The sequence below is a fragment of the Gordonia sp. 852002-51296_SCH5728562-b genome (assembly GCF_001665475.1).
GTDB lineage: Bacteria > Actinomycetota > Actinomycetes > Mycobacteriales > Mycobacteriaceae > Gordonia > Gordonia sputi.
Genome location: NZ_LZMI01000034.1, coordinates 1 through 57,671 on the forward strand (window position 1 = coordinate 1; position 57,671 = coordinate 57,671).

At 65.5% G+C, this 57,671-nt stretch carries 50 protein-coding genes and 1 pseudogene (1 of these 51 running past the window's edge); 19 read left to right on the forward strand and 32 right to left on the reverse strand.

The window, feature by feature from the left end:
* The coding region (locus tag A5766_RS24930) for a hypothetical protein (RefSeq protein ID WP_231894571.1) at positions 1 to 238 on the forward strand (238 nt) is incomplete at its 5' end.
* 215 nt (positions 239 to 453) lie between these two features.
* Here the strand turns inward: A5766_RS24930 and tyrS are convergent.
* The 12 genes from tyrS to A5766_RS06310 all read right to left on the reverse strand — a co-directional run bounded on the left by tyrS (position 454) and on the right by A5766_RS06310 (position 14,824).
* On the reverse strand, positions 454 to 1,755 hold the full coding sequence (gene tyrS, locus A5766_RS06255; protein ID WP_064903870.1) for a tyrosine--tRNA ligase: 1,302 nt from the start codon (positions 1,753 to 1,755) through the stop codon (positions 454 to 456).
* Positions 1,756 to 1,810: 55 nt separating this feature from the next.
* Complete coding sequence (locus A5766_RS06260; protein WP_064863469.1) at positions 1,811 to 2,023, reverse strand: Trm112 family protein; 213 nt, start codon at positions 2,021 to 2,023, stop codon at positions 1,811 to 1,813.
* A gap of 115 nt (positions 2,024 to 2,138) precedes the next feature.
* On the reverse strand, positions 2,139 to 5,222 hold the full coding sequence (locus A5766_RS06265) for an AMP-binding protein (RefSeq protein WP_064863483.1): 3,084 nt from the start codon (positions 5,220 to 5,222) through the stop codon (positions 2,139 to 2,141).
* Between the two features lie 107 nt (positions 5,223 to 5,329).
* The gene (gene argH / locus A5766_RS06270; protein ID WP_064863470.1) at positions 5,330 to 6,787 is read right to left on the reverse strand and encodes an argininosuccinate lyase; all 1,458 of its coding nucleotides are present in this window, start codon (positions 6,785 to 6,787) and stop codon (positions 5,330 to 5,332) included.
* Positions 6,780 to 7,982, reverse strand: a complete 1,203-nt coding sequence (locus A5766_RS06275; protein ID WP_049698547.1) for an argininosuccinate synthase — start codon at positions 7,980 to 7,982, stop codon at positions 6,780 to 6,782. The genes argH and A5766_RS06275 overlap by 8 nt, the downstream gene beginning before the upstream one ends.
* Positions 7,983 to 8,131: 149 nt before the next feature.
* On the reverse strand, positions 8,132 to 8,662 hold the full coding sequence (locus tag A5766_RS06280; RefSeq protein WP_197501362.1) for an arginine repressor: 531 nt from the start codon (positions 8,660 to 8,662) through the stop codon (positions 8,132 to 8,134).
* Entirely contained in the window at positions 8,659 to 9,582 is a 924-nt protein-coding gene (gene argF, locus A5766_RS06285; RefSeq protein ID WP_064903872.1) for an ornithine carbamoyltransferase, read from the reverse strand. Before argF ends, A5766_RS06280 begins: the two co-directional genes overlap by 4 nt.
* Positions 9,579 to 10,766 carry an acetylornithine transaminase gene (locus A5766_RS06290; protein ID WP_064903874.1) on the reverse strand — a complete coding sequence of 396 codons (1,188 nt, stop codon included), beginning with the start codon at positions 10,764 to 10,766 and terminating at the stop codon, positions 9,579 to 9,581. The genes argF and A5766_RS06290 overlap by 4 nt, the downstream gene beginning before the upstream one ends.
* Entirely contained in the window at positions 10,763 to 11,761 is a 999-nt protein-coding gene (gene argB / locus A5766_RS06295) for an acetylglutamate kinase (RefSeq protein ID WP_156527385.1), read from the reverse strand. Before argB ends, A5766_RS06290 begins: the two co-directional genes overlap by 4 nt.
* On the reverse strand, positions 11,758 to 12,978 hold the full coding sequence (gene argJ / locus A5766_RS06300) for a bifunctional glutamate N-acetyltransferase/amino-acid acetyltransferase ArgJ (RefSeq protein ID WP_064903895.1): 1,221 nt from the start codon (positions 12,976 to 12,978) through the stop codon (positions 11,758 to 11,760). The genes argB and argJ overlap by 4 nt, the downstream gene beginning before the upstream one ends.
* A 71-nt stretch (positions 12,979 to 13,049) precedes the next feature.
* Positions 13,050 to 14,087 carry an N-acetyl-gamma-glutamyl-phosphate reductase gene (argC, locus tag A5766_RS06305; RefSeq protein WP_064903876.1) on the reverse strand — a complete coding sequence of 346 codons (1,038 nt, stop codon included), beginning with the start codon at positions 14,085 to 14,087 and terminating at the stop codon, positions 13,050 to 13,052.
* Between the two features lie 38 nt (positions 14,088 to 14,125).
* On the reverse strand, positions 14,126 to 14,824 hold the full coding sequence (locus A5766_RS06310; RefSeq protein ID WP_039856960.1) for a TetR/AcrR family transcriptional regulator: 699 nt from the start codon (positions 14,822 to 14,824) through the stop codon (positions 14,126 to 14,128).
* Positions 14,825 to 14,947: 123 nt separating this feature from the next.
* Between A5766_RS06310 and A5766_RS06315 the strand changes: the two genes are divergently transcribed.
* Complete coding sequence (locus tag A5766_RS06315; protein ID WP_005208901.1) at positions 14,948 to 15,625, forward strand: DUF4386 domain-containing protein; 678 nt, start codon at positions 14,948 to 14,950, stop codon at positions 15,623 to 15,625.
* A gap of 30 nt (positions 15,626 to 15,655) precedes the next feature.
* Here A5766_RS06315 and pheT read toward each other — a convergent pair whose 3' ends face one another.
* From pheT to A5766_RS06330, 3 genes are all read right to left on the reverse strand, one after another.
* The gene (gene pheT / locus A5766_RS06320; RefSeq protein ID WP_005208903.1) at positions 15,656 to 18,130 is read right to left on the reverse strand and encodes a phenylalanine--tRNA ligase subunit beta; all 2,475 of its coding nucleotides are present in this window, start codon (positions 18,128 to 18,130) and stop codon (positions 15,656 to 15,658) included.
* Between the two features lie 57 nt (positions 18,131 to 18,187).
* Positions 18,188 to 19,249: a phenylalanine--tRNA ligase subunit alpha gene (gene pheS / locus A5766_RS06325; protein WP_005208904.1), complete on the reverse strand. Its 1,062-nt coding sequence runs from the start codon at positions 19,247 to 19,249 to the stop codon at positions 18,188 to 18,190.
* A gap of 192 nt (positions 19,250 to 19,441) precedes the next feature.
* Entirely contained in the window at positions 19,442 to 20,788 is a 1,347-nt protein-coding gene (locus A5766_RS06330) for an acyltransferase family protein (RefSeq protein WP_064903878.1), read from the reverse strand.
* Between the two features lie 76 nt (positions 20,789 to 20,864).
* Here A5766_RS06330 and A5766_RS06335 point away from each other — a divergent pair, with 76 nt between their 5' ends.
* Complete coding sequence (locus tag A5766_RS06335; RefSeq protein WP_064903899.1) at positions 20,865 to 21,323, forward strand: SRPBCC family protein; 459 nt, start codon at positions 20,865 to 20,867, stop codon at positions 21,321 to 21,323.
* A 15-nt stretch (positions 21,324 to 21,338) separates the two neighbouring features.
* Here the strand turns inward: A5766_RS06335 and A5766_RS06340 are convergent, their stop codons facing one another.
* The 4 genes and pseudogenes from A5766_RS06340 to infC all read right to left on the reverse strand — a co-directional run bounded on the left by A5766_RS06340 (position 21,339) and on the right by infC (position 23,564).
* Positions 21,339 to 22,133, reverse strand: coding sequence for a TrmH family RNA methyltransferase (locus A5766_RS06340; protein WP_005208910.1), 795 nt, complete (start codon positions 22,131 to 22,133; stop codon positions 21,339 to 21,341).
* 55 nt (positions 22,134 to 22,188) lie between these two features.
* On the reverse strand, positions 22,189 to 22,569 hold the full coding sequence (gene rplT / locus A5766_RS06345; RefSeq protein WP_005178731.1) for a 50S ribosomal protein L20: 381 nt from the start codon (positions 22,567 to 22,569) through the stop codon (positions 22,189 to 22,191).
* Positions 22,570 to 22,609: 40 nt separating this feature from the next.
* On the reverse strand, positions 22,610 to 22,804 hold the full coding sequence (gene rpmI, locus A5766_RS06350) for a 50S ribosomal protein L35 (protein WP_005208912.1): 195 nt from the start codon (positions 22,802 to 22,804) through the stop codon (positions 22,610 to 22,612).
* A 105-nt stretch (positions 22,805 to 22,909) separates the two neighbouring features.
* Positions 22,910 to 23,564 (reverse strand): annotated as a pseudogene (gene infC, locus A5766_RS06355) (translation initiation factor IF-3).
* Positions 23,565 to 23,825: 261 nt separating this feature from the next.
* On the opposite strand from infC, the gene A5766_RS06360 reads away from it, so the two are divergent.
* The 3 genes from A5766_RS06360 (at position 23,826) to A5766_RS06370 (ending at position 25,216) form a co-directional block, all read left to right on the forward strand.
* On the forward strand, positions 23,826 to 24,266 hold the full coding sequence (locus A5766_RS06360) for a DUF1844 domain-containing protein (protein ID WP_005208917.1): 441 nt from the start codon (positions 23,826 to 23,828) through the stop codon (positions 24,264 to 24,266).
* A 157-nt stretch (positions 24,267 to 24,423) separates the two neighbouring features.
* Entirely contained in the window at positions 24,424 to 24,723 is a 300-nt protein-coding gene (locus tag A5766_RS06365; RefSeq protein WP_005208919.1) for a DUF1540 domain-containing protein, read from the forward strand.
* Between the two features lie 106 nt (positions 24,724 to 24,829).
* Entirely contained in the window at positions 24,830 to 25,216 is a 387-nt protein-coding gene (locus A5766_RS06370; protein ID WP_005208921.1) for a hypothetical protein, read from the forward strand.
* A 59-nt stretch (positions 25,217 to 25,275) separates the two neighbouring features.
* Here A5766_RS06370 and A5766_RS06375 read toward each other — a convergent pair whose 3' ends face one another.
* Positions 25,276 to 25,704 (reverse strand): Lrp/AsnC family transcriptional regulator, encoded by a 429-nt coding sequence (locus tag A5766_RS06375; protein WP_005208922.1) that lies wholly within the window; start codon positions 25,702 to 25,704, stop codon positions 25,276 to 25,278.
* Positions 25,705 to 25,772: 68 nt separating this feature from the next.
* Between A5766_RS06375 and A5766_RS23780 the strand changes: the two genes are divergently transcribed.
* On the forward strand, positions 25,773 to 25,955 hold the full coding sequence (locus A5766_RS23780; RefSeq protein WP_082965463.1) for a hypothetical protein: 183 nt from the start codon (positions 25,773 to 25,775) through the stop codon (positions 25,953 to 25,955).
* A gap of 45 nt (positions 25,956 to 26,000) precedes the next feature.
* Positions 26,001 to 26,432: a LysE family transporter gene (locus A5766_RS06380; protein WP_267625576.1), complete on the forward strand. Its 432-nt coding sequence runs from the start codon at positions 26,001 to 26,003 to the stop codon at positions 26,430 to 26,432.
* A gap of 47 nt (positions 26,433 to 26,479) precedes the next feature.
* Here A5766_RS06380 and uvrA read toward each other — a convergent pair whose 3' ends face one another.
* Positions 26,480 to 29,362, reverse strand: a complete 2,883-nt coding sequence (gene uvrA, locus A5766_RS06385) for an excinuclease ABC subunit UvrA (RefSeq protein WP_064903880.1) — start codon at positions 29,360 to 29,362, stop codon at positions 26,480 to 26,482.
* Between the two features lie 290 nt (positions 29,363 to 29,652).
* Between uvrA and A5766_RS06390 the strand changes: the two genes are divergently transcribed.
* From A5766_RS06390 to A5766_RS06405, 4 genes are all read left to right on the forward strand, one after another.
* Positions 29,653 to 30,339, forward strand: coding sequence for an MBL fold metallo-hydrolase (locus A5766_RS06390; protein WP_039856967.1), 687 nt, complete (start codon positions 29,653 to 29,655; stop codon positions 30,337 to 30,339).
* Positions 30,340 to 30,565: 226 nt separating this feature from the next.
* Positions 30,566 to 31,540 carry a DoxX family membrane protein gene (locus A5766_RS06395; protein ID WP_039856969.1) on the forward strand — a complete coding sequence of 325 codons (975 nt, stop codon included), beginning with the start codon at positions 30,566 to 30,568 and terminating at the stop codon, positions 31,538 to 31,540.
* Between the two features lie 56 nt (positions 31,541 to 31,596).
* Positions 31,597 to 32,373: a hypothetical protein gene (locus A5766_RS06400; RefSeq protein WP_005208934.1), complete on the forward strand. Its 777-nt coding sequence runs from the start codon at positions 31,597 to 31,599 to the stop codon at positions 32,371 to 32,373.
* A complete protein-coding gene (locus A5766_RS06405; RefSeq protein WP_005208936.1) occupies positions 32,370 to 34,715 on the forward strand; it encodes a HelD family protein in 2,346 nt (781 codons plus the stop codon). The genes A5766_RS06400 and A5766_RS06405 overlap by 4 nt, the downstream gene beginning before the upstream one ends.
* A 19-nt stretch (positions 34,716 to 34,734) precedes the next feature.
* Here the strand turns inward: A5766_RS06405 and helR are convergent, their stop codons facing one another.
* The 3 genes from helR to uvrB all read right to left on the reverse strand — a co-directional run bounded on the left by helR (position 34,735) and on the right by uvrB (position 39,976).
* Positions 34,735 to 36,936 (reverse strand): RNA polymerase recycling motor ATPase HelR, encoded by a 2,202-nt coding sequence (helR, locus tag A5766_RS06410; RefSeq protein ID WP_064903882.1) that lies wholly within the window; start codon positions 36,934 to 36,936, stop codon positions 34,735 to 34,737.
* 262 nt (positions 36,937 to 37,198) lie between these two features.
* A complete protein-coding gene (locus A5766_RS06415; protein ID WP_005208939.1) occupies positions 37,199 to 37,639 on the reverse strand; it encodes a universal stress protein in 441 nt (146 codons plus the stop codon).
* Between the two features lie 174 nt (positions 37,640 to 37,813).
* On the reverse strand, positions 37,814 to 39,976 hold the full coding sequence (uvrB, locus tag A5766_RS06420; RefSeq protein WP_005208941.1) for an excinuclease ABC subunit UvrB: 2,163 nt from the start codon (positions 39,974 to 39,976) through the stop codon (positions 37,814 to 37,816).
* A 79-nt stretch (positions 39,977 to 40,055) separates the two neighbouring features.
* Here uvrB and A5766_RS06425 point away from each other — a divergent pair, with 79 nt between their 5' ends.
* Positions 40,056 to 40,577: a DUF402 domain-containing protein gene (locus A5766_RS06425; protein WP_064903901.1), complete on the forward strand. Its 522-nt coding sequence runs from the start codon at positions 40,056 to 40,058 to the stop codon at positions 40,575 to 40,577.
* 7 nt (positions 40,578 to 40,584) lie between these two features.
* Here A5766_RS06425 and coaE read toward each other — a convergent pair whose 3' ends face one another.
* Positions 40,585 to 41,778 (reverse strand): dephospho-CoA kinase, encoded by a 1,194-nt coding sequence (gene coaE, locus A5766_RS06430; RefSeq protein WP_039856981.1) that lies wholly within the window; start codon positions 41,776 to 41,778, stop codon positions 40,585 to 40,587.
* A gap of 157 nt (positions 41,779 to 41,935) precedes the next feature.
* Positions 41,936 to 43,405 (reverse strand): 30S ribosomal protein S1, encoded by a 1,470-nt coding sequence (rpsA, locus tag A5766_RS06435; RefSeq protein WP_005208946.1) that lies wholly within the window; start codon positions 43,403 to 43,405, stop codon positions 41,936 to 41,938.
* Between the two features lie 306 nt (positions 43,406 to 43,711).
* Between rpsA and A5766_RS06440 the strand changes: the two genes are divergently transcribed.
* Both A5766_RS06440 and A5766_RS06445 read left to right on the forward strand, forming a co-directional pair.
* The gene (locus A5766_RS06440; protein ID WP_064903884.1) at positions 43,712 to 44,299 is read left to right on the forward strand and encodes a 2'-5' RNA ligase family protein; all 588 of its coding nucleotides are present in this window, start codon (positions 43,712 to 43,714) and stop codon (positions 44,297 to 44,299) included.
* Between the two features lie 52 nt (positions 44,300 to 44,351).
* Positions 44,352 to 45,191: a class I SAM-dependent methyltransferase gene (locus tag A5766_RS06445; RefSeq protein WP_064903886.1), complete on the forward strand. Its 840-nt coding sequence runs from the start codon at positions 44,352 to 44,354 to the stop codon at positions 45,189 to 45,191.
* Between the two features lie 60 nt (positions 45,192 to 45,251).
* On the opposite strand, the gene A5766_RS06450 is transcribed toward A5766_RS06445, so the two are convergent.
* The 3 genes from A5766_RS06450 to A5766_RS06460 are packed head-to-tail and all read right to left on the reverse strand — an operon-like array spanning position 45,252 to position 47,932.
* Entirely contained in the window at positions 45,252 to 46,037 is a 786-nt protein-coding gene (locus A5766_RS06450) for an amino acid ABC transporter ATP-binding protein (RefSeq protein ID WP_005208953.1), read from the reverse strand.
* The gene (locus A5766_RS06455) at positions 46,034 to 46,993 is read right to left on the reverse strand and encodes an amino acid ABC transporter permease (protein ID WP_064903888.1); all 960 of its coding nucleotides are present in this window, start codon (positions 46,991 to 46,993) and stop codon (positions 46,034 to 46,036) included. Before A5766_RS06455 ends, A5766_RS06450 begins: the two co-directional genes overlap by 4 nt.
* Positions 46,994 to 46,996: 3 nt before the next feature.
* Positions 46,997 to 47,932: an ABC transporter substrate-binding protein gene (locus tag A5766_RS06460; protein WP_005208716.1), complete on the reverse strand. Its 936-nt coding sequence runs from the start codon at positions 47,930 to 47,932 to the stop codon at positions 46,997 to 46,999.
* A 429-nt stretch (positions 47,933 to 48,361) separates the two neighbouring features.
* On the opposite strand from A5766_RS06460, the gene A5766_RS06465 reads away from it, so the two are divergent.
* A complete protein-coding gene (locus A5766_RS06465; protein ID WP_005208717.1) occupies positions 48,362 to 49,522 on the forward strand; it encodes a lipase family protein in 1,161 nt (386 codons plus the stop codon).
* Here A5766_RS06465 and A5766_RS06470 read toward each other — a convergent pair whose 3' ends face one another.
* Complete coding sequence (locus A5766_RS06470; RefSeq protein WP_005208718.1) at positions 49,523 to 50,623, reverse strand: isocitrate/isopropylmalate dehydrogenase family protein; 1,101 nt, start codon at positions 50,621 to 50,623, stop codon at positions 49,523 to 49,525.
* Positions 50,624 to 50,775: 152 nt separating this feature from the next.
* Here A5766_RS06470 and A5766_RS06475 point away from each other — a divergent pair, with 152 nt between their 5' ends.
* The 3 genes from A5766_RS06475 to A5766_RS06485 all read left to right on the forward strand — a co-directional run bounded on the left by A5766_RS06475 (position 50,776) and on the right by A5766_RS06485 (position 54,639).
* Positions 50,776 to 52,263 carry an APC family permease gene (locus A5766_RS06475; RefSeq protein ID WP_064863709.1) on the forward strand — a complete coding sequence of 496 codons (1,488 nt, stop codon included), beginning with the start codon at positions 50,776 to 50,778 and terminating at the stop codon, positions 52,261 to 52,263.
* Positions 52,223 to 53,953: an amidohydrolase gene (locus A5766_RS06480; RefSeq protein WP_231894572.1), complete on the forward strand. Its 1,731-nt coding sequence runs from the start codon at positions 52,223 to 52,225 to the stop codon at positions 53,951 to 53,953. Before A5766_RS06475 ends, A5766_RS06480 begins: the two co-directional genes overlap by 41 nt.
* A gap of 62 nt (positions 53,954 to 54,015) precedes the next feature.
* The gene (locus tag A5766_RS06485; RefSeq protein WP_005208730.1) at positions 54,016 to 54,639 is read left to right on the forward strand and encodes a TetR/AcrR family transcriptional regulator; all 624 of its coding nucleotides are present in this window, start codon (positions 54,016 to 54,018) and stop codon (positions 54,637 to 54,639) included.
* A gap of 25 nt (positions 54,640 to 54,664) precedes the next feature.
* Here A5766_RS06485 and polA read toward each other — a convergent pair whose 3' ends face one another.
* Both polA and A5766_RS06495 read right to left on the reverse strand, forming a co-directional pair.
* Entirely contained in the window at positions 54,665 to 57,478 is a 2,814-nt protein-coding gene (polA, locus tag A5766_RS06490) for a DNA polymerase I (RefSeq protein ID WP_039856922.1), read from the reverse strand.
* Positions 57,479 to 57,561: 83 nt separating this feature from the next.
* A protein-coding gene (locus A5766_RS06495) for a GNAT family N-acetyltransferase (protein WP_064903890.1) crosses the window boundary here: on the reverse strand, positions 57,562 to 57,671 show its final stretch. Its footprint extends 466 nt past the window's final position; only the last 110 of its 576 coding nucleotides appear in the window; the start codon falls outside the window, past its right edge; its stop codon occupies positions 57,562 to 57,564.

Genomic DNA, 57,671 nt, shown 5'->3' on the forward strand with positions numbered 1-57,671 from the left:
ATCTCAGCCAGAGAGACAAAAACCTGACCAAACAAAAACTAGCAACACCCAGACCCAAAGACCTGAGCGTCACAAAAATAAATCATCACATAATCCAAAAACTTGGACACACGATGCCAAAATATGGCATCAGACAATCTTGTCAATACACTATCGAGTTCTCAAAGAACACACACCTACCAGCGCCACCCCGCATGGCGAGGCGCTCTCTAGTAAGCTGGTGTTTGGATTTTGCTGACCCCGTCTCCGGAGCAACTCTTCCAAGCTACCAGATCCGATTCGCGTTCGCAACACTGTGTGTTGCGGGCTATTCGTTTCTGGCCGCATCGGTGTTCCAGGCTATCAGACCTGAGACACTGCAGTTTCCCCGATTCCGTGTCGGCCCCGGGGTCTTGCTCGCTGCGGTGCAACAAGAAAGTTACACACACGGGAACAGCGCGTCAAATCGCCTGGTCAGAGCGTTAAACGAGCGCCGGCAAAGCTCTTCTTACCGCGTCGGATGACCAGCCAACGGCCGTGAAGCAGGTCGGAAGTGCCTGGAGTCCACTCCGGATCGGTGATCTTGGCGTTGTTGACGTAGGCACCCCCTTCCCCGATCGCGCGCCGTGCAGCTTTATTGCTCTCAGAGAGCCCGCTGTCCACCAGAAGTCCGACGAGCGTCGGTGCGTCGGAGCTGTACTCGGCGATCGTCGTCTCGCCCAGTGCTGCGGCGAGCGTCGACTCATCGAGATCGGCCAGTTCGGCGCGACCGAACAATGCCTGGCTGGCGAGTTCCACGGCCTGGGTATTGGCTGCGCCGTGGATGAGTGTCGTCATCTCCGCTGCGAGGCGCTTCTGCGCCAACCGGAGATGCGGCGTCTCTTCGGTTGCGCGCTCCAGCTCGCCGATCTCCTCGCGCGTGAGGAACGTGAACCACTTCAGGTAGCGGACGACGTCGGCGTCGGACGTGTTCACGAAGTACTGGTACCAGGCGTAGGGACTGGTGAGTTCCGGGTCGAGCCAGAGGCTTCCGCCGCCGGTCGACTTACCAAACTTCTTGCCATCCGACGAGGTCACGAGCGGAACCGTCAGCGCGTGCACGGTGTTTCCGGTGATTCGGCGCGTGAGATCGACACCGCCGACGATGTTTCCCCACTGATCCGAGCCGCCGATCTGCAGGCTGCACCCGTGCCTGCGGTGCAGTTCGAGGTAGTCGTTGGACTGCAGCAGCAGATAGCTGAACTCGGTGTAGCTGATGCCATCGGACTCGAGGCGTCGTCGAACCGTCTCTCGAGCGAGCATCACGTTGACCGAGAAGTGCTTACCGAGGTCGCGAAGGAACTCGATGGCGCTGAGCCCTGCCGTCCACTCCATGTTGTTGACGAGGAGCGCGCTGTTCGGGCTGTCGTCGAATCGCAGGAAGCTGGCCAACTGGTCGCCGATGCGTCCCGTCCATCCGCCTACAGTGTCGACGGAGTTCATCGTCCGCTCACCGACGTCGCGCGGGTCGCCGATGAGTCCGGTGGCACCGCCGGCAAGAGCGATGGGCCGGTGACCTGCGAGCTGAAAGCGACGCAGCGTCAACAACGGCACCAGGTGTCCGGCGTGCAGGCTCGACGCCGTCGGGTCGAACCCGGCGTACACGGTGATCGGGCCCGCCTCGACCGCGGAGCGCAGTTCGTCGATGTCGGTTGACTGTGCGATCAACCCTCGCCACTGCAGATCGTCGAGAATGTGCGAACCGTCGATTCGGTCTTCAGAGGTCAGTGTGCTCACACATCGATCTTGTCATCCACCCCCGCGGGGTCGTCGCAGACCCGACCCCTGGTGATCAGGCAGATGTCAGGCGTTCGTGCTCGGCGTCGGCGACCGCCCGTGCTTCGGTGGCCAACATGACCGGGATGCCGTCGGCGTCGATCCGGTAAGCGACGCGAAGCCGCGGGTTGTAGAGCTCGTCGCCCGCGTCGAGCAGTGGCCCATGATCTTGCGGGCACACCAGCCGGTCACGAACGATCGGATCCAGTGACTGCGCGCGAGAACTCATCGACTTTGCTTCCTCTCTCAGCGGATATTCCCCAGCGACTGTTCGCACTGCCGCGGGGCATGCCAGCAAGCCTAGTGGCGCGCGCGAACGTGTCGGTCACCCAGTCGCCGCGACATCACCGTGTGCCGGTCGCCGTTTCCCCGACTCTCGTCCTCGTCGGTGTGGCCGTGGTGGCCGCCGCTTTCGCCGAGGTCGTGCGGCCGCGCGACGATGCTGACGAGGAGTCTGCGGAGGCCGGTAGCCAGTCCACTCGGCTCACCGCAGTCTTGGTGAACCGTCGGTACCTGCCCTCCGAGTCGCGGTACCAGACCTTTGACCCGGGTTTGGGAACGCCGCGGGCCGCCAGTTCGCGTGCCTGTGGCCGATACGACTCCGACACCGGAATCTCGTCGACGATCCAGACCAGATGGGGCCGGCGGTGCGCGGGCAGTGCGCCGAGCCCTAGTCGCAGTTGCGTGACGGTCAGTGAATCCACGTCGACGTCGGACCGCATGGTCAGCGCTGCCACGACGATCTGGCTTCCCGGATCGCCGAGCCGATAAGCGGCCACCTGGTCGACACCGGGTACGCGCGAAAGCAGTTGTTCGATCGGGGGAAGGTAGATGGGCCCTTCGACCGAATGCGCAACGGTGTCAACCGATCCCATGAACCACAAGTCGTCGTCGGAATCCCGGTAGAACAGGTGGCCGGACACCTCCCACCGGTCCTTGGGTGCGAAAACGTCACGCAAGACAGTCGCGGTGGTGTCGAAACGATGGCGCGATCGCGCCAGCAGCAGACCGACCTCGCCCTGCCCCGCACGATCTACGAAACCACTTTCGCCGACGACGAGACGTTCGGCGTCGACGTCGTACGCCGCGATCGCGACCTCGTTGGTCTCCGGAAGAGCGCGACCCATCGACCCGACCTTGTCGGCGGCGACGTTAGCGAGGATGGCCGACCCGTCGGCGGTCGCGAAGAACTCGAGAACGCGGGCGCGCGGAAACCGTTCACCGATCTCGTCCCACAGACCGGTGGGAAGTCCCGATCCCATGAACAACCGGATCGGATTGTGCTCGTTGACCTGAAAGTTCTTGTCGTGCAGTATCTCCCGCAACATCGACCAGGTATACGACACCACGGTGACGCCGTATCGATGAACCTCGGTGACAAAGTTCTCGGCGTCGACCCCCTCCGACAAGGCGATACGCGACCGGCCGACGGCTGTCGCCCCAAGCGTGGTCAGCAGTCCGGAGGCGTGGTGCAGCGGCGGGATGCAATAGACCGTGTCGCGGTCGGTGAGACCAGCCGCCGACGCCGCGCCGAACGCCGACATCGCAAACCGGTGATTGGTCACCGGCCACACGGCGAGTTTGCCGCGTGAGCGGGTGAAGAGGATGAACGCGAGATCGCCTGCGAGACCGGGATCCGGGCGGTACCACGCAGGCATCTGCACGACGTCGGGGTCGATCTGCTCCATGTCGATGATGGTGTGGCCGTCAGCGCCGTCGATCTCACGTGCCGACCCGCTTCCGCCACCGAGTACGAGCACCCGATCGCTGTGTGCGGTTGCGGTGTCGAGGTGAACGGGATCGCAGATGACGACGTTCGCGCCGGCCAGTCGCAGCATCTCCCCGACGTCGCCTTCACCGGCGAGGAGCACCGCAACCGCGCCCAATCGGGACAGTGCGGCAACGGCGACCAGCGCGCTCGGGCGCGTATCCATCAGGACGCCGATGTGCTCACCGGGGCGCACGCCGCACTGCACCAGTCCCGCCACCACGTTGTTGATGCGGGTGTCGACCTGAGAATGGGTGAGAACTCGATTCTCGAAGAGGAACACCTCGCGGTCGCTGCCCCAGTCGGTGTTCTCCGACATCAGCTTTCCCAGCGAGATCCGAGTGCCCGACTGGATCTGTCCGAGACGGAACAGTCGCGGCACCGTGCGGACGGATTCCTGTGCGACAGCCACCGATGTCCGCTGGACCGCGCCTGCCATTTCCCACAGCTCGCGGGACGCGCCGGCACCCGCATCGGCAACAGAACCGATGCCGTGGGTGATACGCGACAACAGTCCGACGCCGGTGCCTTTGCCGTCGATCGGTGCCTCCATCGGCTCCACGTGATCGGGCTCGGGCCCCAGGCCCTCCTGCCAATTGATCCATTCCGCAGTCGTCGGCCACGTACGAGTACCGGACGTACTTCCCACCACAAGTCCGAAATGGCCTACGGGCAACCGTGATTCGTACACGCGGGCTCGTGGCGCCGCACGGACGACACCTCGGATCGCGACCGGTTGCCCGATGTCGTCGACCTCCCCCACGAACCCCAGAACCGGAGCCGTGATCTCGGCGAGCGTCACCAGTTCTCCATTGATGACAAATCCGCCGGACACCATGCGATTGTGTGCGACGAACTGGCGCAGCAGTTCCGCGATGGCCGGCCCGGACCAGGCGACCCATCCTTCGGCTTCGAGGAAGCGTCGCTGGTCTTCGCGGGGCAGAAGCGCGTCGCGGTCGTGGAGTTGTCGGAGGAAGTCGAAGCGGCTGCGCGCGGTTTTCACCGGGTCGAGCATCTGGAAGCCGAGACGCGCGAGCCAACTCGGCACCCAGAGGTGGGGAAACACCTTGTCGGCCAGGACCTCGGCGCCCGGCGCAACCAGCGCTGCGGGGAGCCCGAGCGGTAACGCCGCAAGAACGTCGACGGGGCTACCGAAGGTGATCACGCTCGCCACGCCGCGGGATCGTCGATACGCGGCTGCCTGATAGGCGAACATGCCGCCCTGCGAGTAGCCGGCAACGTGAACGTCGCGGCCGGTGGACTCGATGATCCAGTCGACCGCCTCACTCACCGCGACCACGTGATCGGCGAGGTTGCGCTCCATCCCGCCCTCTTCGTGGTCGGGAGACCCGAAGTCGACGACCCATGGGGTGATGCCGTGGCGGTGCAACACCGAGACCGCGCCATTGTGTTCGGTCACGTCATAGACGTTGGCGGACACCATCATCGGGGGGATCAACACGATGTTGGGTCCGGTTGCGGGGGCATCCGGGAAATAGCGCCGCAACCGGAACATCCGTGTGGTCTCGACCACGGTGAACGGCGCGGGCTCGGTTCCGGTCTGCAGACCGCCGTACCGGAGCACCTCGAGCCCGTTCTGTGCCGTCGCGAGGACACGCTCGGCGAAGGCCTTCACGTCGGGAATGCCGCCGCCTGACATCAACCACGCTCCTCCCCACACACCGGATGGTGATCCAAGTCACTCTACCCAGCTCGGTCAACTCGCACCGTACACGGATCGACTTGGACCCCGCGCACTCGTCGGCCTCACTGTGACCGTGAACTCACCGACCACCGCGAGCGCAACGCGGGAAGCTCCCGATCGAGGACGTCGAGCTGTCGCTGCACCTGCGACGGAGCGGTTCCGCCGTAGGCGTCGCGCGACTCGATGGATCCGCGAACGGTCAGCACCTCGCGAACCTGTGGCGTGAGAGCCGGATCGATCGACGCGAACGTGGCGTCGTCGAGTTCGTCGAGTCCGACGCCACGGCTCTCTGCCTCACGCACGCACGCACCGGCGACCTCGTGCGCTACGCGGAACGGAACGCCTTGACGCACAAGCCATTCGGCGATGTCGGTGGCGAGGGTGAATCCCGCGGGAGCCAGTTCGGCCATCCGGTCCTCGTGGAACTCGAGTGTGCCGACCATGCCTGCGATCGCAGGCAACAGCAGTTCGAGCTGCGCGACGGCGTCGAACACCGGCTCTTTGTCTTCCTGCAGGTCGCGGTTGTAGGCGAGCGGCTGGGCCTTCAGGGTCGCCAGCAGGCCGGTGAGGTCACCGATCAATCTGCCGGCTTTGCCTCGTGTGAGTTCCGCGACGTCGGGGTTTTTCTTCTGCGGCATGATCGAGCTGCCCGTCGACCAGGCGTCGGCGAGCGTGACGTAACCGAATTCGGCGGTGCTCCACAGGATCACCTCTTCGGCGAGTCGCGACAGATCGACGGCGATCATCGCGAAGACGAACGATGCCTCGGCCGCGAAGTCTCGCGACGACGTCGCGTCGATCGAGTTCTCCGCGGCGGCCGAAAACCCCAGATCAGCGGCGATCGCCTCCGGATCGAGGCCGAGTGACGAACCAGCCAATGCACCGGACCCGTACGGGGACACCGCAGTTCGACGATCCGCGTCGGCAAGCCTGTCGACGTCGCGGATCAGCGGTTGCGCGTGCGCGAGCAGATGATGTGCGAGCAGCACCGGCTGGGCTGCCTGCAGATGTGTCTTGCCCGGCATGACGGCGTCGGGATGTGCGCGAGCCTGAGCCGTCAACGCCTCGACGACGTCGAGCACACCTGTTGCGATCGAGCGCATCGCCTCGCGCAGCCACATGCGGAAGAGCGTGGCGACCTGATCGTTGCGCGACCGTCCGGCGCGCAGCCTGCCACCGAGGTCGGCTCCGACGCGCTCGATGAGTCCGCGTTCGAGGGCGCCATGCACGTCCTCGTCGGACTCGGCGGCCACAAAGGTGCCGTCGGCGACGTCGCTCGCGAGCTGGTCGAGACCGGCGAGCATGGCGGTCAGATCGTCGTCGGACAGCAGGCCCGCGCGGTTAAGAACCCTGGCATGCGCCTTCGACGCCTGGATGTCGAACGGGGCGAGCACCCAGTCGAACTGCGTCGACTTGCTCAGCGCCGCCATCGCGTCGGCGGGTCCCGACGCGAAGCGACCCCCCCAGAGCGACCCCTTATTCGTTGTCCCCTGCTGGGCTGAGAGGCCCTGATCACTCACTGAGCAGGTCCCGCTTGGCCGCGATCTTCGACGACAGGCCGTGCAGCTCGACGAATCCACGTGCAGCGGACTGATCGAAGCTGTCGCCCTCGTCGTAGGTCGCGAGGTTGAAGTCATACAGCGACTCGCCGCTGCGGCGGCCGTTGACCGAGATGTGGCCACCGTGCAGCACGAGGCGGATCTCGCCGGAGACATGCTCCTGCGTGGAGTCGACGAAGGTGTCCAGCGAGCGCTTGAGAGGTGAGAACCAGAGGCCGTCGTACACCAGCTCGGCCCACTTCTGGTCGGTCCGACGCTTGAAGCGTCCGAGTTCGCGCTCGAGCGTGACGTGTTCGAGCTCTTCGTGGGCGGTGATCAGCACCATCGCGCCGGGGGCCTCGTAGATCTCGCGGCTCTTGATGCCGACGAGGCGATCTTCGACGACGTCGAGGCGGCCGACACCCTGTGCACCCGCGCGGCGGTTGAGTTCCTCGATCGCCTCGAGCACGCTGACCGGGCGACCGTCGATGGCGATCGGGCGACCCTTGTCGAACGTGATGATGACCTCGTCGGGCGAGTTCCAGTTGATCGTCGGATCCTCGGTGTAGCTGTAGACGTCCTTGGTAGGTGCATTCCACAGGTCTTCGAGGAAGCCGGTCTCGACAGCTCGACCCCACACGTTCTGGTCGATCGAGAACGGCGACTTCTTGGTCACGTTGATCGGGATGTCGTTCTCCTCGGCGAAGGAGATGGCCTTCTCGCGCGTCCACGCGTAGTCGCGGACGGGGGCGATGACCTCGAGATCTGGTGCCAGCGAAGCGAAACCGACCTCGAAGCGCACCTGGTCGTTGCCCTTACCCGTGCAGCCGTGCGCGACGACGGTGCCGCCGTGATCGCGTGCCGCGGTCACGAGATGCTTGGCGATCAGCGGGCGCGACAGTGCCGACACCAACGGGTACCGGTCCATGTACAGCGCATTCGACGTGATCGCGGGCAGGCAGTAGTCGTCTGCGAACTCGTCGCGTGCGTCGACGAGCACGGCTTCGACAGCACCGCAGTCGAGCGCGCGTTGACGGACGACCTCCATGTCCTCGCCGCCCTGTCCGAGGTCGAGCGCGACGGCGACGACCTCCTTACCGGTCTCCTTGCCGATCCAACTGATAGCGACCGAGGTGTCGAGGCCGCCGGAGTATGCAAGTACGACGCGTTCCGCCATGGTGGTGTGTGCTCCTATGTCGTGGTTCGACATCCATCATCGGATGTCGTGCCCGATGCGATCGGGCTGGGGTCTGTTTGTCGGTCCGGTACGGGCCTCTGTGTGTCCGGCTCCGGCTCAGGCGCTGCCGGGGCGTCGGTAAGGGGTTGTCACACGAGGCCCTCGATTCGTCGTGCGAGCTCGGCCCCGTCGATCGGCGCCCGTGCACACACGAAGATCGTGTCGTCACCCGCGATTGTGCCCACCACGTCGGGCAGGCTTGCTCGGTCGATGGCGCTGGCCAGGTAGTGCGCGGCGCCGGGCGGGGTGCGCAGAACGGCGAGGTTTCCGCTGGCGTCCGTCGACACCAGCAGTTCGCTGAGCAGTCGAGACAGTCGGGCGGTGCCGCCGAACACCCCGCGAACGGGCGCGCCGTCCTCGGGGACGACGTACACGCCGACGCCGCCGTCTGCGGCGCGCAACTTGACGGCGCCGAGTTCGTCGAGGTCGCGTGAGAGCGTTGCCTGCGTGGCGTCGACTCCCCTGCCGGCGAGCAATTGCTGCAACTCCGACTGCGACCGCACCTGATGGGAACCAAGCACTTCGACGATGAGCGCGTGTCGCCCTGCCCGTGTGCTCGCGAGCCTGGTGTCTGTGTGGTCGGCGATGCGCGCGGCGCCCGCATCAGCGTTGCTGCTCACTTCTGCCCCAACAGCCAGATGAGCAGCGCCTTCTGCGCATGCAACCTGTTCTCCGCCTCGTCGAAAACAGCACTTGCGGGGCCGTCGATCACCTCGTCGGTGATCTCATCGCCACGGTGAGCGGGCAGGCAGTGCAGGACGATCGCGTCCGGATCCGCAACGGCGAGGAGCTCGGAGTTGATCTGGTACGGCCGGAACGGCGCGCGACGATCCTTGCCGTCGTCCTCCTGCCCCATCGAGACCCACGTGTCGGTGACCAACACATCGGCCCCACGCGACGCCGCGACAGGATCGGATTCGACGCTGACCGATCCCCCGGTCAGCGCAGCCCGCTTCTCGGCGTCGGCGATCACGACCGGGTCGGGCTCGAAACCGTCAGGCGCACTGATCGTCACGTGCATTCCCGCGGTCGCGCCGCCGAGCGCCAACGAGTGCGCCATGTTGTTCGCGCCGTCGCCGAGGTAGGTCATCGTCAGCCCCGCGGTGCGACCCTTGCGTTCGACGATGGTCTGCAGGTCGGCGAGCACCTGACAGGGATGGAACAGATCCGACAGCGCGTTGACGATCGGAATCGACGCCGTCGAGGCCATCGCTTCGAGACGCTCCTGACCGAAGGTCCGCCACACGACGGCCTCCACGAACCGTGACAGCACCCGGCCGGTGTCCTCGAGCGATTCGTCGCGGCCGAGCTGAGTGGTGCGTCCGTCGACGACGACCGCGTGACCACCCATCTGCGCGATGCCCATCTCGAACGAGAATCTCGTCCTGGTGGAGTTCTTGTCGAAGATCACCCCGACTCCCCAAGGCCCCTCGAGCGGTCGGTAGGCGAACGGCTGACGCTTCACCTCGGCAGCAAGCGCAAGTACTTCGGCCTGCTCGTCGGGCGTGAGGTCGTCGTCGCGAAGAAAATGTCTGGTCACTGTGCGCTGCTCTCGTCGGTTGCGGCGTCGAGGATCTGCGGCAGTGCTGCGACGAAGTCGCCGGCCTGCTCCTCGGTGAGGATGAGGGGCGGCGCGAGCCGCAGGACGTCGGGAGCCGGCGCGTTGATGAGGAATCCGTTGTCGCGAGCGGTCGACTCGACCTTCGCCGACACCGGCGCGGTGAGCACGACGCCGAGCAACAGCCCCGACCCGCGCACGTGGGAGATCAGCGGATGGTCGAGTGCTTCGACACCGGTTGCGATCGATTTTCCCACGGCGGCAACATGATCGACGAGGTTGCTGTTGTCGAACTCATCGAGGACCGCGAGCGCCGCGGCAGCCGACACCGGGTTACCGCCGAATGTCGTGCCGTGCTGTCCGGGCGTGAACAGTTCCGCCGCGGGACCCGTGGCGATGGTCGCCCCGATGGGCAACCCGCCGCCGAGGCCCTTGGCGAGAGTCATGACGTCGGGCACGATCCCAGCGGCCTGGTGTGCGAAAAACGTTCCGGTACGACCGATTCCCGTCTGAACCTCGTCGAGGACGAGCAATGCGCCGTGCTCGGCGGTCAGCCTGCGCGCGTGCGCGAGGTAGTCCGCAGGCGGAACGATGACACCGGATTCTCCGAGGATCGGCTCGAGAATCACCGCCGCGGTCTCCGACGACACGGCGGCGGTCAGGGCCTCGACGTCGCCGAAGGGCACGAAGTCGACCCCTGCGGGCATCGGTTCGAACGGTGCGCGCTTGGCCGGTTGACCGGTCATGGCGAGCGCACCCATGGTGCGTCCGTGAAATGCCTTGTCCGCGGCGACGATCTGCGGCCTGCCGGTGAGTCTGGCCAGCTTGAATGCCGCCTCGTTGGCTTCGGTTCCGGAGTTGCAGAAGAACACCCGGCCGGGCTGCCCGAACTTGTCGAGAAGACGCTCGGCGAGTTCGACGACCCGCGGGTTGATGTACAGATTCGAGACGTGGCCCAGAGTGTGGAGTTGCTCGGTCACCGCTGCCACGATCGCGGGATGCGCGTGACCGAGCGCGTTCACCGCGATGCCGCCGAGTAGATCCAGGTAGCGGTTACCGTCGGCGTCCCACACGTAGGCTCCCTCGCCCTTCGTCAGGGCGATCGGCGGCGTGCCGTAGTTCTTCATGAGGGCGGATGACCACCGCTCCTGCCAGGGTGCGGTCATGAGTGAGACGCTCCGTCTGTGTCTAGCGTGGTGTGCGTGGTTACGGGAGAGAGGTTTTCGGGAGCGACGACGGTTGTCCCGGTGCTCGCCGCGGTCAGCAGTTCGGCCAAGACGGCGTGCGCCACACGGCCGTCGACGACGTGAGCTCGCCCAACCCCGCCTTCGACCGCACGCAGGCACGCCTCCATTTTGGGTACCATGCCCGCGTCGAGACTCGGAAGCAGTTGTGCCAGTGCGTCGGTCGAGATCTGCGACACGAGCGACGAGCGGTCGGGCCAGTCGGTGTAGAGACCCTCGACGTCGGTGAGCATCACCAGCCGGGAGGCGCCGAGGGCCTCGGCGAGGGCGCCCGCCGCGGTGTCGGCGTTGATGTTGTGGACGACGCCGTCGCGGTCGGGTGCGAGGGTCGAGACGACTGGAATTCGTCCCGCACCAACGAGATCGAGCACCGCGGACGTGTTGACCGAGGAGATGTCGCCGACGAGTCCGATGTCCGTGGCAACTCCGTCGACGAGGACCGTGCGCCGCGTCGCCGTGAACAGGTTGGCGTCCTCACCGGTGAGGCCGACGGCATAGGGTCCGTGCGTGTTGATCAACCCAACGAGCTCTCGACCGACCTGACCGAACAGCACCATCCGCGCCACGTCCATCACCTCGGGCGTGGTCACGCGGAACCCGCCACGGAACTCGCCCGTCAGGCCGAGACGTGCGAGCATCGCCGAGATCTGTGGTCCGCCACCGTGCACCACGATCGGGTGCATGCCGCAGGCGCGCAAGAAGACGATGTCGGCGGCGAAGGCGCGCTTGAGGTCGTCGTCGATCATCGCGTTGCCGCCGTACTTCACGACGACGGTTGCGCCGTGCATGGCCTGCAGCGCAGGCAACGACTCCGCCAGGATCGCGGCCTTCGCCGCGCCGCCGAGCGAACCGCCCCCGCCGAGCGAGCCATCCCCGCCGAGCGAGCCATCCCCGCTGATCGAGCTTGTCGAGATCATGACGAATACGCCGAGTTCTCTTCGACGTACGCGTGCGACAGGTCGGTGGTCCGGATGCTGCCGGTCTCAGCTCCGAGGCCGAGGTCGACGAGGACCGCGACGTCGGGACCCGACAGGTCGACGTCACGCGCTCCGTCGACACCGGTGCCGTTGACGCAGACCGCTTTGCCGTTGAATGACACCGTGATTCGGTCCGGGTCGATGGTGACCGGCGCGATCCCCGTCGCTGCGAGCACGCGCCCCCAATTGGGGTCCGACCCGAAAAGCGCCGTCTTGACCAGACTGTCGCGGGCGATGGTCCGCGCCACTGCGATGGCGTCGTCTTCGGCGGCAGCGCCGGTGACCGTGATGACGATGCGCTTGGTGACACCCTCGGCGTCGGCCATCAGCTGCGCCGCGAGGTCGTCGCACACCGACAGTACGGCGGCGTCGAGTTCGGTTTGCTCGACCGGGATCTGGCTGGCGCCGGAGCTGAGCAGCAGGACTGTGTCGTTGGTCGACGTCGAGCCGTCGATGTCGAGTCTGTCGAACGTCTTCGACGTCGCGCGCCGCAGCGCGAGGTCGAGTTGTTCTGCGCTGGCCCGCGCATCGGTGGTAAGCACGCACAGCATCGTCGCGAGCGAGGGTGCCATCATGCCTGCGCCCTTGGCCATTCCACCGATGTTCCACCCCTGTGGATGATGCAGCGCAACCTGTTTCGGCACGGTGTCGGTCGTCATGATCGCGTAGGCGGCGTCGGTTCCGCCAGAGAGTCCGCCGCCCATCTCCTGGACGATCTCGGTCACACCCGCGAGCACCTTGTCCATCGGGAGGCGATCACCGATGAGACCGGTGGAACAGACGGCGACCTCGACGGCCCCGGTCTCGGTTCCCCAGTTGCTCAGCGCTTCGGCAACAGCTTCTGCCGTCGCATGCGTGTCCTGGAAGCCCAGCGAACCGGTACAGGCGTTGGCGCCACCAGAATTGAGGACGACGGCGCGCAGCCTGCCGGTGGTGAGCACTTGCTTGCTCCACAGCACCGGCGCAGCCTTCACCTGATTGCGGGTGAAGACGCCTGCCGCCGAATAGTCGGGGCCCTCGTTGAAGACCAGTGAAAGGTCGGGGGCGCCGGAAGCCTTGATACCAGCGGCGATTCCCGCCGCGCGGAATCCGAGCGGAGCGGTCACACCCTGATTGCGCAGCAGGCGCGGGCCGGTCGCAGGCGCGCCACCGGTGATCCGATCGTCGTCGACCTGCGTCGTTGTGTTGCCTGCTGTCGAATTGCTTTCTGCCGCATTGCCACTCGAGCTCACGGTGCCACTCCCACGGCGCTCAGTCCTTCTGCTTCGTCCCAGTCCAACGCGAGGTTCATCGACTGGACGGCCGCGCCGCCGGTCCCCTTCGCGAGGTTGTCGATTGCACCGACCACCACGAGTGTTCCGACCCGCTCGTCGACGGTGACGGCGAGTTGCACTGCGTTGGAACCCATCACCGAGCCGGTCGCCGGAAGACTGCCCTCGGGAAGCAGATACACGAATTGCTCGTCGGCATACGCCTTTTCGTACACGGCGCGGACCTCGTCGGCCGACGCTGTGGTGCGCGCCGTGCACGTCGCGAGGATTCCGCGTGACATCGGAACGAGCACAGGCGTGAACGACACCGCGACCGGCTGGTCGGCGGCCTCCGAAAGCGCCTGCGAGATCTCCGGGGTGTGCCGATGCGACCCGCCGACGCCGTACGCACGTGCGGAACCGATCACCTCCGAGGCGAGTAGGACGACCTTGGGTGCCCGTCCCGCGCCCGACGTCCCGCTCACCGCGACGACCGTGACGTGTGGTTCCACGAGGCCGGCCGCAAGCGCGGGAAGCAGCGACAGGATCGAGACGGTCGGATAGCAACCGGGCACCGCGATCCGGCTCGCATTCCGCAGGACCTCACGGTTGCCGGGGATCTCGGGGAGTCCGTACGGCCAGGTACCCGCGTGATCGCCGCCGTAGTAGGCGACCCAGTCGTCGGAGTCACGGAGCCGGAAGTCGGCGCCGCAGTCGATGATCAGCGTCGTGGGAGGCAGAGCGTCGGCGATCTGTGCCGACGTTCCGTGTGGCAGGGCGAGGAACACGACGTCGTGACCAGCCAACACGTCGGGCGTCGTTTCCTGCAGTTCACGCTGCGCCAACGGCAACAGGTTGGGATGATGGGCACCGAGCAGCGATCCTGCGTTGCCGCCCGCCGTCAGGGCGCCGATCTCGAGGTCGCCTGATCGCAGACGCGGGTGTCCGCACAGGAGACGAAGCACTTCCCCACCCGCATAACCGCTCGCACCGGCGACAGCCACCTTGATCGTCATACACATCATTATGCATGGCGACGCAAATCAATACGGAACTAGGTCGGCGGGTGCACCGAAGTAGATTCCCAAACGGCGTCGTGTAGTCGTTCGACGGCCTCGAGAATCAGATCCACCGCGAACTCGAACTCGAAGTCGTCGTCGCAGCCAGCGGGCCCCGTACGGGCGCGAGCATCGAGGGCGATCGCCGTCACTGCGGGATATCGTTTCGCGAACTCGGCCTCCGCTGCCGCCCGGGCCGCCGGACCGAGGTCGGACGACGGCGCGGCACTACCGGTGAACACTTCCGCCGTGAAGCCCCAGATCCGTGACCCGACTACGTGCATGGCGTGGTGGGTCAGATCGACTGCGATGCCTCCGTCGATGAACTCCGCCGCCAGGGAATCCATGTACGCGAGCGCGCCCGGCGTCGGAGTGTGACGGGATTCGATCGCTGTGCGCATCCACGGGTGCGTCAGGTACACGCGCCGTGCGGCGAGTATTCGCGAGCGCACCGACCTGCGCCATCCCTGCGCAGAGGACGCGGGGTAGGAATCGACGACGACATCGATCATTCCGTCGACCAGGTCACTCTTGTTGGCCACATGCTTGTACAGCGCCATGGGCACCACGTCGAGCTCGGTCGCAAGCGCGCGCATGGTGACCGCGTCGAATCCCTCTGTATCGGCAAGGCGAACGGCACAGCCGAGCACTCGCCCTCGGTCGAGCGGAATTCGCTGGGCTGAGTCATCCGGCATACCCGAGACCCTAGCGAAGCCTTGACCAGGTGTACGTCGTACACCTACTCTCAGCGGTGTACGGCGTACACCGCTGAGACGGCACGCGTCACGGACACCAAGGCCACAGGCAGGAGACCCCGCATGGTCGAATCGAATGACCGAGCGCGAGCCCGATGGGCCGGCATCTGGTACCTCGTCACCTTCGCGACGTCGATTCCGGCTCTCGCTCTCGAGAAGCCCTTCCTCGACGGCGATCCCGCCGCATCGGTGGCCGCTGCCCAGTTCGGATGCGTGCTGGAGGTCATCCTCGCCGTGAGCTGCGTCGGCACCGCAATTGCGCTCTACCCCATCATTCGACGCCACAGCGATGCCCGCGCACGAGGCTTCATCGCGTCTCGCACCGTCGAAGCGACGCTCGTGGTGATGGGAGTGGTGGCGGTACTGGCACTCGTCACGGTCCGGGATGACCCCGGCACACCGTCAGGAGTCGACGCGGCGCTCGTCGCACTTCACGATGGCGCGTTCCTCCTCGGACCTGGCCTGCTACCGGCAGTCAATGCGCTCCTGCTGGCTCCGGTGCTGTACGCGAACCGACTGGTTCCGCGCGCCATTCCCGCCCTCGGGATCATCGGCGCGCCGCTTCTGCTCGCGTCGGCAACAGCGACGATCCTCGGCCTCGTGTCACAGGTATCGACGATCGGCGCGCTCGCCGCCGCCCCCATCGCACTCTGGGAACTCGCGCTGGGCATCTGGCTGACCGCGCGTGGCGTGCGAGAGCACAGCGAGGCGTCGGCCAGCACACCAGTCGCCGTCTCGTGACGGGCTACCGCAAGCTATCGACGGCACGAACTACCTAAGCCGCGCGCCGACGCCCTCGGTCGCGCGGGCCACGGCAGCCAGTTTGGCCGCGGTCGCCTCGTCTTCGGTGAGGGTCCGATCGCCCGCCCGGAACTTCAGCGCGAAGGTCAACGACTTGTTGCCCTCGCCGACCTGCGCACCGGTGAAGACGTCGAAGAGCTCGATGGAGTCGAGAAGCTCTCCGGCGCCCTCGCGCAGCAACGCCTCCACGTCTGCCGCGGGCACGCCATCCGACACGACGACGGCAACGTCCTGGAGGACCGCCGGGAAGACCGAAATATGCGGCGCCGGCAGTGTCGCGTCGAGCGGCAGCGCGTCGACGTCGATCTCGACGGCGCACATCCGCTTCGGCAGCCCTGCACGTTCCAGCACCGCGGGATGGAGCTCGCCGGCATGTCCGACGACCCGACCGTCGACGACGACGGCCGCACACCGACCCGGATGCCAGGGCGCGTAGGTGTCGGCCGCCAAGGTGACGTCGACCCCGGCGGCGACGCCGATCTCGCGGGCCGCTTCAAAGGCGTCGAGGTAGTCGCCGGGCCTTCCGGGACCCCACGGGCCCGCCGGATCACGCAGCCCGGTCAGCGCAACCGCGACGTGCAGTGGCTGAGCGGGTAGCGAGTCGTCGAGTTGGGCGATCTCCTCGGCGGTCGGGCGTCGGGTCACGTCGAGTTCGGCCACCGGGCGCATGCGGTCGGTGGCGAGAACGACCTGTCCGATCGTGTACAGCGACAGGTCGCGCTGGCCGCGAGCAATATTGCGGGCGACCATCTCGAACAGCCCCGGTAGGAGCGTCGTGTTCAGCTCCGGTCGGTCGGACTCCAGCGGGTTGAGCACCTTGACCGTGCGGCGTCGAACGTCACCGGCGGGCAGGTCCCAGGTGTCGAAGACGCCGGCGGGCATGAACGGGAACGGCAGTACCTCGACGTAACCGTCGAGCGCGAGCGTACGGCCGATGCTGCGGCGTCGACGCTGGGTTGGCGTCAGCCCGCGCCCGCCCGGAGCCGATGGGAGAACGGCCGGAATGTCTTCGAGTCCTTCGAGTCGCAAGACTTCTTCGACGAGGTCGGCGCGCTGGCGTAGATCCGGCCGCCACGACGGGGGCGTGACGGTCAGCGGGTCGGTGCCGGTGACCGTGCACCCGACCTCGACGAGCCGAGCTGCGGTGGTGCCGGCCGGATAGGTGACCCCGGCCGTGCGGTCGGGTTCGTCGGCCGCGATCGTGATGGGCGCGGTCGCCGAAACCGCGATCCGCTCCTCGGAGAGTGGCGACGCAATGGCACCACCCGCGAGTTCGACGATGAGGCCGGCTCCGCGGTCAGAGCCGGCGGCGGTGATCTCCGGGTCGACGACGCGCTCGAACCGCTTGCTCGCCTCCGACGTGAGCTTGTGACGCTTTCCGGTCCGGAAGACACGGACGGGATCGAAGGTCGCCGCCTCGAGCAGAACGCGCGTGGTCTGCGGGCCCACCTCGGTGCTCTCGCCGCCCATCACGCCTGCCAGTGCGACTGGGCCACTGTCGTCGGCGATGACGACGTCCTCGGGATCGAGCTCGCGTACGACGCCGTCGAGCGTTGTCAGCTTCTCCCCCGACCGCGCGTTGCGGACGGTGATGGTCCCTGACAATTTGTCTGCGTCGAAGGCGTGCAGCGGCTGTCCCAGTTCGAGCATCACGTAATTGGTGACGTCGACGATGGCGGAGATCGGGCGGACCCCGGCAACCATCAGTCGCTTCTGCATCCACCACGGCGAGACCGCAGTCGGGTCGACGCCCTCGATGAGTCGCGCGGTGTATCGGGTTGCGCCGGAATCCTTCTCGATCGCCACCGGCCAGGGCGCACCGTCGGACACCGAGATGTCGGGGACCGAGGTACCGGGATCGACGAACGGCACGGTGAAGCTGCTCGCCAGCTCGCGGCCGAGTCCGCGGATCGAGAACGCGTAGCCACGGTCGGGGGTGACGTTGACGTCGATCGCGGCGTCGTCGAGTCCGAGAACCTCGCGAGCGTCGGCGCCGGGCTCGGCGGTGCCGGGCGCCAGGACGAGGATGCCGCTGTGATCGGTGCCGATGCCCAGTTCGGACACCGAGCAGATCATGCCGTCGGAGATGTGCCCGTACGTCTTACGGGACGCGATCTCGAACGGCCCCGGCAGCACGGTTCCGGGCAGAGCGGCAACGATGAGGTCGCCCTCCGCGAAATTGCGTGCCCCACAGACGATTCCGCGGGGTTCCGACTCCCCCACCTCGACCTGGCAGAAGCGAATGGGCTTCTTGAACTCGGTCAGTTCCTCGATGTGCTCGACACGCCCGATCACCAGCGGGCCGGTGATCTCGGGGAACGACTCGATGTCTTCGATCTCGAAACCGACACGGACGAAACCAGCGTCGATCTCCTCAGTGGTCGCCGACCAGGTCGGATCGCCGGCACGGAGTACCTCGGTGTACCAAGACTGCGGTGCACGCATCGGTCAATCAACTTCTTTCATCGAGTGGAATCGGTGCGGGTTGCGGCGTCGACCGGCTCAGGCCGCCGGGCCGAACGGGAGGCTGAAGCGGACGTCGCCCTCCACCATGTCGCGCATGTCCGAGATGTCGTTGCGGAATTGCAGGGTGCGTTCGAGTCCCATCCCGAACGCGAATCCGGAGTAGACGTCGGGGTCGATTCCGCTGGCGCGCAACACGTTCGGGTTGACCATGCCGCAGCCACCCCATTCGACCCAGCCCGCACCGCCCTTCTTGGCTGGGAACCAGACGTCGACCTCGGCCGACGGCTCGGTGAAGGGGAAATAGCTCGCACGCATACGCGTCGTGGTCTCGGGGCCGAAAAGCGCGCGAGCGAACGCTTCGAGCGTGCCGCGCAGATTGGCCATCGTCAGTCCCTTGTCGACGGCGAGGCCCTCGATCTGATGGAACACCGGCGTGTGGGTGGCGTCGAGCTCGTCGGTACGGAACGTCCGGCCGGGGCACGCGACGTAGATCGGAAGGTCTCGCGACAACATCGAACGCACCTGCACGGGCGACGTGTGCGTCCGGAGCACCTGACGTGACCCCTCGGGCGCGATGTAGAAGGTGTCCTGCATCGACCGCGCCGGATGATCCGGGAGAAAGTTCAGGGCGTCGAAGTTGTAGTGCTCGGTCTCTACCTCGGGCCCCTCTGCGATCTCCCACCCCATGCCGACGAAAACGTCGGCGACCTGCTCGGAGATCACTGTGATGGGATGACGTGCACCGCCGGGACGTCGACGACTCGGCAGCGTGACGTCGACCGATTCGGAGACGAGAACCGCGGCGTCGCGCTCGGCCTGCAGCTGCGACGTCCGACCGTCGAGGACCGCGTTGACCCGGCCGCGAACCTGGTTGACCAGTTTGCCTGCTTCGGATCGCTGGTCCTTCGGTAGCGAACCGAGAGCTCGACGGGCGAGCGCGATCGGCGAACGATCGCCGAGGTGTGCGGTCTTGGCGGCCGCGAGCGCATCGAGATCAGCGGCCGCGGCAAATGCCGCAGCGGCGGCGTCGGCCGCGACGTCGAGTTCCTCGGTGCTCGGGAACGTTGGCTGCGCGTGATCGTCGGCAGAGCTGGCCACGGTCGGCGGTCTCCTCGTACTTGCTGTTTCGGATGACTGAACTCATCACGACCACCTCGATGACGACGAGAGCAGATCAGCAATGCCCGGTCGGAGGCCGTGATAGTTCCTCGTCAAGGTTAGTCGACCGGCATGGTGCCTTACCTCGACGCCCCCACCAACCCGCGACGATCGATCCACAATTCGCCCGGGTCAGCAGCGTCGGGAGCCCGCAGGTGCCCGACCCAACCACCGAGCGCCCATCGCGGCGGCGACGCCGACCACCAACCACATCCAGCCGGCGACGATCCCCGAACCGGCCAGGAGCAGAGTCGCGACACCGACGACCACCAGAAGCGTCACGATGAGGGCGTCGCGTCGTCTACTCCAACCGCCGACGATCTGCGCGTCCCACCACGGCAGCGGACGGTTCTCCAGGACGGACAGCACACCGGTCACCGGGATCATCAGCGCGAGCAGGCATGTCGTGGTCCCGAGAACCGTCGGCCAGAAGAACAGGGCGTGGGGATCGCGATGCAATCCACACACCGTGGAGAGGCCGATGATGAGCGCCAGCACCGGCAGGTGCCACAGATACAGGGTCATCGCACCACGGTTGCCGAGCACGACCCACCACCAGACACGTGGGCGCGAGGCCACTCGCGCCAGCGGCGCACGCAACGCGATGACCAGTGTGCACAGCACCACTGTGTGCCCAGCGAGTAGCAGGCTCGGCGGGCTCATATTGGACGAGTGCTGCCCTGGGACGGTCACCAGCGACACCTCGTACGGACCGAGGGCCACCAGCGCAATGTCGACGACCAGAGCCGTCACACCCAGCAGCGCCGCCTCGACCGTCGTGAACAGACGCTTCGCATACGCGACGCCGAGGATCGCCGGGATGATCCACACGCTGAGAAAGTTGACGTAACCAAGCTGACTCGACGCTCCGACGGCGATCCGAAGCGTGTCGACGGCTGCCGTCACCAGCCACGCGGCCGCGAGAGCCGACAGCACAGCGCGACGTGACGAGAGTCGTTGGAGCACCGGCATCACGGCGAGCACCAGCAGATAGGCGCCGAGGAACCACAGCAACTGAACTCCCAGGCGTGCCACGACGTCGGCGATGGCGGTGGCACCGACCAGCGTCGACACCCCGTAGACGACCAGGACGACCATGAGGTACCACCCGACCGGACGCAGAAGCCGCTGCACACGACGCAACAGCCACTGTCCGGGACGTGTGTCCGGACGCCACCCGTAGGTCGACGCCGCGGCGCCTGCGAAGAAGAACAGCGGAAGGATCTGGAACAGCCAGGTCATCGGCTGCAGAAGCGGAACGTCGGCGAGCGTGTTGCCGAGGACGAGCCGACCGTCGGCGATCGACACGGTCAACATGAGCGAATGCCCGGCGATCACGACGACCAGTGAGGTGAGCCGGATGAGATCGACGACGCGGTCGCGGTTGCCGGTCAGCGCGTCGAGTTCTGCGACCGCGGGGGTCGGGGATGAGTGGTTCAGCACTCCGAGAAGTCTTCGCCGACATGCCCGTTCGATCATGGGTGCAACTACTCAGCACGCGTATGCGTTTCAACTCGATCAGCCGGTGCCGCCCTGCGCCCTAGACTCGACGCTCATGCGATACACACTGGAAGATTCCGTTGTCGTCGAGCGCAGCCCGGAGGACGTGTACGCGCTGATCAGCGACGTCACGCGCACCGGAGAGTGGAGCGAACAGTGCCACGCGTGTGAGTGGGACTGTTCCGCGCGCGGCGCGGGCGCGACCTTCACAGGTCACAACCGCACGCCGGTACGCGAGTGGTCGACCGTCTCGACCGTGACCGTCGACGAACCCGCCACTCGCTTCGAATGGACAATCGGAACGAGCGGCACGAAGTGGGGCTATCGAGTCGCGGCCGCCGGAGACGGCAGCACACGGCTCACCGAGTACACCGCCTTCTCTGACACCGGCGAAGAGTTCTTCCACGAGAAGTATGGCGACGACGCCGATGACCAGATGAGGATTCGCCTCGTCGCGGCGGCGGAGGGAATTCCTGCCACTCTCGCCAGGATCAAACAGATCGCCGAGGCGTGAGCGCTGCGCTACAACCTAGCGGGCTTGTACTCGCGCGCTCTCGTAGAGACAGATCGACGCTGCCGACGCGAGATTGAGGCTCTCGGCGCGACCGCGGATCGGAATGGACACCCGGTGGTCGGCCGCCCGCGCGAGTGGTGCGGACAACCCGTGAGCCTCGTTGCCGAACAGCCAGGCGGTCGGCTCGGCGAGGACGTCTGAGGCGTCGTCGAGCACGAGCTCACCGTCGGCCGACGTCGCGAGGATCGTGATGCCTGCCGACCTCACCGACGACAGCGCCGCGTCGACGTCTCGCTCCCGCACGATCGGCAGATGGAAGACGCTGCCCGCGCTCGCGCGTACGCACTTCCCGTTGTGCGGGTCCACCGCATCGCCGAGCAACAGCACGGCGTCGGCGCCCATCGCGTCGGCTGTGCGGATCAGCGTCCCGGCATTACCTGGTTCACGCGGCTCGACGGCCACAGCCAGTAGGCGTGGACCGGACGACAGCACGTCGCCAAGCGACGCGTCGAGCAACTCGGCGAGAGCGAAGATTCCGGGCGGCGTCGTCGCTTCCGAGAGTTTCCCGGCGGCTCGATCCGACAGTCCGACGACGTCGATGCCTGCGCCGGATGCGTCGCCGAGGACGTCGGCGTGCCGGTCGGCGTCACTCTCGCGGACGAGGACCTGCAGTGCCCGACCGCTCTCCAGGGCGGCGGCAACCGCATTGGAGCCTTCCACGAGGAAACGTCCCTCGGCACGCCGTGCCGACGCCCGATGGAGCTTTGCATACGACACGACCCGCGAGGATCGTTCGGACAGGATCTCCATCAGATGATGTCCGTGATCACTCGCGGGTCGTGTGCGACGTGTTCGATGTGAACGCTCAGGCTGCGGGAGCGTTGACGTCGGCCGGCAGCGCCTTGCGGGCAACCTCGACCAGGCCGGTGAAGGCCTCGGGGTCGGTCACGGCGATGTCGGCGAGCACCTTGCGGTCAACCTCGACACCAGCGGCCTTGAGGCCCTGGATGAAGCGGTTGTAGGTGATGTCGTTGGCGCGGGCCGCAGCGTTGATACGCGCGATCCACAGCTTGCGGAACTCACCCTTGCGGGCGCGACGGTCCCGGTAGGCGTAAGTCATCGAGTGGAGCTGCTGCTCCTTGGCCTTGCGGTACAAGCGCGAGCGTTGCCCGCGGTATCCCTTGGAGGCCTCCAGCGTCGAACGACGCTTCTTCTGGGCGTTGACAGCCCTTTTCACGCGTGCCATGTCAGTTCCTCTTGTTCGTCAGATGTGGTGGTCGGGTGCGTCAGCGGTTGAGCAGTCGCTTGATACGCGGTGCGTCGTTCTCACTCACCACGGCGATGCCGTCGAGACGACGGGTACGGCGAGAGGACTTGTGCTCCAGGAGGTGGCGACGGTTGGCCTTCTGGCGGACGATCTTTCCGCTGCCGGTCACCTTGAAGCGCTTGGCTGTGCCCTTGTGGGTCTTGCTCTTCGGCATGTTCTTTCCTTCATTCGAGCGGACGCAAGCCACACCCGCGGTTGTCGGGTGCGGTATGCGTCCGCAGTGGTTCTCCGACGGTCCGTTCTCACGGACCGCATCGGCTTAGCTGGCCGTGTCGTCCTTGGCGCCCTGCTGGCGGGGCGCGCGGTCGTCACGAGTCTGCTGCGCTTTCACGCGGGTCTTCGCGCCCTTGTGCGGGGCGAGGACCATGGTCATGTTGCGGCCGTCCTGCTTGGCCGAGGTCTCGATGAAGCCGTAATCGGCGACGTCGTTACCGAGGCGCTGCAGCAGTCGGTATCCGAGCTCGGGTCGCGACTGTTCGCGCCCGCGGAACATGATGGTGACCTTCACCTTCGAGCCTGCCTCGAGGAACCGGATGACGTGACCCTTCTTGGTCTCGTAATCGTGGTCGTCGATCTTCGGCCGGAGCTTCTGCTCCTTGATGACGGTCAACTGCTGGTTGCGACGCGACTCGCGTTGCTTCTGCGCTGCTTCGTACTTGAACTTGCCGTAGTCCATGATCTTGCACACCGGCGGACGGGCGTCGGGTGCGACCTCGACCAAGTCCAGGTCGGCCTCGTAGGCCAGGCGCAGCGCATCTTCAACACGCACGATGCCCACCTGCTCCGAATTCGGTCCGACGAGTCGGACCTCCGGTACGCGGATGCGCTCGTTGATGCGGGTCTCAGTGCTGATGGGGCCTCCTTGATAAAACCTGACAGGGGTGGCCGTCGCGGAGTGGTCGGTGGCCGCGCATGGAAAGGGGCTCTCAGCAGAAGAGCCCCGAGATGGTGTTCACCATCGTCAGGGCTCCGATACCGACCGGTCTGCACACCATTGGATGCGCATCGCCGACGGCGTGGAAAGACCACGCCTATCGGCGGGACCGGACCGTACAACTGCGTGAATCGCGTGTGCGGCAAGCGCACATATTCGACGCGTCGTAGCGGTGGGAGCGGAACTCCACTTGCGACCCCGGCGCCAACCGGGGCGGTCGTGCTATGAAAGTCTATCAGTCATGCCCGAGAACACCTATTCGCCTTCGGGCGACGATGCAGGTGACGACCTCACCGGCGTTCCGAACAACGATTCCGCGCGTCCGGACGTGACTACTTCCACAGACGATGATGACAACGTCCGTGACATGGCCGACATTCCCTCGATCGAGGTCGTGACCCGGGCCATCGTCATGTTGATGAGCGCGTCGGCGGAGAAGCTCGGCCTGGCGCCGGGGGCATCCGAGGACGACGCGGATCTCGATGAAGCCCGCAAACTCATCACCGCACTGGCCGGGCTCGTCGACGCGGCCAAACCAGATCTCGGCGTGCACGCCGCCCCCATCCGAGACGGCCTCAAGCAACTGCAGCTGGCGTTCCGCGATGCGAGCGCATACCCGGACGAGCCTGGCGAAGGCCCCGGCGAGAAGTACACCGGACCGGTTCGAGACCGTCGTCGGTGACGCTCGCGTTGGCCGCGAATTCACCGCGATGTAGGTAGCGCTTACCTAACGTTTTCGCAGGTCAGGCAGCCTTGCTTGCTGGAAAGGGTCAACGGACTCACCTAGATTGGAAGGCAGGGCAGATACCCGCCCGCCAACCTCGATCCAGGAGTTCACGATGGCCACGCTCGAAATGCCACATGTCGCCGAATGCACCGTCAGTGAGTGTTCCTACAACCACGACGGCTGTCACGCGTTCGCGATCAACGTCAGCGGAACCAACGGCACTGCCGACTGCGCGACGTTCATCCCCCTGACAACTCGCGGCGGCCTCGACCGCGTCTCCACCCAGGTCGGCGCATGCCAGCGGGTCGACTGCGAGCACAACGCGAATCTCGAATGCACGGCCACCGCGGTCCGTATCGGTGCAGGCGAGAGTTCCGACACCGCGAACTGCCTCACCTACTCCCCTCGCTGACGGCTTCGCGTCACCAGACCACTCTGCAGCCCTCGACGGACGTCGTGCGGGTCATTCTGTGACCAGCGCGGCGTCCGTCGTTTCGTATGCGGGCTAGCCTGAATCCATGACCTCCGAAGGTGCGCACGACCACGACCCGGCCGATCCGACGCGGACAACCTCCCCGGCCGACGGCACAGAGCCCGTGGGAGAGGTCATCGACGCCGAGATCCTGGAAACGGAAGTCGTCGACACCGCCTCTCCCGGATCTAGCTTTCCCGGCTCGACGACCATTTCGAGTCCCGGGCATATCGATCCCGACTACAGCGAGCAGGGTGTGCCGAGTTTCGATTTCGTCCGCGACAAGATCGAGAAGCGCATCTCGACCGCGATCGGTTCCCAGGAGTTGGCTGAGGGCACGCCCGAGGGCCAGGGCGTCGACGACATGATGCGCAAGCGCGACGAGGCCGCGAAGAAGAAGCTCGACGAGATCCGAAAGTCCATGGGGCACTGACACTCCCCACCACTCTTCTCCCCCGGCCTCGGTGAACCTCGCGCCGGCGGCGAACCCAGTCAGTGATCCGGCCGCAGCGCGATGCGCGTCTGGGTCTGCGCGGCACCGGCGTCGCTCTTGAGCCGCCGAAGCAGTCTGTCGAGTCCCGCGGTGTCGGCCACCGATACCTGCAGCAGGTAGTCGTAAGGGCCGGTCACGTGGACCGCGTCGCGCACCATCGCCTCACGTTGCGCCCACCGCAAGAACTCCTCCGAGTCGCGATCAGGGTGCAGCCGTACGTCGATGAACGCTTCGATCCCGGCCGGTGACGGTGCGTCATCGGTGCTGATCACCGCGCGATAGCCGAGGATGACACCGTCGCGCTCGAGGCGTCGCACCCGCGCTGCGGCACTGTTGGTTCCAAGCCCCACAAGCCGACCGAGCGCACTGAACGATGCGCGACCATCATGGCGAAGTACCTCTATGATCTGTCGGTCGATCGGGTCCACATCGAAAATATTTCAGTCGAAGCGACATTCTTTAGGCATCGTCATCAACCGCGGTCGATGGTGGTCAGATGTCGGTGATCCACGCACTCACACTCGGTCTCGTGGCGGGTTTCGGTATTGCGATGCCGCTCGGTGCGATCGGTGTGATGCTCATGCTCGAAGGAGCCGAGCGCGGTGTGCGCAGTGCACTCGAGGCCGCGGCCGGGGTCGCGACGGTCGACGCCGTCTACGCCGCCGCGGCCACACCGTGAGCGGCGATCGCACCGTTCATCAGCCGTCTCGGCCCGTATCCCGGCATCGTCGGCGGCAGCGTGCTCTTACTCGTGGGGGCGCACGCCATATTCCGCGCACACTCGACGTCGAGCCGTGCCCAGTCGACGTCGAGCCGTGCCCAGTCGACGTCGAGCCGTGCTCAGTCGACGAAGGGGCACCGCTACCTCATGTTCGTCGGGTTGACCGCGATGAATCCGGCGACGCTCATCTACTTCGCATCCATTGCCGTACCAGCTGTCGCCTTGCCGAGCGGGGGCCACATAAGTGGTTGCGGCGCAGCACTATTCGTGGCCGGGGTCGGCCTCGGTTCCCTGCTGTGGCAGGCGGTTCTGGCGATCGCTGGGGCGGCCGCCGGTACTCGGATAACCGGCAGCGGCCGTCGACTCACGATCATCGCCGGAAACGCCGTCGTCGCTTTGCTGGGCGTGTCACTGATCGCGGCATCACTGCACTAGACCAGATCGGCTGGACGAGACCGGCTGATCGGGACCGCAAACACGAATCAGCCGGCAGTCGCGACCGGCTCCCCTGTCTCGAGCACGTCGGCGAGGAACTTCCCGGTGTGGCTTCCCGGCGTCTCCGCGATGTCTTCGGGAGTCCCCTCGGCGATCACCGTGCCACCGCCCGTTCCACCTTCTGGTCCCATGTCGATGACCCAGTCGGCAGTCTTGATGACGTCGAGGTTGTGCTCGATCACGATCACCGTGTTGCCCTTGTCGACCAGTCCGTTGATGACGTCGAGGAGCTTCTTGATGTCCTCGAAGTGCAGGCCTGTCGTCGGCTCGTCGAGGATGTAGACGGTTCGGCCTGCCGACCGTTTCTGCAGCTCAGCGGCCAGTTTGACGCGCTGGGCCTCGCCTCCCGAGAGTGTCGGGGCGGGTTGACCGAGACGGACGTATCCGAGGCCGACGTCGACGAGCGTCTTGAGGTAGCGGTGGATCGAGGTGACCGGCTCGAAGAAATCGGCGGCCTCCTCGATCGGCATGTCGAGAACCTCCGAGATGGTCTTGCCCTTGTAGTGCACCTCGAGGGTCTCGCGGTTGTACCGCGCACCGTGACACACCTCGCAGGGAACGTAGACGTCGGGCAGGAAGTTCATCTCGATCTTGATGGTTCCCTCGCCCTGGCACGCCTCGCAGCGTCCGCCCTTGACGTTGAACGAGAACCGTCCTGGCTGGTAGCCGCGCACCTTCGCTTCGGTCGTCGCTGCGAACAGCGTGCGGATCTTGTCGAAGACACCCGTGTAGGTCGCCGGATTCGAGCGCGGTGTCCGACCGATCGGCGATTGATCGACCTGCACGAGCTTGTCGAGGTTGCCGAGACCGTTCACACGGGTGTGCCTGCCCGGAACCTGACGCGCACCGTTGAGCTTGTTCGCCAGGACCGTCGCGAGGATGTCGTTGACCAGCGTCGACTTTCCGGATCCGGACACACCGGTGACCGCGGTGAGCACGCCGAGCGGAAATGAGACGTCGATGCCGCGCAAATTGTGCTCGCGCGCTCCCACCACGGTGAGCTGCCGATTCTTGTTGATCGGCCGACGGATCGCCGGGACCGGAAGCGTCTCGCGGCCGGACAGATAGTTGCCCGTCAGCGACTTCCGGTTCTTCAGCAGATCCTTGTAACTACCGGAGTGCACCACCTTGCCGCCGTGCTCGCCCGCTCGCGGACCGATGTCGACGATCCAATCCGCTGCGCGGATCGTGTCCTCGTCGTGTTCGACGACGATCAGCGTGTTGCCCAGATCGCGCAGGCGCGTGAGGGTGTCGATCAGTCGACGGTTGTCGCGCTGGTGCAGTCCGATCGACGGTTCGTCGAGGACGTAGAGCACACCGGCAAGCCCCGAACCGATCTGAGTGGCCAAGCGAATTCGCTGTGCCTCGCCACCCGACAGCGACCCTGCGGCACGGGACAGCGACAGGTAGTCGAGTCCGACGTCGAGGAGGAACGTGATGCGTGCCTGCACCTCTTTGAGGACGCGGCCCGCGATCGCCTGCTGGCGTTTGTCGAGCTTCAATCCGCCGAGGTAACCCGCGGCGTCGGCCACCGAGAGCGCCGACACCTCGGCGATCGATTTCGGTCCGTATTCGGGATGATCGAGCGTCACCGCGAGGATCTCCGGACGCAGCCGCGCACCCTGACAGACAGGGCACGGAACGTCGCGCATGTAGCCCTCGTACCGCTCCTTCATCTGTTCGGATTCGGTCTGATCCATGCGGCGGTTGAGGAACGCCATGACGCCCTCGAACTCGGTGTAGTACGACCGTGTCCGTCCGTACCGGTTGCGGAATTTGACGTGCACCTGGTGTTCGCTGCCGTTGAGCAGCGCGTTCCGCGCCTTGGCAGGCAACTTCTTCCACGGGGTGTCGACGTCGAATCCCATCTCGTCGGCCAGACCGGACATGAGTCGCAGGAAGTAGTCGGCGTTATGTCCGGTCGACCAGGGTGCGATGGCGCCCTCGGAGAGTGAGAGGTCGGGATCGGGCACGACGAGGTCCTCGTCGACCTCCTTGCGAATCCCGAGGCCGTCGCATTCGGGACACGCGCCATACGGCGAGTTGAACGAGAACGACCGCGGCTCGAGGTCGTCGATGGCGATCGGGTGCCCGTTCGGGCAGGCCATGCGCTCAGAGAATCGTCGTTCGCGGTGGGGATCGTTCTCCTCGACGTCGACGAAGTCGAGGACGACGATGCCGTCGGCCAGCCGCAGGGCCGTCTCGACGGAGTCGGTGAGACGCTGTTTGGCGCTCGGCTTCACGACAAGCCGGTCGACGACGACATCGATGTCGTGCTTTTCCTGCTTCTTGAGCTTGGGCGGATCCGTCAGCGAATGGATCTTGCCGTCGACGCGCGCACGCGAGAAGCCCTGGGTCTGCAGTTCGGCGAACAGATCGACGAACTCACCCTTACGGGTGCGGACGACCGGGGCGAGAACCTGGAAACGGGTGCCCTCGTCCATCGCAAGCACCTGATCGACGATCTGCTGGGGTGTCTGCTTGGCTATCTCGGCACCACAGATCGGACAGTGCGCGACACCCGCGCGTGCGTAGAGCAGGCGCAGGTAGTCGTAGACCTCGGTGATCGTGCCGACCGTCGAGCGAGGATTTCGGTTCGTCGACTTCTGGTCGATCGACACCGCGGGCGAGAGACCTTCGATGAAGTCGACGTCGGGCTTGTCCATCTGGCCCAAGAACTGCCGCGCATACGCAGACAGTGACTCCACGTAGCGTCGTTGGCCCTCGGCGAAGATCGTGTCGAAAGCCAGCGACGACTTCCCCGAACCCGAGAGTCCGGTGAACACGATGAGGCTGTCGCGGGGCAGATCCACATCGACACCGCGAAGGTTGTGTTCGCGGGCACCACGGACGATCAAACGATCAACCACTACAGTCCTATCCACATATCTCGGCTGGTCCATACTTCTTGGCCAGCCCCTGCGCGGGATGGCCGCGCATCCGGCCGCCGCTGGGCACCGATCGTCGACCGGTGTCTCGTCGGGCGTGTCTGTCTCGTTAGGCGTGTCCGCGGCTCACCATAACGGCAGCCACCGACAAGAATTCTCGACGCCGTGCCGGCGGTCTCCAGGCGGCGTCACAACACTTGTCAACGATACGCGGCCCACCAGGTGTTCCCATCCACGTCCGCCCCGTCGACCTGCGTGGCTACGCTGAGTTCATGACTTCGTCCAACCTCACCATCACCGACGATTACACCGGCGATCTGTCCGAAACCGGCCCGCAGCGCCGCACGCTGAGCAACGCCTCGATCGTGAAGATCTCGGTCGGGCCCATGGACAACAACGTCTACATCGTCACCAGCGCCGCGACCGGAGACCAACTGATCATCGACGCCGCCAACGACGCGGACACCATCCGCGGTGTGCTCGACGAACTCGACGGCGCTCCGCGCACGATCTTCACCACGCACCAGCATTACGACCACTGGCAGGCACTCGCCGACGTCGCGGCAGCGACAGGCGCGCCGACTGCAGCAGGCCGGATCGACGCTCCTGAACTGCCCGTGACCCCCGACATCCTCCTCGACGACGGCGACGTCCTGACCGTCGGTGACCTGACCTTCGACGCAATCCACCTCGTCGGCCACACGCCCGGATCGATCGCGCTGGCCCTCACCGATCCCGCAAGCGGCGTCGTCCACCTCTTCACCGGCGATTCCCTCTTCCCGGGCGGCGTCGGAAAGACGTGGGCGCCAGGCGACTTCGACACTCTCGTCGACGACGTCGAGACCAAGCTCTTCGAGCGCTATCCCGATTCGACCGTCGTGTACCCCGGCCACGGCAAGGACACGACCCTCGGCACCGAACGTCCGTCGCTGGACGAATGGCGCGAACGCGGCTGGTGAGAACCGGCCTACACGCACACCACTTGCGCCAGATCATCAACTCCACCGAGCGCCTCTGCACCGGACAGGTAGCCTCGAAAGAGCGCCGCCGACCCAGTCCAGAGCGTGATCGACTGACGCAGTGACCGACAAGCACGACCAACGCAGTGATCGAAAAGCAACGCAGTGACCGAAAAGCACAGTGACCGACTAATGCAGTGACTTCCGAAGGGACCGTGTCAACAAGATGATCCTCCGCCGTATTGCCCGACCGATGCTCGCATCGGTGTTCATCGTCTCCGGCTATGACGCCCTGCGACACCCGCAGAAGCGAGCAGAAATCGCGGAGCCCTTCGTGGAGAGCACCGTGGGTGTGCTGCCGGACGAGGTCACCTCCGTCATCCCCACCGATCCGGTCACGCTGGTCCGGGTGAACGGCGGCATCCAGCTCGCGAGCGGCGTCCTGCTGGCGACGGGCAAGTTCCCGCGCTTCGCGTCGGCCGTTCTCGCGGGCTCGCTCGCACCGACGACGTTCGCCGGCCATCCCTTCTGGGAGGAATCCGACCCGGTCGCGCGGAGCATGCAGCGCACGCATTTCCTGAAGAACCTGAGCCTGATGGGCGGCCTGCTGATCTCGGCGGCCGACACCGAGGGCAAGCCCTCACTCGCGTGGCGTGGTCGACGCAAGGCCGACGCCGCGCTCGCGGCCCTGCCTCTCGGCGCGAAGGCGAGCACCACCGCGTGGGATTCGATCCGCGAGCACGCACAGGAATCCGCGTCGACGCTCGGCGAGAAGTCCAGCGAGGCTGCCGGTCTCCTGAAGCAGGACGCACACAAGTTGGGAGAGCGCTCTGCCGAGGCAGCGGATAAGTTCCGCGACCGCGCCCCCGTGGTTGCCGAGAACGCCCGGGAGCGTTCGGCGGAGTTCGCCGACAAGGTCCGCGACCGCGCGCCCGTGGTCGCCGAGAACGCCCGCGAGCGCTCCGCTGAGATCGCAGAAACGGCACGTGAGCGCTCCGCAGAGTTCGCCGACAAGGTGCGCGACCGCGCCCCCGAGATCGCCGAGGCTGCGCGCGAACGCTCCGCCGAACTCGCCGAAGCCGCACGTGAACGCTCTGCAGAGCTCGCAGAGTCGGCCAAGGAACTGGTGTCGACCGCAGGAGACAAGGCCGACGCCGCTGTCGCCGACGGCAAGAAGCGCTGGCGCAAGGCCCGGTCCTGACCCCTTCGCTCCACGCGCGGACCCCATCGCCTTCGGAACAGACTCCGACCGGGCGCATGGGGTCCGCCGCGTTTCCGCCACACCTCTATCCGTGGGTCGCTGCCCCGGTGTATCCGTGGGTCGCCGACCCTGCGGGCTACGCCCCGCTCGAGATTCGACGCGAAGGCCGCACGCTCATGGTCGCCGTCGGGTCCAACGCATCCCGCGCGGTACTGACCACGAAGCTTGCCGATGTGGGCGGCGTCGACATCAGTCCTGCCCGCGTCGTCGTGCACGGTATCGCCGTCGGCTATTCGGCGCATGTGTCGGCCCGCGGATACATCCCGGCAGCCCCCTTTGCGTCTCCCGGGGCCACCTCGACGCTGACCGCGTTCTGGCTCGACGACGAGCAACTCGCCGCACTCGACCGCACCGAACCCAATTACCATCGATTGACAGTGACCACGACTTCTCATCCCCTGCGTGAACGCCTCGACGACGTCGACTCCGTTCCGGTCCGCTCACCGGTGCCGGTGCGCGAGTTCGCCGTATACGCGTCGCGACACGGAGTCCTCACCGATCGACAGTCGACCCCACTCCCCTTCTCCACCCAGGGCGCAGTCCTCGCGCACCTTGCGGAAGATCTCGACGACCCGTCGCTGGCAGAGCCGCCCGCGACCGTCTGTGCGCGACTCGGCGATCCCGACACAGGCAAGGACCTGACGAGGCGCATCCACCAGCGCAGACTGTTCCGTCCCGACGGCCTCACCCGCGTCCCCGCACCCCACCATCCCGACGACACCGCGCACACCGAATTCGGTACGTACGCCGAACCCGACGATGAGATCCGATGAGTACCTCGCCGACACACACCGACACCGAACGCACCGATCCCCGCATCGATGAGGAACAGACCCACCTCGACGCCGTGTACCGCCGTCTCGACAGAATGCGTGCCAACACCCGTCGTCGACTCGCCTCGACGCTGCGCGAGTCCGCGGGCACCCCGCAGGCGCTGTCCGAGCGCGAGTCCTACGAACGCATGTACGTCGACGACCTCGCGAAATACGATGCCGCCGAACACAATCTGTATTTCGGCCGCCTCGACCTCGACGACGGCGAGATCCGTCGGATCGGACGCATCGGAGTCCTCGACGACGACGAGGGCGACACCACACTCCTCCTCGATTGGCGAGCGCCACTGTCTCGGGCGTTCTATCTCGCCACGCCTGCCGCACCCGAAGAGGTCGCTCGCCGCAGACACATCCGCACCCGAAACCGCGGCGTTCGTGAAGTCAACGACGAGTTCCTCACCGCGGGTGAGGCTTCCATCGACGAGTCAGCACACGGCGACGTCGTGAACGAGTCCGCGCTCGTCGCTGCGCTCAATGCCGCGCGCACCGGCGAGATGACCGACATCGTCGAGACCATCCAGCGCGAGCAGGACCTCATCATCCGGTCGGCGCATCGCGGCGTCACGGTCATTCAGGGTGGGCCGGGCACCGGTAAGACCGCCGTCGCACTACACCGTGCCGCCTACCTTCTGTACACGCACCGAGACATCCTCTCGCGCAGTGGAATTCTCATCATCGGACCCAACAGCGACTTCCTCGACTACATCGGCCAGGTGCTGCCATCGCTCGGTGAGTCCGGCGTGCTCCTCGCGACGATCGGCGAGCTCTTCCCCGGTGTCACCGCGACCGCGGACGAACCCCGACGCACCCGTGAGGTCAAGGGTCGCCTGCAGATGCTCGACGTCCTCAAGCGCACCGTTCGGTCACACGAGTCGCTGCCGACGAAGCCCGTCTCCGTGGATTTCGACGGCTACCGGGTCGAGATCGACAGCGCGCTCGTCAAGGCAGCCCGCGCGGCCGCACGTGGGTCGCGCAGGGCGCACAACCAGGCCCAACCGGTGTTCCTGCGCTCGGCACTCGACGCGCTCGCCGCCAAGCACTCGGCCGCGATCGGCGCCAGTCTGCTCGACGGATCGCAGCTGCTCACCCCCGCCGACCTCAAGGACATTCGCGACGACATGGGCCGCGATCCGGATATCCGCGAGGCAGTGCTCGCGTTCTGGCCGATGCTGACCCCGACGGACGTCCTCCGCGACCTCTACGACGACCCCGCCGCCATCCGCAAAGCGACACCTGGCTGGTCCGACGATGATCGCGCAGCGCTCCACCGCGCACGCCGCGGGCCCGCCGGCAAGGCGGAAAAGGGCAGCGAGACCGACGAGTTCACGCCCGCCGACGTTCCGCTGCTCGACGAACTCGCCGAACTCGTCGGCTACGGCACCGATGAGGCTGAACGCGCCGAACGCGAGCGCTGGCGTCGACAACTCGCCGACGCGCAGGATGCGCTCGACATCCTGACCGGTTCGGCACCACAGGATCTCGAGGACGAGCTCGACCCGGAGATCCTGATGGCGTACGACCTCATCGACGCCGAGCAACTCGCCGCGCGCCAGACCGACGTGCAACGCGCGACCACCGCAGAGCGCGCGTTCAACGACCGCACCTGGACATTCGGCCACGTCATCGTCGATGAAGCGCAGGAGTTGTCGGGCATGGCGTGGCGCATGGTGATGCGACGAATCCCGAACCGATGGATGACCATCATCGGCGACACCGCACAGACCGGCGACCTTGCGGGCACGACGTCGTGGAGTGAAGTGTTGACGCCCTACGTCGCGAACCGTTGGCAGTTGCGCGAGTTGACCGTCAACTACCGCACGCCGAGCGAGATCATGACCTACGCCGCGCGCGTCCTGGCGCACGTCGGCGACTCGCTCACACCACCGACATCGTTGCGCAGCAACGGAATCGATCCGTACGCCCGCTCCGCGTCGACGGCCGACGTCGTCGCGACCGCGATCGAGGAGGCCACGAAACCGGAGCTGCGCGGCCTGACCGGAATCGTGGTGCCCGACAGCCTCTTCGAGGAAACCTCGCAGGCGGTCGCCGACCTCGACCCATCCGCGCTCGGCGTCGACGAGCTCCCCCGCGTCCACACCGTGACCACCTGCAAGGGACTCGAGTTCGACACGACTGTCGTCGTCGAACCGAGCGCGCTCATCGCTCAGTCGCCGCGCGGATACAGCGACCTCTACGTCGCACTGACCCGCAGCACGCAGCGCCTCGTCGTGGTCAACGCCGACCCGCTACCAGCAGAACTCGACGACATGCCCCGTCGCTGAACGGCTTCGACGACGCGCTTCACACCGTTGAGCGCTCATCCGGATTGCCCGCACGCCCTCCCTCGGGGTGCAGGATGACGAGTTCGCGGGTCGCGCGGGTCATCGATACGTAGCGGTCGACGGCCCCGGTGATCCCGGCTCCGAAGACCCCGGCTCCGAAGACCTCGGATTCGACAACCACGACCAGATCGAACTCGAGGCCCTTCGCGGTGATCGGATCGAGTGCGCGCACCCGGTCGGTGCCTGCGAAGTCCGGGTCACCGATCACACACGCGACGCCCTCGTCGTTGCGTTCGAGCCACTCGGCGACTATCGCATCTCGGTCACGGTGCGAGGCATGTCGCACGGGAAGTCCCGACTCCCTGATCGACGACGGAACGTTGGCGTCCGGAATGGCCGCGCGGATGACCGGTTCGGCTGCCTCCATGACCTCTGCGGGTGTTCGGTAGTTGATCGACAACGACTCGACACGCACGTCGCGACATCCGACACTGCGGAGTCGCTCCGACCACGTCTCGGCGAACCCCGCGCGCGCCTGCGCCCTGTCGCCGACGATCGTGATGCTCCCGGACGGGTTGCGCCGCAGCACCATTCGCCACTGCGCAGGGGTGAGTTCCTGCGCCTCGTCGACGATGATGTGCGCGAAGGGTCCGTCGAGAGCGTCGGGTTCGACGTCCGGCGCGGCCGACTCGTCCACAAGAACGTCGCGCAGGTCGTCTTGCCGAAGCATCGACATCAGGCCCTCGCCGTCGTCGTAGGTCGTCGACGCCATGAGGTCGTCGACGACGAGGTCCATTCGACGGCGCTCAGCGCGGAGGGCGGCAGACCGGCGGCGGCGCCGATCGTCTGCGCTGCGGTCTCCCAATCGGTTGCGCGCGGCGTCGAGAAGCGGGAGGTCGGCGTCGGTCCACGCGTCCGGACGTTCTCGCTGGAGGAGTCGCACCTCATCCGGCGTCAACCACGGGGCACACATTCGGAGGAACGCGGGAACCGACCACAGGTCGCCGACGAGATCCGTCGCGTCGAGCATCGGCCACGCGCGCCCTACTGCCGCCGCAAGAGATTCATTGCGCTGCAACGCTTCCTGCACATCGTCCCGGTCGAGGTCGTCGTCACCTATGCGTCGCTGCACCGTCTCGGCCAGGTACTGCCAGACCGCACCCCGCGCCTCGTTGTGTGGCGTGCCCGCCTCGGGCGCCGTGAATGCTTCGGCCCAATCCCGCCGCCGCACAGTCACATCCGCCCACTCGGTCTCGACCAGAAGCGGCTCCGTCGGCGGTTCCTCGTACCACCGCACCGCCGTCTCGATCGCGTCGACCATCCCGGCCGTCGACTTCAGTGCCGTCACGGCGTCATCGGTCTCGGGCACCGCGGTATCGCCCTCGGCGACCAGATCGCGCAACGTGCACGTCTGCACGCCTTCTTCACCGAGGCTCGGCAAGACATCGGCGACATACGACAGGTACTGCTCGTGCGGCCCGACGATCAGGAGGCGGCCACGCGTGAGCCTCGCGTCGGAGTAGAGCAGATAGGCGGCACGATGCAGCGCCACCACGGTCTTTCCGGTACCGGGGCCGCCATCGACGACCAGCGCACCTGCCGAGTCGGCGCGGATGATGGCGTCCTGGTCGGCCTGGATCGTCGACAACACGTCGCGCATGCGTGGCGACCGACTCGCCGAAAGGCCTGCGAGCAGCGCCGAATCACCATCGAGCCATACCCCGTCGTCGACGGCGTCCGCGGTGAACACTTCGTCCCAGTAGTCGGTGATCTGCCCGCGCGCCCATCGATAGCGTCTGCGCGAGCGCACTCCCATCGGCTGCGCCGCCGTCGCGTTGAAGAACGGAGCAGCGGCGGGGGTTCGCCAGTCGACGAGCAGTTGTCGGCCCGTCGAGTCGGTCAGTCCGACACGGCCGACATACACGGGCTCCAACTCGTCGGTCAGCGTCATCCTTCCGATGCACAGGTCGAGCCCGAAGCGACGAAGCGTCCGTAGGCGGCCCGCCAACTGGTGTATCTCGAGGTCGCGATCCGATGCGCGCTGCCCACCTCCGCCCTCTGCCTTTCGCGTGGCATCGAGCCTGGTCGAGAGCACGTCGACGGTGCCGGCAAGCGACGCGGCGGTATCGGCGAAATGGCGCACATCGCTCTCGATGCGCGTCGAGGCGGATTTCGGTGAACCGGCGGGAAGGTTGAAGACATGGTCGGTCACTGCAGGCACTGGGCGACTCCGAAAAAGGCTGGGCGGGGGCGGAATCACCGATTGTGCACCCGGGGAGGGGCCTTGCGGCAAGGCCCCTACCTCGCGTTATAGTGAAAAGGGCAGGGACGTAGCGGCGATCACGGCGGATCAGGACACGCTCCCCTGAGCGCATATCACGACGGCACGCATCACCACGACGGTCATCACAACCACCAGCACACGCGCAACAGCCGGGCACACGAATCCGTGTGCCCGGCTGTTGGTTTCGATGAGAACGGAACTAGGTGGTGTGCACGATCAGCACATCGCACGCAGACTTACGCGCGACGTCGGCAGGCACCGAACCCAGCAGACGTCCCGCAATCGAGTTCAGTCCGCGATTGCCGACGACGAGAAGATCAGCCTGCACATCGGTGACCAGTTGCAGCAGTGCGTCGACGGGTGCGCCCTTCACCGGGCGCGCGACGATCTGCGTGGCTCCCGACTTCGATGCTCGCTCTTTCGCCCGTCGCAGGATCTCGTCGGTCGGGGCACTTCCGGTCACCTGGTAGGCCTCGTCTTTGAGAACGTCCGCAGCCTCGCCGGCACCGCGGTCGTTCGGAAAGTATGCGCATGCGATCACCAATTTCGAATCGCCCGCGATCGCACCCGCTCGATCGACCGCCTTCAACGACGATTCCGATCCGTCCGTTCCGACGACGATCGTCTGGTAAGCGCCCATCCCTTGACCTCCACACATGTCTGATTCCGCACATTCGCGGACTTCATCGATCACGACAACTCTAGAGTCACCTGAATCGGCAGGATAGTGTGCCACGCAACATTTGTCCGATGATCACGGCGATCGCTACACCGCAGACCCCCGTGGGACGAACGTCCCACATTTGAGTGACAACTATTTGATTCCGGCAGCATCCATGCCGCGCAGCTCTTTCTTCAGATCTGCGATCTCGTCGCGCAGCCTACCTGCGAGTTCGAACTGCAGATCGCGAGCCGCGCTCATCATCTGCTCGGTGAGCTGCGCGACCAGATCGGCGAGTTCGGCCCGTGGCATCGACCCGACGTCTCGCTTCTCGATGACTCCTGCGGAACCGCCCTTCGCCTTGGAGACCTCTCCCTGCGCTCGCCGTCCACGGCTGGCGTTGCGGCCGGAACCCCCGACATCGACGACCGAATCCTCCGCCTCGCGGTACACCTGATCGAGAATGTCGGCGATCTTCTTACGCAGCGGTTGTGGATCGATACCGTGCTCTTTGTTGTAGGCGACCTGCTTTTCACGACGACGCTCGGTCTCTTCGATCGCGTTGCGCATCGACTCGGTGACCGTGTCGGCATACATGTGCACCTCGCCGGAGACGTTACGGGCGGCACGTCCCACCGTCTGGATCAACGACGTCGTCGACCGCAGGAACCCTTCTTTGTCGGCGTCGAGGATCGCGACGAGCGACACCTCGGGAAGGTCGAGTCCCTCGCGTAGGAGGTTGATACCGACCAGCACGTCGTATTCGCCCGACCGGAGCTGCCGTAGCAACTCGACCCGTCGTAGGGTGTCGACCTCGGAGTGCAGGTACCGCACGCGGATACCGAGTTCGAGGAGGTAGTCGGTGAGGTCTTCTGCCATCTTCTTGGTCAACGTCGTCACCAGCACGCGTTCGTCGCGCTCGGTGCGGTCGCGGATCTCGTGGACCAGATCGTCGATCTGCCCCTTCGTCGGCTTCACCACGATCTGCGGATCGACCAGCCCGGTCGGGCGGATCACCTGCTCGACGAACTCTCCGTTGGACTGGCCGAGTTCGTATGCGCCGGGTGTCGCGGACAGATAGACCGTCTGCCCGATGCGACCGACGAACTCGTCCCAAGTGAGCGGACGGTTGTCGACCGCAGAGGGCAACCGGAACCCGAAGTCGACCAGATTGCGCTTGCGCGACATGTCGCCCTCGTACATGCCGCCGATCTGCGGAACCGTCACATGCGACTCGTCGATCACGAGCAGGAAGTCGTCGGGGAAATAATCGATCAGCGTTGCGGGGGCGCTGCCCGCAGGCCTGCCGTCGATGTGGCGCGAGTAGTTCTCGATGCCCGAGCAGAACCCGACCTGCCGCATCATCTCGAGGTCGTAGCTGGTCCGCATGCGCAGGCGCTGCGCCTCGAGGAGTTTGCCCTTGCCCTCGAGGTCGGCGAGACGCGCCTCGAGCTCTTCCTCGATGCTCGTCATCGCCTTCTCCATGCGCTCAGGTCCCGCGACATAGTGCGTCGCGGGGAAGATGCGCAGCGTGTCGACCTGCCTGACCACGTCACCGGTCAACGGATGCAGGTAATAGAGCGCCTCGACCTCGTCGCCGAAGAACTCGATCCGCACCGCCAACTCTTCGTACGACGGGATGATCTCGACGGTGTCGCCGCGGACACGGAAGCTGCCGCGGGTGAACGACATGTCGTTGCGTGTGTACTGCACGTCGACCAGCAAGCGGAGCAGCGCGTCGCGGTCGATCTCGTCGCCGACCTCTACTTCGACCGAACGGTCGAGGTAGGACTGCGGCGTGCCGAGGCCGTAGATGCACGACACCGATGCGACGACCACCACGTCGCGTCGCGACAGCAGGCTCGACGTCGCCGAGTGCCGCAGACGCTCGACGTCGTCGTTGATCGACGAGTCCTTCTCGATGTAGGTGTCGGTCTGGGCGATGTACGCCTCGGGTTGGTAGTAGTCGTAGTACGAGACGAAGTACTCGACAGCGTTGTGCGGCAACATCTCTCGAAGCTCGTTGGCGAGCTGCGCAGCAAGCGTCTTGTTCGGCGCCATCACGAGCGTCGGGCGCTGGACCCGCTCGATCAACCACGCCGTGGTCGCGGATTTACCGGTACCGGTGGCGCCGAGTAGGACGATGTCGCGCTCCCCCGCCGCGATACGACGTTCGAGGTCGTCGATCGCCTTGGGCTGGTCACCTGCGGGCTCATACTCGCTGACCACCTCGAACCGACCCTCGGTACGTTCGACGGCACCGACGGGACGGTGCTCGGAGTGCGCGAGAATCGGGTGTTCGGTAGCAAAAGCCATAGTGCCAGGGTAAACGCGACCTATGACAAATCTGTTCCGGATTCACGCACACCCCGTGACCTGCGGTTAAGGTGTGACGATGTCCGATCTGCACCCGCCGAAGCGGGAGATCTTCGACGTGCCCGCGATGACCAATACCGACAACAAGGGATTCGTCCGTCCGGTGGACCGCTACGAGGAGGCCTCGTTCGGTCTCTACATGTCGCGCACCGCCGATCACCCCAGATTCAGTCACCTCGAGTCCTGGCTTCTGCCCGCACTCGGACTTCGCGCCAACATCTTCCACTTCGTCGAAGGGCACCGGACCGGGCAGCGCCTCTACCTCGACATCGGACGTTTCCAGGGCCCCGACACCGACGGCCGCTGGCACGCCGAGGACTGGTACCTCGATCTCGTCGACGTCCCCGGCCGCCCACTGGAACTCATCGACGTCGACGAACTGTTCGAGGCACACGCAGCCGGCCTGTTATCGACCGACGAGTGTCAGGAAGCCGTCTATATCGCCCGGCGTGCACTTGTTGGTGCGGCAGAACAGAACCACGACATCCAGAAGTGGCTCGACGTCGCGAGCGGTGGGCATGTGTCGTGGCTCGACGGCTGATGGCGCGCTACGTCTCCCGACGATCGGCACGCCAGGCGGCGACTCGCGCATATGCACTGTCGAACCAGGGCTCTTTCGCCGAGACGTAGGCGTCGCGGTCGCCGTCTGCCGCAGCCAGTGCAGCACGCTTGACCTCGGCGTACTCGTCGCGTGCTGCGGCGTCGGACCGCAACCAATCGCGGAACTCGACGGCGAACCGACCGCCCGGCGACCCCTGCGCCCGCAGATGCACATTGACCGACCGCCCGGGATCGGCCGAACCGTGGAACCTCTTGCCCCAGAGGCCCTCATCGACCGAGCCGGTCTCCGGATCCGGCTTCGGCCGGTCGCTGGTGGTCTGTGGATTACGCGGGAACCCGCCGTCTGCCAGCACATCGGCCAGAGCATCCGCGACGTCAAGGTCGGCCACGGTGACCTGGATGTCGATGGTCGGCTTCGCTATCAGGCCCGGCACCGCCGTCGAACCGATGTGATCGATCGCCGACGCCTTGTCGCCGACGAGTGCCCACAGTCGATTGACCAGTCGCGCACCTGTAGCCGCCCATGCCGGCTCCGGAGCGGCCAGTTCCAACGGCCCGGGGACGATCGTCCGGGAGCGCACATTCTCCTCGTAGGGCACCAGCCGCTGGTCCCAGAGCTCGGCGGCAGCGGCCGCGAGATCGTCTGGCGTGCCCGAGTTGTCGAGCCAGACGTCGGCGACGGCCCGTCGCTGTTCGTCGGTGGCCTGGGCGCGGATTCGGGCGCGCGCGTCGTCCTCGGGCATGCCACGCAGCTCGGTCAGGCGTTGGACGCGCAGCTCCTCGTCGGCCCCCACGATCACCACGAGATGGAAGAACGGAGCCATGTTGCCTTCGACGAGCAGCGGGATATCTTGCACCACAATGGCATTCGACGCAGCTTGAGCGAGCAGTTCCTGCGTGCGCGCACCGACCAGCGGATGCGTGATCGAGTTCAGCTTCTGTCGACTCTCGTCGTCGACGAAGGCTTTGGCGGCCAGCGCTGGTCGATCGAGCGTCCCGTCGGCGGCCAGGATGTCGTCGCCAAAAGTCTCGACCAACTGCGTCAGACCCGGCGTGCCCGGTTCGACGACCTCACGGGCGATCTTGTCGGCGTCGATGTGATATCCACCCCGCTCCACGAAGGTCTTGGCCACGGTCGATTTGCCGGCTCCGATGCCGCCGGAGAGCCCTACTCGGATCACGAGGTCCAGTGTGGCAAACACCCCACCTGTCAGGTGATCCGACTGCCGAAGTCGGTGTGCCGACTCCACGACCTGCATCTACCCCCATACACAGACAAGAGCGCCTTCCGGACGAATCCGGAAGGCGCTCTTGTCGTTTACGTGCGAGACGCGACTATCAGGCGTTGCCCGACAGCTTCTCGCGCAGTGCGGCGAGCTGCTCGTCGCTGGCCAGCGAGCCACCCGTCGATGCGGGAGCGCTGCTCGACGAAGCGCTGCGGCTCTCCGACGATGCCGACGAGTAGTCCTGCGGGGCCTTCTCGGCCTCGGCTGCGGCAGCAGCGAACTTCTCGATCTGCGCGGTGTGCATCTTGTGGCGACGCTCGGCCTCGGCGTAGCGGTTCTCCCACTCTTCACGCTGCTTCTCGTAGCCGTCGAGCCATTCGTTGGTCTCGGCGTCGAAGCCCTCGGGGAAGATGTAGTTGCCCTGCTCGTCGTAGCTGTCGGCCATGCCGTACTTCGAGGGGTCGAACTCCTCGGTGTAGTCCTCGTTGGCCTGCTTGAGGCTCAGCGAGATACGACGACGCTCGAGGTCGATGTCGATGACCTTGACCATCGCGTCGTCGCCGACGGCGACAACCTGGTCCGGGACCTCGACGTGGCGCTCGGCCAGCTCGGAGATGTGCACGAGGCCCTCGATGCCGTCGTCGACGCGGACGAACGCACCGAACGGAACCAGCTTGGTGACCTTGCCCGGCACGATCTGACCGATCGCGTGGGTGCGGGCGAACTGACGCCACGGGTCTTCCTGAGTTGCCTTGAGCGACAACGACACACGCTCGCGGTCGAGATCGACGTCGAGAACCTCGACGGTGACCTCGTCACCAACGGTGACGACCTCGGACGGATGATCGATGTGCTTCCAGGAGAGCTCGGAAACGTGGACCAGACCGTCGACGCCGCCGAGATCGACGAACGCACCGAAGTTGACGATCGAGGACACGACGCCCTTGCGGACCTGGCCCTTCTGGAGCTGGTGCAGGAACTCGCTGCGGACCTCGGATTGGGTCTGCTCGAGCCATGCACGACGCGACAGCACCACGTTGTTGCGGTTCTTGTCGAGCTCGATGATCTTGGCTTCGATCTCCTTGCCGATGTACGGCTGCAGATCGCGCACACGACGCATCTCCACGAGCGATGCCGGGAGGAAGCCGCGCAGGCCGATGTCCAGGATCAGGCCGCCCTTGACGACCTCGATGACGGTGCCCTTGACGGCCTCGTCCTTTTCCTTGAGCTCCTCGATGGTGCCCCAGGCACGCTCGTACTGCGCGCGCTTCTTGGACAGGATGAGGCGGCCTTCTTTGTCCTCCTTGGTGAGAACCAGGGCCTCGACCTCGTCACCGACGTTGACGACCTCAGAGGGGTCGACGTCGTGCTTGATCGACAGTTCGCGAGAAGGGATCACGCCTTCGGTCTTGTAACCGATGTCGAGCAGAACCTCGTCACGATCGACCTTGACGATGGTCCCTTCGACGATGTCGCCATCGTTGAAGTACTTGATCGTGGAGTCGATGGCTGCGAGGAAGTCCTCAGCCGAGCCGATGTCATTGACGGCTACTTGCGGCGAGGTGATCGTGGGGGACGACATATGTTGAGTTGCTCCGGACAGGTATGTAGTAGGTACAGTTCACATTGTTTGAACAGCGATGTCAGGCGACGCGCATCTCGATCACAGTGCGACCGATCAGCGTTCTCCCAGGTCATCACACGAGGGTGACGTCCAGGTGACGACAAGCTGAACTGCGCGAAAGATGCCTCCACGCGCTTTGTCCACCTTACTCTAGCGGCGTTGTGCTGGGCAAATACCACTTCTGAGTGCATCCCGCCACCGCGCATACGAGACAGCAGGCATACGACACAGCTGGGGATACGACGACACGCGAGAGGTGCAACGTTGGCGCATTCGGTCGAATTCCTCTTCGACGAAGATTCGGAGCGTCGCCTGCGCGCGCTGTGGGATGCGCTCGCGGCGTCGAACCTGCCCAACGCAGGCAGAAACCCGTCGCCCACCAACCGCCCGCACGTCACGGCCGCCGCGACGCATCGGATCGACGCAGCCGCCGACCACGCGATACATCAGTGCGCCGAAACCCTCCCGATTCCGGTCACTCTCGGCGCACCACTGGTCTTCGGCCGTGACGACCGACTCGTCGTTGCACTGCTGGTGGTGCCGACGGCTCGCTTGCTGGCCGCCCATGTGCGGGTGGTCGAGGCGCTGTACGGCCATGCGTTCACCGCCGACGACGAGCCCGGCGTCTTCTCCCACTCGCTGCCCGGATCGTGGACCCCACACGTCACGATGGCGCGCCGCGTGCACTCGGACGCTCTCGGCGACGTCGTGGCCGCGCTCGATCTGCCCTCTCACAGCGGTCGGCCTGACGGCACTCCCGCGACCATCACCGCTATCCGACGTTGGGACGGCGATAGTCGAACAGATGTCGTCCTCGGCAAGCGTCCCGAGAGTTCGGAGTGGGGCGAATGACTCTCAGGGGTTGGCGGCCGCGCCGGATCTAGACTCATCCGGATCTAGACTCGTGCAGGTGATCGGCGACGACGAGACTCCGCACCCGCCGCGACTGCTCGGACGAATCGATTCGTCGACGAGCGATGCCGCGAGCCGCACCTGGTGGGACGCAGAGGCGCAGGACTATCACCGCGAACACGGCGGTTTCCTCGGCTCCGACTCCCGCGGCGGCGAGTTCGTGTGGGGGCCAGAACGATTGCGAGAGGCCGACGTTCACCTGCTCGGCGATGTCGCCGGCCGCGACATCCTCGAGATCGGGTGCGGGTCCGCGCCGTGTTCACGGTGGCTCGTCGCCCGAGGTGCGCGCGCCGTCGGACTCGATCTGTCGCAGAAGATGCTCGATCACGGACTCGCCACCATGAAGCGATTCGACGAACCGCGGGTACCGCTCGTTCAGGCGACCGCAGAGTCGCTGCCCTTTGCCGACGAGAGCTTCGACATCGCGTTCTCGTCTTTCGGCGCAGTGCCTTTCGTCGCCGAACCCGGCCGGGTGATGGCGGAGGCCGCACGCGTCCTACGGCCGGGCGGCCGCTGGGTGTTCTCGGTGAATCACCCGATGCGCTGGATGTTTCCCGACGACCCAGGGCCCGCCGGGCTGACCGTCACGATGCCGTACTTCAGCAGAACGCCCTATTCCGAGGTCGACGCCGACGGCACGGTCACCTACGTCGAACATCACCGCACCATCGGCGATCGGGTCCGCGACATCCGCGCTGCCGGACTCATCCTCGACGACATCGTCGAACCGGAATGGCCGGACGACCTCGAGGACGAGTGGGGTCAGTGGAGTCCGCTTCGGGGACAGTACTTTCCGGGCACCGCGGTGTTCTGCTGTGTCAAACCCCGCTGACCCCAACGCAACCGATCACAGCTGAACCGATCACACCGGGGTCAATCACAGCGGGGCCGCTCACAACAGCTTCGAGAGGAACGTCTTCGTCCGCTCGTGCTGCGGGTTCGCGAGCACCTCTCGCGGATCGCCCTGTTCGACGACGACGCCGCCGTCCATGAACACCAGCTGGTCGGCCACCTCGCGGGCGAAGCCCATCTCGTGCGTGACGACGAGCATGGTCATTCCCGTTGCCGCGAGTTCGCGCATGACACCGAGCACATCACCGACCAACTCGGGGTCGAGCGCCGACGTCGGCTCGTCGAAGAGCATCAGTTTCGGCTCCATCGCCAGCGCTCTGGCGATCGCGACGCGCTGCTGCTGTCCGCCGGAGAGTTGCGACGGATACGACTCCGCCTTGTCGGCGAGTCCGACGCGCTCCAGCAGGTACTCGGCCCGAGAAGTGGCCTCGGCCTTGTTCTTTCGTTTGACCTGCGTCGGCGCCTCGATCACGTTCTCGATCACTGTCCGATGCGGGAACAGATTGAAGTGCTGGAACACCATGCCGATATCGCGGCGCTGCTTGGCCGCGTCCTTCGGACTCATCTCATAGAGCTTGCCACCGCGTTCGCGATAACCGATGAGGTCGCCGTCGACGTAGAGCCGTCCCGCGTTGACCTCTTCGAGATGGTTGACGCATCGCAGGAACGTCGACTTGCCAGAGCCCGACGGACCGATGATGCAGAGAACCTCACCGCGCTCGACCTCCAGCGAAATACCTTTGAGTACCTGCGTCGTACCGAAGCTCTTACACACTCGATCGGCAAGCACCATCGGTGTCGCCGACGTCTCTTCAACCGTGGTCATACTCCCCCACCCCCGTGTTGTGGATCGGTCACCTCGGCCTCTGCGGCGAGGGCCTTTAGTTGCTTACCTGTCAGCGCACGTGTCGCGCCCCGCGCGTAATAGCGCTCCAGGTAGTACTGGCCGACCATCAGGATGCTCGTCACCGCGAGATACCAGGTCGACGCGACCATCAACAACGGAATCGGCTGGAAGATCACGCCCGAGATGTCGCGCGCACGCCCATAGAGCTCGAGGCTGAACGGCACCGCCGCCACGAGGCTCGTCGTCTTGAGCATGCTGATGACTTCGTTGCCTGTCGGCGGGATGATCACGCGCATCGCCTGCGGGAGCACCGTTCTACGCATGGTCTGCGACCACGTCATACCCAGCGCCACCGACGCCTCGGTCTGCCCCTCACCCACAGATGACACACCTGCGCGCACGATCTCCGCCATGTAGGCGGCCTCGTTCAGAGCCAGGCCGATGACCGCGAACAGAAATGCCGCGTTCAGCGACTGGATGTCGAAGTGTGCGAACTGCACCGTGAACGGGATACCGAGGTCGATCCGCTTGTAGATCGACGGGAACAGGCCCCAGAAGACCAACTGCACATAGACCGGGGTACCGCGGAAGATCCACAGGTAGACCCACGACGTCGCACGGAGAACCGGATTCGGCGAGAGGCGCATGATCGCCAACACCACACCCAGCACGATGGCGATCACCATCGACAGGACCGTCAGCGCGAGTGTGTAGCCGACGCCCGACATGATGCGGGTGTCGAACAGGTACTTCGCGTAGGTGTCCCACGCATACGCCTTGTTGGTGGCCGCACCGTAGACGAACAGCGCGACGAGGACGAGCACGATCGCCGCGGCGATCCACTGACCTGGATGTTTGAGTGGTACGGCCTTGATCGGGGTCGGCTCCACTTTCGCGGAGTCGACCCCGACTCGGCCGTCAGACGGCGTCGACACGGGTCAGCTGACCGCGCCGTTGATCACCGATTTCTGGATCGCGCCTGCCTCGACGCCCCAGTTCTCGGCGATCTGCTTGTACTGACCGTTGTCGATGAGGTGCTGCACGGCCTGCTGCAGAGCCTGCGTCAACGACGACCCCTTCTGCACCGGGTAGCCGTAGGGCGCCGAGTCGAACACTCCACCGGCAGCCTCGAGCTTGCCGCCCGAGCGCTTGATCGCGTACGCGGTCACGGGCGAATCCGCCGACATCGCGTCCACCTTGCCGAGCACGAGCGCGTTGGTCGCCTCGTCCTGGCTGTCGAACTTCACCTTCTCGATCGCCGGCTTGCCCGCGTCGGTGCATGCCTTGCTCTTGGCAGGAACCTCGTCGGTGTCCTCGACGGTGGTCGACTGCACAGCAACCCGCTTGCCGCAGGCGTTGTTGGGGTCGATGCTGCCGCCCTTCTGCTGCGCCCACTGCACACCGGCGTTGTAGTAGGTGACGAAGTCGACCTGCTGCTCGCGCTCCTTGCTGTCGGTGAACGACGACATGCCCACGTTATAGGTGCCCTGCTGGATCGCCGGGATGATCTTGTCGAAGTCGGCTTCCTTGTACACCGGCTTGAGACCCAGGACGCCGGAGACGGCGTTCATGAGATCCACGTCGTAGCCGACGATGTTGCCGGAGGGATCCTTGAACTCGTTGGGCGAGTAGGGAACGTTGACACCGACGATCAGCTGGCCCGACTGCCGGATCGGTGCGGGTACCAGCGCGGCGATGGAATCGACCTTGGCGACCTCCACTGCCTTCGACGAGCTGGCTGCCGCCTCGCCACCGCCTTCGTCGGATTCATTGTTGGTACATCCGGCGAGTACCAGTGTCAGAACAGCCACAAGCGCGGTGAACAGACCGCCGAATCGCCATCGTCGCGAACGTGTCGAATGCTGAAGTCGCATCGAAATCCTTCCCCCGGCGCCCCCATGAGCGCCTCGAGACCACACACCGACACACCGTCGGCACTTCGCAATAACTTACTGGCTTCCGGTGCAATCCACCCGGTAGTTACGAAGGATTAACCGTGCTTCGACCCGACGACGCGCCCGAGCACCGGCGCGGCCGGGCGCGTGGTTGTACCCACCCAAATCCCGTATCGATCACCAAGAAAGCACGTACGATTCGAAAATTCTCTCCGCGAACATTTTCTAGAAAACGTGAATTGATGGATTCACGATATAGTTTGCGAAGAGCCTTTATTCGAATTAGCATTCCGAGCGTGATACGCCCCACTCGGCCATTCTGGGTCGCATTGTCCGGATTTGTTGCGGCACTCTTGGCGGCGACGCTCACGGGTTTTCCTCGTGCCCGCAACAGGTTCCGCGAGTCCATTGAAGCCTCCATCCCAGAACCCCTTCTACGGCACGCAGCGAAGTCTCACCCACGTCGCACCCGGTGCCCCACTGAAGACTCGCGTCGTCCAATTGGCCTACGGCGACAAGAGGTTTCCGGCAGTTGCGACGCAGATCCTGTTCCGCACCACGGATCAGTTCGGCACGCCGACGGCAGCAGTCACCTCCATCATCGAGCCGTTGACATCCGGACCGCGAAAACTGATCTCGTATCACTCCCCCTATGACGCACTCGGGTCACAATGCGATCCCTCGTACGCTCTCCGCGGTGGCAATACCGGCCGCGGACCGGAATTCGACGACATCATCATCGGCTCATTTCTTGCGCAGGGATACACCGTCGTGGTCCCCGACTATGAAGGCTTGAAGATGCGCTGGACGATGGGGCGCGAGTCCGCGCAGACCGCTCTCGATAGCATCCGTACCGCTGAGCGACATCTGCGCCTGCCCTCGTCGACGCCGGTCGGGCTCTTCGGCTACTCGGGCGGATCGGTGCCCACCGGCTTCGGCGCCGACCTCGCCGCGAGCTACGCTCCCGAACTCCACATCGTCGGCGCCGCCGCGGGTGGAGTCCTCGTCCAGCCGTCGCACAACCTGCCCTATGTCAACGGAAGCAAGCAGTGGGCGGGCGTGATCCCCGCGCTCATGAACGTCTACAACGCGACCTTCGACCTCAACATCGGCCAGTACCTGTCCCCCAAGGGAACCCAAACACTCGCGCAGACCCAGGGGCAGTGCCTGATCAACTTCGCGACCAAATATCCGGGACTGACCGACACACAATTGCTGCTACCGCAGCATCCGGGGCTGTTGACCGTCCCGGGGATCCCGCAAGCCTTCAACCAGAACTTCATGGGTTGGGTCGGCAAGCCGAGAAATCCGATGTTCCTCGGTGTCTGCAACGTCGACGGAACCGGCGACGGGATCATGATCGACGGCGACGTGCAGGGATTGGCGACCAAGTACTGCCGTGAAGGAGTTCCTACGCAATACAAGACCTATCCCAAGCTCAGTCACTTCGATGCATTCCTGCCCTGGGCACCCGATGCGGAGAAGTTCCTCGCCGACCGTTTCGCTGGGCGTCCCGCGACCTACTGCTCGGGAATTCCGACCGGCAATACCCTGGGCCCCATCAGCTAGTCAGGACCCATCAGCCCGTTCGGTGCCGCGGTCGATCGCTTCGACGACCGCGGCACCGAACGCTGTTGTGGTCGCACTCCCGCCGAGATCGGCCGTGCGAATCCCCGCGGCCAGCGTGACGTCGATGGCGTTGTCGATTCTCGCGGCGCAGCGGGTGAGTGCATCGTCGGATCGCTGATCGCCCCACCATCGGAGCATCATCGCGGTCGAGGCGAGAATGCCGACGGGATCGGCGATTCCGCGTCCGGCGATGTCGGGGGCCGCACCGTGGCTGGCTTGCGCCATGGCCTTGGTCGACGAGCAGTTCACCGAACCTGCCATTCCCAGCGATCCCGCCAACTCGCCTGCGAGATCGGAGAGGATGTCGCCGAAGAGGTTTTCGGTGACCAGCACGTCGAAATCCGCGGGCCTGCGAACCAGCAGTGCTGCCATCGCGTCGACATGCTGCTCGTCGACGTCGACGTCAGGGAAGCCCACCGCCACCTCGCGGCACGCATCGCGGAAGAGGCCGGTCGTGAGTCGTAGAACGTTGGCCTTGTGCACGATGGTGACATGCCGTGAGCGTTGCCTCGCGAGTCGGAATGCCTCTCGAGCGATTCGACGACTCGCCTCACGGGTGACGACTCCGACCGCGAGCGCAACATCGGGCGTCGGCATGAATTCACCACTCCCGACGGCCATGTTCCGGTCGGCGTACAGCCCCTCGGAGTTCTCCCTCGCGATCACCACGTCGATGTCGGGAGCGGTTGCGGCCACACCGCGATAGGCCCGACACGGCCGGATATTCGCATACAGCCCGAACCGCTTACGGATCACCGCACCAGGCGTCAGCATCCCACGGAACTCCTCGGGATATCCGGCCGAGTCGTGTGGGCCGAGAATCCACACGTCGAGTTCGTCGAGACCCTCGAGCGCCGATTGCGGTGTCGGCGTGCCGTACTCGGCTATTGCGTCACGACCGAGAGGCAAAGTCACCCAATCGAATTCGATGTCTTCGCGCGCACCTGCCGCAACCGCCACGTCGACGGCGATCGGCACGATCTCCGGCCCGATTCCGTCGCCGTCGAGTACACCGATCGCCAATCGACTGTCGCTGCTCATCTCGCAAATATTGCCAGAACGCTTGACAACTCTGCCGAGCCACCTCAGCATAGCTAGAAACCGAATGACATTCGGTTTGGCCCTCAACGCCGCAGGCCAGCCGCCATTCTCTTCGACGACGCTCTCGTAGCGTCGCTCTCGAAAGGCTCCCCATGAGCACTGCCGATCCATCCCGAGTCGCCACTCCACCTGCCGCTGTCGATTCGCCACCACCAGCAGGCATCGATCTCAAGCAGGACGCACTCGGCGCACCGTCGATTGCTTTCATGGTGATCGCGGCGGCGGCCCCGCTGACCGTGATGGCGGGCGTCGCGCCCCTGGCCCTGGCCATCGGCGGTGTCGGCGCGCCGGTCGCCTATCTCGCCGCTGGAATCAGCTTCGCAGTGTTCGCGGTGGCGTTCATGGCCATGACCAGGGCCACCGGCGGCAAAGGCGCCTTCTACTCCTACATCACGCTTGGACTCGGTCGGGTCGCGGGACTCGCATCAGGCTTCCTCGCAGTCGTCTCATACAACGCACTCCAGATCGGCGTGTACGGCCTCCTCGCCGTTCAGACGCACGACGCCATCTCGCGGGTGCTCGGCGTCGACATCCCCTGGCCCGTACTCGCACTCGTCGCGATCGCGATCGTGTGGTTCGTCGGCCGTCGCGGAATCGACGTCGGGGCGCGATTCCTCGGAGTCCTCCTCGCCCTCGAAACCGGCATCCTGCTGGTTCTCGCCGTCGCGATCCTCGTCAAGGGCGGAGCGCACGGTATCGAGTTCTCCACCTTCACTCCCAAGGCGATCTTCGCTCCGGGAATGGCAGGCGTGCTGGCCTTTGCGTTCGCGGCGTTCATGGGATTCGAGTCGACGGCCCTCTATCGCTCCGAGGCTCGCGACCCCGACCGCTCCATCCCCCGCGCGACCTACTGGGCAGTCGGCTTCATGGCGATCTTCTACTGCTTCATCGTCCAGGCATTCGGCGCCGCTCAGGTGCAGCAGGCCGCGGGCGACGACGTCGCCGACCTCTTCTTCTCCGCCATGACGACGTATGTGGGCACCTGGGCGACCGACGTGATGTCACTGCTCATCGTCACAAGCGCTCTGGCGTCGCAGATCGCGTTCCACAACGCCATCAACCGCTACACGTATGCACTCGCACGCGACGGCGCGCTGCCCCGCATCCTCGATCGCACTCACCCTGTGTACAAATCCCCTTCTCGCGCAGGCAATCTGCAGACCATCCTCGCCGCCGTCGTCATCGCGGCGTTCGGCCTGGCCGGTGCAGATCCCTACTATCAACTCCTACTGGTCCTCAACACCCCTGGAATCGTGGGAATCATTGCGCTGCAGGTGATCACATCGCTCGCTGTGGTCGCGTACTTCGTGCGCAAGCACTACGTCGGGGCCGAGCGGGTCGGACTGATCGCGGGAGTCCTGAGCACCATCCTTCTCGGCCTCGCATTGCTACTACTCGTGGCAAACATCAAGCTGCTGACCAACATGGGCACCGCGGCCAACGCGGCACTTGTCGGCAGCGTGGGAGTCGTGTTCCTCCTCGGAATCGTTGCGGCACTCTACTTCCGCGCCCGGGTGCCACGCACCTATGCCCGCATCGGTGGCCTCTACGACGACCCGCACGCCGACACCGAACGCTGACACCAGGGACCCGAAGGCGCAGTGGCACAACTCAATCACGTACCAGACCACACTCAACGACGTACGCAGGGACGACAATGACACAGCGAGCCGACACGGTGATTTTCGCCAAGACCATCCACACCCTGACAGGGGAACAGGGCCACAGCGCCGTCGCCATCTCCGACGGGCGGATCTGCGCACTAGGGGATGCGGATTCGCTGGCCACCTACATCTCTGCGTCAACTCAGATCGTCGATCTGGGAGCGCGACACTCACCCCCGGCCTCATCGACGGACACATCCATCCTGTTCTCGGACTGGACATTTCGGCCGGCGTCGACCTCTCGGGCGTCGAGAACCTCGATCAACTCGTCGAGGCTCTGCGGACCGCCCCGGTCGTCGACGGCTGGGTACGGGGCTGGGGCCTCGATCCCAACGCGTTCGGTGGCCGACCCGTCACGTCCGACGTGGTGGTGACGGCGGTGGGACCCGACCTGCCCGCCCTGCTCTACCTCTTCGACGGTCATTCAGCACTCGCCACGCCGGCGGCACTGCGCATCGCGGGCATCGATGGCCCACGGACATTCAGCGGCAACGCCGAGATCGTCTGCCAGGACGGCATTCCCACGGGCCACCTGCTGGAGCTGGAAGCGGTCAGCGTCGTTTCCGCGGTCGTACCGCCCGAGTCGGCGCAGCAACGCCGACAACGCCTCACCGAACTCCTCGGCTCCATGGCTGCGGCCGGACTGACATCAGCGAACGCCATGGATTTCGAAGGCGACAGCGGCGAGCTCGTCACCGCACTCGAAGCCGACATCGAGCTTCCCATGCGACTCCGCTTCGCTCCGTTCTGCATGCCCGGCACTGACACCGAGCAACTCGATCACATCGTCGAACTGCAGCGTCGCGGTGGCAGGCGGTGGCGTGTCGACGGCGTCAAGTTCATGGTCGACGGGACCATCGACGGTGGCACCGCGTGGCTCGAGACTCCCGACTCCCATGGCGAATCAACCGCACCGCTGTGGCCGGACCCGGCGGAGTACCGACACGCGCTGCGCTACTTGGCACAGCGAGGTGTCCCCACGGTGACCCACGCGATCGGCGACGCCGGAATCCGTTATGCACTCGACAGTCTCGCCGATCTACCCGAGCTCCCGTCCGGCGCGCGACATCGGATAGAACACATCGAGACGCTCCCCGACGACCTCGTCGACCGTTTCGCGCGGCAAAGCGTTGTCGCGAGCATGCAGCCGACCCATTGCACCCACTACACGCGCTCCGACCACTCCGACAACTGGTCGGAGAGACTCGGCGCCGAACGTGCCGACCGCGCATTCCGCACGCGCGACATCCGTGACGCGGGAGCGATCCTCGCGTTGGGGTCGGACTGGCCGATCGCCCCCTTCGATGCCCGTTCGATCATGGCCGACGCCCAGCTCCGACGCCGCGCGGGACATCTCGACGACGCTCCGATCCTTCCCGGACAGGCACTCACCGCGCGCATGGCGCTCGAGGGCTATACGAGCCACGCCGCACGAGCGCAGGGCGCGAGCGACGCGGGTGCCATCGCGGTGGGCTGTCGCGCTGATCTCACCGCGTTTGCCGTCGATCCGCTCCGGTGCCTGCCCGACGAACTCGCCGACGCCCCGATCGTGCTCACCATGGTCGGAGGCGACGTGGTGCATCGCGCCGACCACGTCGACGCCTGACCCGCTTGAGCGTCGAGGCAACGGCGAGCATCAGGCATACGGCGAGTCACTAGGCTTACGGAATGCCCCGCCCGCGCACACCGATCCTCGATCCGAACACGATTGCCCGAGCGGCACTCGACGCGCTCGACGCCGACGGCTCGTTCACCATGCCCGGGGTTGCGAAGCGCCTCAACGTCGCGGTGTCGTCGCTGTATCACCATGTGGCGAGCCGCGAGCAACTCCTCGAGCTCATCCGCGGGGTGATCGCCGAGGAACTCTCGGTGTCGATCGAGTGGCCGGAGGACTGGCGCGAGGTGGTTCGAGAGTGGCTGATCGGCTACCGCGCGGGCTTCGGTGCCCACCCCGAACTGGTGCGGGCACTCACGGCGCAAACGGTCCGCGCACCCGAGGTGCTGCGCGGCTACGACCGATTGGCGCAGAAGCTCGTCGACGCCGGGTTCCCGATCGACCGGGTGCTGCACGTCATCACGTTTCTCGACACCATCGCACTCGGGTCGGCGCTCGACGTCGGCGCACCCGAGGAGGTGTGGTCGGCCGACGGCGTCGCTGCTGACAGCACCCTCGGGCGTGCGCTGTCAGCAGCACCGACGGGACGCGTGCGCGCTGACGAAGCGTTCGAGCTGACCGTCGACTTGGCCGTCATCGGCCTCGAGACCGAACTGGCCCGCGTGTCGCAGAATTGACAGCTCTATTGCAGGACTGCGTTCCTCAGTGCGCGGCGTCGTCCCACGAGCGACCGAAGCCGACCGAAACCTCCAGTGGCACAGACAGATCGATAGCATTGCCCATCTCTTCGCGAACGACCTTCTCGGCTTGTTCGCGCTCACCCTCAGCCACTTCGACGACGAGTTCGTCGTGGACCTGGAGCAACATGCGGGAGGCAAGTTTCTCGGCGACGAGTCGCTTGTGCACGTTGATCATGGCGACCTTGATGATGTCGGCAGCCGTGCCCTGGATCGGGGCGTTGAGCGCCATACGCTCTGCCGCCTGACGCCGTTGCCAGTTGTCGCTGTTGAGGTCGGGCAGATAGCGGCGTCGACCGAAAAGCGTTGCGGTGTACTCGTTTCGGCGTGCCTCGACGACGACGTCATGAAGGTAGTCCCGCACGCCACCGAAGCGGTCGAAGTAGGCCTCCATCTGCTCCTTGGCCTCGTCGCGACTGATCCGCAGCTGCGCCGCGAGCCCGAACGCCGAGAGTCCGTACGCGAGACCGTACGACATCGCTTTGACACGATGCCGCATATCTGTGGTCACCGCGTCGATCGGCACTCCGAAAGCTCGTGACCCGACGAAGTTGTGGAGGTCTTCTCCGGTGTTGAACGCCTCGATGAGGCCCGCGTCGCTTGAGAGGTGAGCCATGATGCGCATTTCGATCTGGCTGTAGTCAGCCGTCATGAGGGTCTCGTATGGCTTGCCGGTGCCGCCGGGTCCGTTGTCCGAGCCGACGACGAATCCGTGGCGGATCTCCCGCCCGGCCTCGGTACGAACCGGAATGTTCTGCAGGTTGGGTTCGGTCGACGACAGCCGACCCGTCGCCGCGACGGTTTGGTTGAACGTCGTGTGGATTCGGCCGTCGTCGGCCACCGACTTGAGAAGACCGTCGACGGTCACCTTGAGTCGGGTGGCATCTCGGTGTTCGAGCAGATACGCCAGGAACGGATGCTCGGTCTTCTCATAGAGGGTCTGCAAAGCGTCGGCGTCGGTCGTGTAACCGGTCTTGGTCTTCTTGGTCTTGGGCATGTCCAGCTTGTCGAACAGCACCGTCTGCAATTGCTTGGGCGAGCCGAGGTTGATCTGCTCGCCGATCACCTCGTAGGCGGCCTCTGCGGCCGTCCGGATGCGCTCGGAGAACGTCTCTTCGAGCTGACCGAAGTGCTCGACGTCGACCGCGATGCCCGATGCCTCGAGGTCGGCGAGCACGAACAGCAGTGGCAGTTCCATCTCGGTGAGCAGCGGTTTGGAGTCGATGCGGTCCAGCTCGGTGTCGAGGGTGTCGGCGAGTTCGGCGACAGCCCGCGCCTCGAGCATCGCCTGCTCGGCGATCTTGCCCGCGCCCCCGTCGTCGTCGAGGAGCGAGAGCTGCCCGGAGTCGGCGCCATCGTCGGCTCGCAGTTCGCGTCGCAGGTAGCGCAGCGCGAGATCGTCGAGGTTGAAGGTTCGTTGGCCGGGCCGCACGAGGTAGGCGGCGAGGGCGGTGTCGCTGGTGACACCGGCGAGCGTCCACCCACGAGACCGCAGCGCGTGGATGGCCCACTTCGTCTCGTGGAGGGCCTTGTCGATGGTCGAGTCGGCAAACCATTCGCCGAGCGCCTTCTCGTCGTCGGGCCCGAGCACCGTGACGTCGACGTAGCCCGACGTACCGTCGGTCGCGGCGATCGCGACGCCCGTCACGTCTGCGCCGACGACCTGGTGCGGAGCGGTGACGGTGAGGCCGCTGCGGCCGGTGCGGGCGTGCGCGTCGAGCCAGTCGCGAACCTCACCTTCGCCGAGGACCGACCCGTCGAGTTCAAACCCTGATTCGGCCTCCGGTTCGACGGAACTGAGCGTCGAGAACAGACGATCGCGCAGAACACGGAACTCGAGGTCGTCGAAGAGTTGGTGGATGCGGTCGCGGTCCCAGCCGACCATCGCCAGTTCGTCGGGCGTGGCAGGCAATTGCATGTCGCGGACGAGCTCAGTGAGCTGGCGGTTCGTCTGTACCGAGGCCAGGTGCGTGCGCAATGCGTCGCCGACCTTTCCCTTGACCTCGTCGACGTGATCGATGAGTGAGGCGAGAGAGCCATACTCGCGAATCCACTTCGACGCCGTCTTCTCCCCCACGCCCGGGATGCCGGGCAGGTTGTCGCTCGGGTCGCCGCGCAGCGCCGCGTAGTCGGGATACTGCGTGGGTGTGAGTCCGTACTTCTTCTCGACCTCTTCAGGGGTGAAGCGGGTCAGCTCCGAGACGCCTTTGCGCGGGTACAACACCGTCACCGAGTCGTCGACGAGCTGCAGCGAGTCCCGGTCGCCGGTGACGACGAGAACCTTGTAGCCCTCCGCTTCGGCCTGCGTTGCCAGCGTCGCGATGATGTCGTCGGCCTCGTAGCCCTCGATCGCCATGACGGGGATTCCGAGCGCGTCGAGCACCTCTTTGGTCAGATCGACCTGACCGTTGAACTCGTCGGGCGACTTGGATCGCTGCGCCTTGTACTCGGGAAACATCTCCGAACGGAAGGTCTTGCGCGAGACGTCGAACGCCGCTGCCACGTGTGTCGGTTCCTCGTCGCGGAGCAGGTTGATCAACATGGAGGTGAAGCCGTACACCGCGTTGGTCGTCTGGCCGGTCGCGGTTTTGAAGTTCTCGGCAGGAAGCGCGAAGAACGCCCGGTAGGCCAGCGAATGCCCGTCGAGCAGCATCAACGTCGGTTGACGCTTACCTTTGCCACCCTTCTGACTCGATCGCGACGACGTCGACGGCGCGGCCTTGCCGTCAGCGGGTGTGCCGTCGGAACTCTTCACGGGTGCACTTTGCGCAGGACTCACACCGCCGAGTCTAGTGACGCCCCCCGACACGCCTCATCCCCGGCAACCCATCCCCGGCAACCCCGCGGACCCTTGACGAAACCTCAGCCAGGCGCGCTGCGGTACATCGGCCACACCGTAGGTCCGTTCTCCGGCAACGTCACCTCGGCGGTCACCGTGAAACCGAATCGCTCGTAGAGTGGAATATTCGCCT

Coding starts and splice junctions, on each gene's coding strand:
- A5766_RS06310 (WP_039856960.1), bottom strand. CDS start 14,824: ATGCCGGATGACTCAGCCCAGCGAATTCCGCTCGACCGAGGGCGAGTG.
- argC (WP_064903876.1), bottom strand. CDS start 14,087: ATGACGATCAAGGTGGCTGTCGCCGGTGCGAGCGGTTATGCGGGTGGG.
- A5766_RS06365 (WP_005208919.1), top strand. CDS start 24,424: ATGGCCACGCTCGAAATGCCACATGTCGCCGAATGCACCGTCAGTGAG.
- A5766_RS06370 (WP_005208921.1), top strand. CDS start 24,830: ATGACCTCCGAAGGTGCGCACGACCACGACCCGGCCGATCCGACGCGG.
- pheT (WP_005208903.1), bottom strand. CDS start 18,130: ATGCGTGCACCGCAGTCTTGGTACACCGAGGTACTCCGTGCCGGCGAT.
- A5766_RS23780 (WP_082965463.1), top strand. CDS start 25,773: ATGTCGGTGATCCACGCACTCACACTCGGTCTCGTGGCGGGTTTCGGT.
- A5766_RS06470 (WP_005208718.1), bottom strand. CDS start 50,623: ATGAGCAGCGACAGTCGATTGGCGATCGGTGTACTCGACGGCGACGGA.
- A5766_RS06460 (WP_005208716.1), bottom strand. CDS start 47,932: ATGCGACTTCAGCATTCGACACGTTCGCGACGATGGCGATTCGGCGGT.
- A5766_RS06315 (WP_005208901.1), top strand. CDS start 14,948: ATGGTCGAATCGAATGACCGAGCGCGAGCCCGATGGGCCGGCATCTGG.
- A5766_RS06425 (WP_064903901.1), top strand. CDS start 40,056: ATGTCCGATCTGCACCCGCCGAAGCGGGAGATCTTCGACGTGCCCGCG.
- A5766_RS06400 (WP_005208934.1), top strand. CDS start 31,597: ATGGGGTCCGCCGCGTTTCCGCCACACCTCTATCCGTGGGTCGCTGCC.
- A5766_RS06390 (WP_039856967.1), top strand. CDS start 29,653: ATGACTTCGTCCAACCTCACCATCACCGACGATTACACCGGCGATCTG.
- A5766_RS06450 (WP_005208953.1), bottom strand. CDS start 46,037: ATGACCACGGTTGAAGAGACGTCGGCGACACCGATGGTGCTTGCCGAT.
- A5766_RS06360 (WP_005208917.1), top strand. CDS start 23,826: ATGCCCGAGAACACCTATTCGCCTTCGGGCGACGATGCAGGTGACGAC.
- A5766_RS06415 (WP_005208939.1), bottom strand. CDS start 37,639: ATGGGCGCTTACCAGACGATCGTCGTCGGAACGGACGGATCGGAATCG.
- A5766_RS06330 (WP_064903878.1), bottom strand. CDS start 20,788: ATGATCGAACGGGCATGTCGGCGAAGACTTCTCGGAGTGCTGAACCAC.
- A5766_RS06335 (WP_064903899.1), top strand. CDS start 20,865: ATGCGATACACACTGGAAGATTCCGTTGTCGTCGAGCGCAGCCCGGAG.
- rplT (WP_005178731.1), bottom strand. CDS start 22,569: ATGGCACGCGTGAAAAGGGCTGTCAACGCCCAGAAGAAGCGTCGTTCG.
- rpsA (WP_005208946.1), bottom strand. CDS start 43,405: ATGTCGTCCCCCACGATCACCTCGCCGCAAGTAGCCGTCAATGACATC.
- A5766_RS06260 (WP_064863469.1), bottom strand. CDS start 2,023: ATGAGTTCTCGCGCGCAGTCACTGGATCCGATCGTTCGTGACCGGCTG.
- A5766_RS06340 (WP_005208910.1), bottom strand. CDS start 22,133: ATGGAGATCCTGTCCGAACGATCCTCGCGGGTCGTGTCGTATGCAAAG.
- A5766_RS06485 (WP_005208730.1), top strand. CDS start 54,016: ATGCCCCGCCCGCGCACACCGATCCTCGATCCGAACACGATTGCCCGA.
- rpmI (WP_005208912.1), bottom strand. CDS start 22,804: ATGCCGAAGAGCAAGACCCACAAGGGCACAGCCAAGCGCTTCAAGGTG.
- A5766_RS06405 (WP_005208936.1), top strand. CDS start 32,370: ATGAGTACCTCGCCGACACACACCGACACCGAACGCACCGATCCCCGC.
- A5766_RS06475 (WP_064863709.1), top strand. CDS start 50,776: ATGAGCACTGCCGATCCATCCCGAGTCGCCACTCCACCTGCCGCTGTC.
- A5766_RS06275 (WP_049698547.1), bottom strand. CDS start 7,982: ATGGCGGAACGCGTCGTACTTGCATACTCCGGCGGCCTCGACACCTCG.
- A5766_RS06395 (WP_039856969.1), top strand. CDS start 30,566: ATGATCCTCCGCCGTATTGCCCGACCGATGCTCGCATCGGTGTTCATC.
- A5766_RS06290 (WP_064903874.1), bottom strand. CDS start 10,766: ATGACCGCACCCTGGCAGGAGCGGTGGTCATCCGCCCTCATGAAGAAC.
- argB (WP_156527385.1), bottom strand. CDS start 11,761: ATGATCTCGACAAGCTCGATCAGCGGGGATGGCTCGCTCGGCGGGGAT.
- A5766_RS06265 (WP_064863483.1), bottom strand. CDS start 5,222: ATGTCAGGCGGCGGCATTCCCGACGTGAAGGCCTTCGCCGAGCGTGTC.
- uvrB (WP_005208941.1), bottom strand. CDS start 39,976: ATGGCTTTTGCTACCGAACACCCGATTCTCGCGCACTCCGAGCACCGT.